The 50,269-nt window shown below is 73.8% G+C and carries 60 protein-coding genes, 3 pseudogenes and 1 riboswitch; of the genes and pseudogenes, 33 read left to right on the top strand and 30 right to left on the bottom strand.

The features are described from left to right. The first annotated feature begins 135 nt into the window (after positions 1–135). Complete coding sequence (locus BLW04_RS27620) at positions 136–651, top strand: hypothetical protein (protein ID WP_091544000.1); 516 nt, start codon at positions 136–138, stop codon at positions 649–651. Positions 652–720: 69 nt separating this feature from the next. On the opposite strand, the gene BLW04_RS28645 is transcribed toward BLW04_RS27620, so the two are convergent. From BLW04_RS28645 to BLW04_RS17340, 4 genes are all read right to left on the bottom strand, one after another. Further along, entirely contained in the window at positions 721–1,056 is a 336-nt protein-coding gene (locus BLW04_RS28645) for a response regulator transcription factor (RefSeq protein WP_254781723.1), read from the bottom strand. A 21-nt stretch (positions 1,057–1,077) separates the two neighbouring features. Beyond that, positions 1,078–1,368: a response regulator gene (locus tag BLW04_RS28640; RefSeq protein WP_254781722.1), complete on the bottom strand. Its 291-nt coding sequence runs from the start codon at positions 1,366–1,368 to the stop codon at positions 1,078–1,080. 84 nt (positions 1,369–1,452) lie between these two features. Beyond that, a complete protein-coding gene (locus BLW04_RS17345) occupies positions 1,453–2,481 on the bottom strand; it encodes a type III polyketide synthase (protein ID WP_091543995.1) in 1,029 nt (342 codons plus the stop codon). Between the two features lie 43 nt (positions 2,482–2,524). Then, positions 2,525–3,289: a methyltransferase domain-containing protein gene (locus BLW04_RS17340; protein WP_254781721.1), complete on the bottom strand. Its 765-nt coding sequence runs from the start codon at positions 3,287–3,289 to the stop codon at positions 2,525–2,527. Between the two features lie 73 nt (positions 3,290–3,362). On the opposite strand from BLW04_RS17340, the gene BLW04_RS17335 reads away from it, so the two are divergent. From BLW04_RS17335 to BLW04_RS17305, 10 genes are all read left to right on the top strand, one after another. Then, on the top strand, positions 3,363–4,286 hold the full coding sequence (locus BLW04_RS17335; RefSeq protein ID WP_091543992.1) for a ribokinase: 924 nt from the start codon (positions 3,363–3,365) through the stop codon (positions 4,284–4,286). 10 nt (positions 4,287–4,296) lie between these two features. Continuing rightward, on the top strand, positions 4,297–4,497 hold the full coding sequence (locus BLW04_RS26030; RefSeq protein ID WP_139306885.1) for a hypothetical protein: 201 nt from the start codon (positions 4,297–4,299) through the stop codon (positions 4,495–4,497). Between the two features lie 379 nt (positions 4,498–4,876). Continuing rightward, on the top strand, positions 4,877–5,008 hold the full coding sequence (locus BLW04_RS29210; protein WP_256375491.1) for a hypothetical protein: 132 nt from the start codon (positions 4,877–4,879) through the stop codon (positions 5,006–5,008). A gap of 218 nt (positions 5,009–5,226) precedes the next feature. Next, entirely contained in the window at positions 5,227–5,859 is a 633-nt protein-coding gene (locus BLW04_RS17330; protein WP_091543990.1) for a TetR/AcrR family transcriptional regulator, read from the top strand. A 78-nt stretch (positions 5,860–5,937) separates the two neighbouring features. Continuing rightward, positions 5,938–6,360, top strand: a complete 423-nt coding sequence (locus tag BLW04_RS17325; protein ID WP_091543986.1) for a hypothetical protein — start codon at positions 5,938–5,940, stop codon at positions 6,358–6,360. Positions 6,361–6,403: 43 nt separating this feature from the next. After that, positions 6,404–6,574, top strand: coding sequence for a hypothetical protein (locus BLW04_RS26855; RefSeq protein WP_175484114.1), 171 nt, complete (start codon positions 6,404–6,406; stop codon positions 6,572–6,574). A 127-nt stretch (positions 6,575–6,701) separates the two neighbouring features. Beyond that, positions 6,702–7,217: an acyl-CoA dehydrogenase C-terminal domain-containing protein gene (locus BLW04_RS17320; RefSeq protein WP_175484117.1), complete on the top strand. Its 516-nt coding sequence runs from the start codon at positions 6,702–6,704 to the stop codon at positions 7,215–7,217. A gap of 114 nt (positions 7,218–7,331) precedes the next feature. Continuing rightward, a complete protein-coding gene (locus BLW04_RS17315; RefSeq protein WP_091544022.1) occupies positions 7,332–7,511 on the top strand; it encodes a hypothetical protein in 180 nt (59 codons plus the stop codon). A 100-nt stretch (positions 7,512–7,611) separates the two neighbouring features. Next, positions 7,612–8,523 (top strand): 3-methyladenine DNA glycosylase, encoded by a 912-nt coding sequence (locus BLW04_RS17310; RefSeq protein WP_175484113.1) that lies wholly within the window; start codon positions 7,612–7,614, stop codon positions 8,521–8,523. A gap of 32 nt (positions 8,524–8,555) precedes the next feature. Continuing rightward, entirely contained in the window at positions 8,556–9,395 is an 840-nt protein-coding gene (locus BLW04_RS17305; protein WP_091543983.1) for a tyrosine-protein phosphatase, read from the top strand. Between the two features lies 1 nt (position 9,396). Here BLW04_RS17305 and BLW04_RS28635 read toward each other — a convergent pair whose 3' ends face one another. Continuing rightward, entirely contained in the window at positions 9,397–10,494 is a 1,098-nt protein-coding gene (locus BLW04_RS28635; protein WP_254781720.1) for a GGDEF domain-containing protein, read from the bottom strand. 332 nt (positions 10,495–10,826) lie between these two features. Between BLW04_RS28635 and BLW04_RS29205 the strand changes: the two genes are divergently transcribed. After that, positions 10,827–10,961, top strand: coding sequence for a hypothetical protein (locus BLW04_RS29205; RefSeq protein ID WP_256375490.1), 135 nt, complete (start codon positions 10,827–10,829; stop codon positions 10,959–10,961). Here BLW04_RS29205 and BLW04_RS28630 read toward each other — a convergent pair. The 3 genes from BLW04_RS28630 to BLW04_RS17295 all read right to left on the bottom strand — a co-directional run bounded on the left by BLW04_RS28630 (position 10,958) and on the right by BLW04_RS17295 (position 13,633). Next, positions 10,958–11,263, bottom strand: coding sequence for a hypothetical protein (locus tag BLW04_RS28630; RefSeq protein WP_254781719.1), 306 nt, complete (start codon positions 11,261–11,263; stop codon positions 10,958–10,960). The genes BLW04_RS29205 and BLW04_RS28630 overlap by 4 nt on opposite strands. Positions 11,264–11,462: 199 nt before the next feature. Then, on the bottom strand, positions 11,463–11,618 hold the full coding sequence (locus BLW04_RS26850; RefSeq protein ID WP_175484112.1) for a hypothetical protein: 156 nt from the start codon (positions 11,616–11,618) through the stop codon (positions 11,463–11,465). A gap of 305 nt (positions 11,619–11,923) precedes the next feature. Next, positions 11,924–13,633, bottom strand: coding sequence for a putative PEP-binding protein (locus tag BLW04_RS17295; RefSeq protein WP_091544017.1), 1,710 nt, complete (start codon positions 13,631–13,633; stop codon positions 11,924–11,926). 221 nt (positions 13,634–13,854) lie between these two features. Here BLW04_RS17295 and BLW04_RS17290 point away from each other — a divergent pair, with 221 nt between their 5' ends. From BLW04_RS17290 to BLW04_RS17275, 4 genes are read left to right on the top strand one after another with little or no spacing between them, the layout of a single operon-like run. Then, complete coding sequence (locus BLW04_RS17290; protein WP_091543981.1) at positions 13,855–14,622, top strand: DeoR/GlpR family DNA-binding transcription regulator; 768 nt, start codon at positions 13,855–13,857, stop codon at positions 14,620–14,622. Beyond that, entirely contained in the window at positions 14,619–15,653 is a 1,035-nt protein-coding gene (locus BLW04_RS17285; protein ID WP_254781718.1) for a 1-phosphofructokinase family hexose kinase, read from the top strand. Before BLW04_RS17290 ends, BLW04_RS17285 begins: the two co-directional genes overlap by 4 nt. A 26-nt stretch (positions 15,654–15,679) precedes the next feature. Next, entirely contained in the window at positions 15,680–17,800 is a 2,121-nt protein-coding gene (locus tag BLW04_RS17280; RefSeq protein WP_091543979.1) for a PTS fructose transporter subunit IIABC, read from the top strand. 44 nt (positions 17,801–17,844) lie between these two features. Next, positions 17,845–18,105 (top strand): HPr family phosphocarrier protein, encoded by a 261-nt coding sequence (locus BLW04_RS17275; protein ID WP_091543977.1) that lies wholly within the window; start codon positions 17,845–17,847, stop codon positions 18,103–18,105. A 56-nt stretch (positions 18,106–18,161) separates the two neighbouring features. Here BLW04_RS17275 and BLW04_RS17270 read toward each other — a convergent pair whose 3' ends face one another. From BLW04_RS17270 to pdhA, 4 genes are all read right to left on the bottom strand, one after another. Then, positions 18,162–18,692: a flavodoxin family protein gene (locus BLW04_RS17270; RefSeq protein ID WP_139306884.1), complete on the bottom strand. Its 531-nt coding sequence runs from the start codon at positions 18,690–18,692 to the stop codon at positions 18,162–18,164. 139 nt (positions 18,693–18,831) lie between these two features. Beyond that, positions 18,832–20,388 (bottom strand): dihydrolipoamide acetyltransferase family protein, encoded by a 1,557-nt coding sequence (locus tag BLW04_RS17265; protein ID WP_091543975.1) that lies wholly within the window; start codon positions 20,386–20,388, stop codon positions 18,832–18,834. 3 nt (positions 20,389–20,391) lie between these two features. After that, positions 20,392–21,369, bottom strand: coding sequence for an alpha-ketoacid dehydrogenase subunit beta (locus BLW04_RS17260; RefSeq protein ID WP_091543971.1), 978 nt, complete (start codon positions 21,367–21,369; stop codon positions 20,392–20,394). After that, positions 21,366–22,505, bottom strand: a complete 1,140-nt coding sequence (pdhA, locus tag BLW04_RS17255; RefSeq protein WP_091543967.1) for a pyruvate dehydrogenase (acetyl-transferring) E1 component subunit alpha — start codon at positions 22,503–22,505, stop codon at positions 21,366–21,368. Before pdhA ends, BLW04_RS17260 begins: the two co-directional genes overlap by 4 nt. 211 nt (positions 22,506–22,716) lie before the next feature. Here pdhA and BLW04_RS17250 point away from each other — a divergent pair, with 211 nt between their 5' ends. Both BLW04_RS17250 and BLW04_RS17245 read left to right on the top strand, forming a co-directional pair. Then, positions 22,717–23,220: an Lrp/AsnC family transcriptional regulator gene (locus BLW04_RS17250; RefSeq protein ID WP_091543963.1), complete on the top strand. Its 504-nt coding sequence runs from the start codon at positions 22,717–22,719 to the stop codon at positions 23,218–23,220. A 5-nt stretch (positions 23,221–23,225) separates the two neighbouring features. After that, positions 23,226–23,573 carry a hypothetical protein gene (locus BLW04_RS17245; RefSeq protein ID WP_091543961.1) on the top strand — a complete coding sequence of 116 codons (348 nt, stop codon included), beginning with the start codon at positions 23,226–23,228 and terminating at the stop codon, positions 23,571–23,573. 22 nt (positions 23,574–23,595) lie between these two features. Here the strand turns inward: BLW04_RS17245 and BLW04_RS17240 are convergent, their stop codons facing one another. Next, positions 23,596–24,612, bottom strand: coding sequence for an ATP-binding protein (locus tag BLW04_RS17240; RefSeq protein WP_091543960.1), 1,017 nt, complete (start codon positions 24,610–24,612; stop codon positions 23,596–23,598). Between the two features lie 142 nt (positions 24,613–24,754). Next, positions 24,755–24,832, bottom strand: a complete 78-nt coding sequence (locus tag BLW04_RS27615; RefSeq protein WP_217631090.1) for a DUF3253 domain-containing protein — start codon at positions 24,830–24,832, stop codon at positions 24,755–24,757. A 194-nt stretch (positions 24,833–25,026) separates the two neighbouring features. Between BLW04_RS27615 and BLW04_RS17230 the strand changes: the two genes are divergently transcribed. Together BLW04_RS17230 and BLW04_RS26020 are read left to right on the top strand one after the other, a co-directional pair. After that, positions 25,027–25,542: a hypothetical protein gene (locus tag BLW04_RS17230; RefSeq protein WP_175484111.1), complete on the top strand. Its 516-nt coding sequence runs from the start codon at positions 25,027–25,029 to the stop codon at positions 25,540–25,542. 74 nt (positions 25,543–25,616) lie between these two features. Beyond that, positions 25,617–25,934 (top strand): PNPOx family protein, encoded by a 318-nt coding sequence (locus BLW04_RS26020; protein WP_217631089.1) that lies wholly within the window; start codon positions 25,617–25,619, stop codon positions 25,932–25,934. 188 nt (positions 25,935–26,122) lie between these two features. Here the strand turns inward: BLW04_RS26020 and BLW04_RS17220 are convergent, their stop codons facing one another. The 3 genes from BLW04_RS17220 to BLW04_RS17210 form a co-directional block, all read right to left on the bottom strand. Further along, complete coding sequence (locus tag BLW04_RS17220; protein ID WP_091543959.1) at positions 26,123–27,445, bottom strand: serine hydrolase domain-containing protein; 1,323 nt, start codon at positions 27,443–27,445, stop codon at positions 26,123–26,125. Positions 27,446–27,454: 9 nt separating this feature from the next. Beyond that, positions 27,455–27,799, bottom strand: coding sequence for a DUF3817 domain-containing protein (locus BLW04_RS17215; RefSeq protein ID WP_091543958.1), 345 nt, complete (start codon positions 27,797–27,799; stop codon positions 27,455–27,457). Positions 27,800–27,942: 143 nt separating this feature from the next. Then, the gene (locus BLW04_RS17210; protein WP_091543955.1) at positions 27,943–29,118 is read right to left on the bottom strand and encodes a C40 family peptidase; all 1,176 of its coding nucleotides are present in this window, start codon (positions 29,116–29,118) and stop codon (positions 27,943–27,945) included. 16 nt (positions 29,119–29,134) lie between these two features. Then, a riboswitch (cyclic di-AMP (ydaO/yuaA leader) is annotated at positions 29,135–29,298 on the bottom strand. 197 nt (positions 29,299–29,495) lie between these two features. Between BLW04_RS17210 and BLW04_RS17205 the strand changes: the two genes are divergently transcribed. From BLW04_RS17205 to BLW04_RS26845, 5 genes are all read left to right on the top strand, one after another. Then, positions 29,496–29,990 carry a hypothetical protein gene (locus tag BLW04_RS17205; RefSeq protein WP_217631088.1) on the top strand — a complete coding sequence of 165 codons (495 nt, stop codon included), beginning with the start codon at positions 29,496–29,498 and terminating at the stop codon, positions 29,988–29,990. A gap of 7 nt (positions 29,991–29,997) precedes the next feature. Then, entirely contained in the window at positions 29,998–30,459 is a 462-nt protein-coding gene (locus BLW04_RS17200; protein WP_091543946.1) for a GNAT family N-acetyltransferase, read from the top strand. Between the two features lie 8 nt (positions 30,460–30,467). Then, positions 30,468–32,030, top strand: coding sequence for a phytoene desaturase family protein (locus tag BLW04_RS17195; RefSeq protein ID WP_091543943.1), 1,563 nt, complete (start codon positions 30,468–30,470; stop codon positions 32,028–32,030). A gap of 135 nt (positions 32,031–32,165) precedes the next feature. Further along, the gene (locus BLW04_RS26015) at positions 32,166–32,348 is read left to right on the top strand and encodes a hypothetical protein (protein WP_139306882.1); all 183 of its coding nucleotides are present in this window, start codon (positions 32,166–32,168) and stop codon (positions 32,346–32,348) included. A 128-nt stretch (positions 32,349–32,476) separates the two neighbouring features. Beyond that, positions 32,477–32,950: a hypothetical protein gene (locus BLW04_RS26845; protein ID WP_175484110.1), complete on the top strand. Its 474-nt coding sequence runs from the start codon at positions 32,477–32,479 to the stop codon at positions 32,948–32,950. Here the strand turns inward: BLW04_RS26845 and BLW04_RS17185 are convergent. From BLW04_RS17185 to BLW04_RS17165, 5 genes are all read right to left on the bottom strand, one after another. Then, a complete protein-coding gene (locus tag BLW04_RS17185; RefSeq protein ID WP_091543940.1) occupies positions 32,922–33,773 on the bottom strand; it encodes a PPK2 family polyphosphate kinase in 852 nt (283 codons plus the stop codon). The genes BLW04_RS26845 and BLW04_RS17185 overlap by 29 nt on opposite strands. Positions 33,774–33,801: 28 nt before the next feature. Beyond that, positions 33,802–34,161 carry a DUF2568 domain-containing protein gene (locus BLW04_RS17180; RefSeq protein ID WP_091543935.1) on the bottom strand — a complete coding sequence of 120 codons (360 nt, stop codon included), beginning with the start codon at positions 34,159–34,161 and terminating at the stop codon, positions 33,802–33,804. Positions 34,162–34,270: 109 nt separating this feature from the next. Then, positions 34,271–34,726, bottom strand: coding sequence for a hypothetical protein (locus tag BLW04_RS17175; protein WP_139306881.1), 456 nt, complete (start codon positions 34,724–34,726; stop codon positions 34,271–34,273). Positions 34,727–35,052: 326 nt separating this feature from the next. Continuing rightward, the gene (locus BLW04_RS17170) at positions 35,053–35,634 is read right to left on the bottom strand and encodes a hypothetical protein (protein ID WP_139306880.1); all 582 of its coding nucleotides are present in this window, start codon (positions 35,632–35,634) and stop codon (positions 35,053–35,055) included. Between the two features lie 5 nt (positions 35,635–35,639). Beyond that, positions 35,640–35,960, bottom strand: coding sequence for a hypothetical protein (locus tag BLW04_RS17165; RefSeq protein WP_091543925.1), 321 nt, complete (start codon positions 35,958–35,960; stop codon positions 35,640–35,642). 245 nt (positions 35,961–36,205) lie between these two features. Here BLW04_RS17165 and BLW04_RS17160 point away from each other — a divergent pair, with 245 nt between their 5' ends. After that, on the top strand, positions 36,206–36,583 hold the full coding sequence (locus BLW04_RS17160; protein ID WP_091544003.1) for a nucleotidyltransferase domain-containing protein: 378 nt from the start codon (positions 36,206–36,208) through the stop codon (positions 36,581–36,583). After that, positions 36,570–36,986, top strand: a complete 417-nt coding sequence (locus BLW04_RS17155) for a type VII toxin-antitoxin system HepT family RNase toxin (protein WP_091543923.1) — start codon at positions 36,570–36,572, stop codon at positions 36,984–36,986. The genes BLW04_RS17160 and BLW04_RS17155 overlap by 14 nt, the downstream gene beginning before the upstream one ends. Here the strand turns inward: BLW04_RS17155 and BLW04_RS17150 are convergent, their stop codons facing one another. Further along, positions 36,987–38,969: a HelD family protein gene (locus BLW04_RS17150; RefSeq protein ID WP_254781717.1), complete on the bottom strand. Its 1,983-nt coding sequence runs from the start codon at positions 38,967–38,969 to the stop codon at positions 36,987–36,989. A 165-nt stretch (positions 38,970–39,134) separates the two neighbouring features. On the opposite strand from BLW04_RS17150, the gene BLW04_RS17145 reads away from it, so the two are divergent. Beyond that, positions 39,135–39,890 carry a YsnF/AvaK domain-containing protein gene (locus BLW04_RS17145; RefSeq protein ID WP_175484108.1) on the top strand — a complete coding sequence of 252 codons (756 nt, stop codon included), beginning with the start codon at positions 39,135–39,137 and terminating at the stop codon, positions 39,888–39,890. Between the two features lie 2 nt (positions 39,891–39,892). Here the strand turns inward: BLW04_RS17145 and BLW04_RS17140 are convergent, their stop codons facing one another. After that, positions 39,893–40,576, bottom strand: a complete 684-nt coding sequence (locus BLW04_RS17140; protein WP_091543913.1) for an alpha/beta hydrolase — start codon at positions 40,574–40,576, stop codon at positions 39,893–39,895. A 171-nt stretch (positions 40,577–40,747) separates the two neighbouring features. Here BLW04_RS17140 and BLW04_RS17135 point away from each other — a divergent pair, with 171 nt between their 5' ends. After that, the gene (locus tag BLW04_RS17135) at positions 40,748–41,890 is read left to right on the top strand and encodes a thiolase family protein (protein WP_091543910.1); all 1,143 of its coding nucleotides are present in this window, start codon (positions 40,748–40,750) and stop codon (positions 41,888–41,890) included. A 44-nt stretch (positions 41,891–41,934) separates the two neighbouring features. Here the strand turns inward: BLW04_RS17135 and BLW04_RS17130 are convergent, their stop codons facing one another. The 3 genes from BLW04_RS17130 to BLW04_RS17120 form a co-directional block, all read right to left on the bottom strand. Next, entirely contained in the window at positions 41,935–42,630 is a 696-nt protein-coding gene (locus tag BLW04_RS17130; protein WP_091543905.1) for an acVLRF1 family peptidyl-tRNA hydrolase, read from the bottom strand. 62 nt (positions 42,631–42,692) lie between these two features. Then, a complete protein-coding gene (locus tag BLW04_RS17125; RefSeq protein ID WP_091543904.1) occupies positions 42,693–43,907 on the bottom strand; it encodes an MFS transporter in 1,215 nt (404 codons plus the stop codon). A 123-nt stretch (positions 43,908–44,030) separates the two neighbouring features. Continuing rightward, positions 44,031–45,845, bottom strand: coding sequence for a phosphoenolpyruvate carboxykinase (GTP) (locus BLW04_RS17120; protein ID WP_091543902.1), 1,815 nt, complete (start codon positions 45,843–45,845; stop codon positions 44,031–44,033). 190 nt (positions 45,846–46,035) lie between these two features. Here BLW04_RS17120 and BLW04_RS28625 point away from each other — a divergent pair. Beyond that, a pseudogene (locus tag BLW04_RS28625) lies at positions 46,036–46,527 on the top strand (NADH:flavin oxidoreductase/NADH oxidase); the annotation flags it as partial. Positions 46,528–46,612: 85 nt separating this feature from the next. Next, complete coding sequence (locus tag BLW04_RS28620; protein WP_371327799.1) at positions 46,613–47,236, top strand: oxidoreductase; 624 nt, start codon at positions 46,613–46,615, stop codon at positions 47,234–47,236. Positions 47,237–47,446: 210 nt separating this feature from the next. Here BLW04_RS28620 and BLW04_RS28615 read toward each other — a convergent pair. Then, positions 47,447–47,605 (bottom strand): annotated as a pseudogene (locus tag BLW04_RS28615) (ATPase); the annotation flags it as partial. A 231-nt stretch (positions 47,606–47,836) separates the two neighbouring features. On the opposite strand from BLW04_RS28615, the gene BLW04_RS17105 reads away from it, so the two are divergent. Next, complete coding sequence (locus BLW04_RS17105; RefSeq protein WP_091543899.1) at positions 47,837–48,076, top strand: hypothetical protein; 240 nt, start codon at positions 47,837–47,839, stop codon at positions 48,074–48,076. A 75-nt stretch (positions 48,077–48,151) separates the two neighbouring features. Continuing rightward, positions 48,152–48,394: an acyl carrier protein gene (locus BLW04_RS17100; protein ID WP_091543896.1), complete on the top strand. Its 243-nt coding sequence runs from the start codon at positions 48,152–48,154 to the stop codon at positions 48,392–48,394. 101 nt (positions 48,395–48,495) lie between these two features. On the opposite strand, the gene BLW04_RS17095 is transcribed toward BLW04_RS17100, so the two are convergent. Then, positions 48,496–49,842, bottom strand: coding sequence for an acyl-CoA dehydrogenase family protein (locus tag BLW04_RS17095; protein WP_091543892.1), 1,347 nt, complete (start codon positions 49,840–49,842; stop codon positions 48,496–48,498). A 133-nt stretch (positions 49,843–49,975) separates the two neighbouring features. Further along, positions 49,976–50,269, bottom strand: a pseudogene (locus BLW04_RS17090) (hypothetical protein); the annotation flags it as partial.

Raw genomic sequence — 50,269 nt, 5'->3', positions numbered from 1 at the left:
CGCTACGACAAGAAAGCCGTCAACTACCGCGCCGGGATCGTCCTCGCCAGCATGATCATCTGGCTCACGACATGATCCAGGAGACACGCCCTAGGCCTCTACCCGCTTGGGCGGTCACCCGGTGACCATCTGTACATGCCCAGCGGCTGGACCTCCCCGGACCTCGACACCCCCGTCCTGCGCGACGTGTCCACCGCGGCCGGCGTCCCCGAACCGGCTCCGGCCTGCCCGGAACCCGCGCTACGGCTCGCCGTGGCCCCGACACCGCACCCGGCGCCGGTCCCGCTGCGGCGCCCTCACCCCTGGCTGCTCGTCGTCGACGACGAGACGCCGGCCGCGTACACCGCGCTGATCTGGGCGCTGCGCGAGGCGGCCCGCCGGGAGGCGACCGTCGTGGTGGCCGCCGTGACCGAGGTGCCCAACGGCAGCCTCGAGCGCCGGGACGCCCTGGACGCGCGGGTCGGGCTCGCGGTCACCGAGACCGGCAGCACCGTCGAGGTGCAGACCGCCGTCCTGGACGCCACCGTGCTCGCCGCCCTCACCGGAGCTGCGCGCGGCGCCGACCTCGTCGTCGTCGGCGCCGCGAGCAAGACCCTGCTCCGGCCGGCCGTCCCGCGGACCGCGGTACGCCGGGTCGCCTGGGGCGCCTGACCCACTCACCGACCGCCCGGGCCCTGACCCCGCCCATCCCCACCTGCGGCCGACCGCTCCGCCGACCGGTCACCCCCGCCGGTCCGGCTCACGCAGCCGGGTGGCGAGGATGGCCGCCTGGGTCCGCCGCTCGAGTCCCAGCTTGGCCAACAGGTGCGAGGTGTAGTTCTTCACCGTCTTCTCGGCGAGCCCCATCCGCTCGGCGATCTGCCGGTTGGTCAGACCCTCACCGATCAGCCGGAGCACCGCACGCTCCCGATCGGTCAGGCCCGCCAGTCGGTCGCCGGCCGGTTCGGATCGGCGGCGCTCCACGACGCCGGAGAGCCCGGCGGGGGTCAACGGGAGCCCGGCGGCCACCACGTGCACGGCCGCGGCCAGCGTCCGGCCGCGCGCGGGCTTGCGCAAGTGCCCGGAGACCCCCGGCCCCTACAGCGGCGCCTGGGCCGCGGTGGCGTCGTCGGCGGACAGCAGGAGGAAACGCAGCCCGGGCAGGCCGGCGCGCAGCCGCCGGCAGAGCTCCGCCCCGCCGGCCAGCGGGAGGTCCAGGACCACCACGTCGGTGCGGACGACCGGCACCCGGACCAGCCCCTCCGCGGCAGCGCCCGCCTCGCCGACCACGATCAAGTGCGGGTCGTCGCCCAGCACGCTGGTCAGGCCGCGGCGGAAGACCTCGTCGGAACACAGCAGGAAGACCCGCACCGGACCGGCACCGCCCACGGGACCCCTCCTCGGCCACCGCCGAGCGGTGGGCGCGAGCGTAGGACCGCCGATCGGGCGCAGGAAGGCGTTGCTGCGCGGCTCTCAGGCCGGCAGCAGCAGCGCCGCGTACAGCGTGAGCCCGGGGCCGAATGCCAGGGCCACCACCGGGCCGTCGACGTCGGCGAGCTCCTCGAGCACCAGCAGTACCGTCGCCGACGAGCAGTTGCCGTGCTCGGCGAGCACCCGGCGGGAGGCGGCCAACTGCAACTCGGACAGGCCGAGCTCGTCCCGGATAACGTCGAGGATGCGGGGACCGCCGGGGTGCACCGCCCACCCCGCGACGTCCTCGACACGCAGGCCGGCGACGGCGAGCAACTCGTCGACGACCTCGCCGACGTGCCGGGCCAGGACGTCGGGCACCCGCGGGGACAGCCCCATCCGGAAGCCCAGGTCGGTGACGTCCCAGGTCATGTGGTCCGCGGTCGAGGAGTCGGTGCGGGCCACCAGGCCGGCCATCCGACGTCCGCGCCCGGCGCCCGGCTGGACCACGACCGCGGCGGCCGCGTCGCTGAACAGTGCGTGCGCGACCACCTGCTCGAGGTCCCGCTGGGCGGGCTGGACGTGCAAGCTGGTCAGCTCGCAGCAGAGCAGCACCGCCGGACGGGACCGGGCCGTCACGAAGTCGGTGACCGCGCCCAGCCCCGGGAGGGCGGCATAGCAGCCCATGTGCCCGACCAGCAGGCGTTGCAGGCCGACCGGCATGCCCAGATCGCTGGCCAGCCGGATGTCCAGGCCCGGGGTCGCGTACCCGGTGCAGGTGGCCACGGCGAACAGGCCGACGTCTCCGGGGGCCAGGCCGGCGGCGTCCAGCGCTCCGGCGACGGCCTGCTTCCCCAGCGGCAGCGCCTCGGTGACGTAGCGCTCCATGCGCGCGCCGGTGCCCCAGTTCGACAGGTCCTCGTCGACCGGGTTGGCCACGGCGTGCCGGGTGCGAACGCCGGTCGCCTTGAAGATCCGCTCGGCCGACCGGACCCCGGCGTAGTGCTGGGCGAAGAACCCCTCCCACACCGAATCCTGCGTGTAGGTCGCGGGCAGGGCCCGGCCGGCACCGGTGATGACCGCCGCCGTCACGGGCGCGTCACCAGCACGTTCGGGGCGGGCAGGCCGGGGTAGCTCATGCGCCCGACGGTACGTGCGCCGCGTCCGGCTCGCCGCTCCGGACCGCGGTCGGCCGTTTGCGGCCGTACCCGGCGAAGAGCACCCCGGTGTAGCGGGTCGGCCGCATGCGCACGCCGGAGCGACGACCCCGCCGCCACGCCAGCGTGTCCCGGAGCGAGGGCCGCAGCCCGACCAGGCGCAGGTCCAGCCCGACCCGGTCGGCGGTCGCCACCAGCGCCGCCCGGTCGACGAACAGCGCGGGGTCGTGGATCCCCGGCGGCGGGCCGCCGGGGAGGCGTTCCCCGATCCGCACTGCGACCAGCCCGGCCAGCCGGGTCGCGGCGATCGCGTCGATGACCAGTGTCCCGCCTGGCCGCAGCAGCCGCGCGCACTCGGCGAGCACGCGTGCGTCGTCGGCGACGTGCTCGAGGATCTCCCCGGCGACCACGACGTCGGCGCACCCGTCGGCCAGCGGGACGTCCAGCACGGAGCCGCGCACCACCGCCACGCCGTGCGTCCGGGCCAGCGCCAGCCCGGCCGCGCCGAGGTCGATCCCTACGTGCCGGTAGCCGAGCCGGGCCACGTGCGGGGCCATCAGCCCGCCGCCGCAGGCCAGGTCGACGAGGACGGCGCCGGGACCCGGAGCGGGCGGCACGTGCCCTGCCCGGGAGGCGGCGAGCCAGTGCAGCATCGCGAACCCGCCGGCCGGCTCCCACCACTGGTCGGTCAGGTCGTCGTACTGGGCCGGGTCGTTGCGCACCCGCGCCGAGGGGTCCGCCACGGGGTGGACACTACTTCTCGGGGAGCGCGTCTGGTACTGCTGGGGCCCCGCTCCCTCGCACCCGGAGGTCCCCGTGTCCGTCACCGTCGTCGGCAGTCTCAACGAGGACGTACTGGTCACGGTCGACCGGCTGCCCGGCCGCGGGGAAACGGTGGTCGGCTCGGCGGTTCGCACCGCGCCCGGCGGGAAGGGGGCCAACCAGGCCGCGGCTGCGGGTCGGCTCGGCGGCGGGGTGGCGATGGTGGGCCGGGTCGGTGCCGATCCGGCCGGCGACCGGCAACGGGCGGCACTGGTCGCGGTCGGCGTGGACGTCGACCGACTGCTGGCCACACCCGGCGAGCTGACCGGCACCGCCACCATTCCGGTCGAGGCGGACGGCGGAGAGAACCTCATCGTGGTGGTCCCCGGCGCGAACGGCGTCCTCACACCGGCGGACGTCGACGTGGCCGAGGTGCGGCGGGCCACGGTGGTGCTGCTCCAGCTGGAGACGCCCCTGGAGACGGTCCTGGCCGCCGCGGGTGCCGCCGGCGGCATCGTCGTGCTCAACCCGGCGCCGCCGCAACCGCTGCCGGCGGAGCTGCTCGGGCTGGTCGACGTCCTGGTGCCCAACGAGCACGAACTGGTCCGGCTGGCCGGCGCGGCCGAGGGCGAGCGCAGCCCCGCCGAGCTCGCCCGGCTGGCCCGCGGCCTGGGCGCGGGCTCGGTGGTGGTCACCCTGGGCGCCCGGGGTGCCCTGCTCGTGCCGGCCGAGGGGAACGCGCTGCTGCAGGCGCCGCCGGCCGTCCAGCCGGTCGACACCACCGGCGCCGGCGACTGCTTCTGCGGAGCGCTGGCCCAGTTCCTCGCCCGGAGTGCCGGGCCGGCGGAGGCAGTCCGGTACGCCGTGGCCGCAGCGGCGTCCTCGACGACCGGGGCCGGGGCACGGGGCGCACTTCCGGACGACGGGACCGTGCAGGCGCTGCTGCCACGGCTGCCCCGGGCCGTCCCGGTCGGCTGAGGTCCGACGGTTGCCCACGCCCCTCGCGGGGCACGGCGGGGACATGACCGAGAGCGCACCGCAGCGTGCCAGCGACGTGGACCAGCCCGACGGCGGAGGTCCCTCCCGCGACGCGGAGGGGACCGGGCGCACCCCCCACCCGGACCAGCCCGCCGAGGGCCCCGACGATGCGTCGGCCGTCGACCCGGAGGACCGGGTCACCGGGGTCTGACCGTTTCCAGCCCGGCGGCGCGGAGCTCAGTCCGCGCGGTCGTCCGGTGCCGCCGGTCCGGCCGGCTCGCCCTGGCCGACCGGCAATGATGGGCGATCAGCCGGTGACTCCGCGGCGTCCGAGTCCGGCTCGACCGGGCGGGGGTGCCGCGGCGGCGCGGTCGGCGGACGCATCGAGGTGCGGCGTGGGTCGATCGGCATGGCGCTCGTCCTTCCGGCGACCGCGGGGCGGTCGGGGCCATCCTCCCCCCGCGGGTCGGCTGCGGGCGCGGGCCGCGCCCGGTGACAACGCTGTGCGAGTGAGCGACGTCTCACCCCCGAAAGGGGATCACCCGTTCCGGGCCTGTTTCCCGATCGGTGACGGAGGGGAAGCTGGCCTCATGCAGAACACCGAGGACACCAAGCAGGTCGAGCACGACGCCGTACGCGGGCACGAGTCCGACGAGGCGCAGGCCGAGCGCACGCCCGTCGCCCGCATGCTGGCCAACCCCCGCCGCGTCCGCCGGGCCTGACCCTCGCACCGCAGCGGGCACACCCGCCACACCTGCCCCTGGGCAGGTCGGCGGGGCCCGCCGCGGTCGTCCCGCTGGTCACGCAGCGCTGTCACACCCGCACCACGCACCCCCGTCGTCCCGGGATGCACCCCACATCCCAGTGACACAGAGCAATCGGGTAGGCGCCTCGGCGTGCCGCGAACTGCTCCGTCACGGCGTGCTGCACGATCCCTCCCGTGACTGCCGCAGCCCTCCCCCTGCACTCCGCCGATGACGGTCCGGCGCCGCTCCGCCGCTCCCGCGCCGAGCGGCAGGAGATCGTCCTGGACACCGCGGAGCGGCTGTTCTCCGCACGCAGCTCGCGCAGCGTGGGAATGGACGAACTGGTCCGCGAGACCGGCCTGGGAAAGATGACGGTCTACCGGCTCTTCAAGAGCAAGGACGACCTCGTCGGCGCCTACCTCTCCCGCAAGGCGGCCACCGTGCTCAGCTGCTTCGACGCCGAGCTCATCCGGCTGGAGGGCGACCCGCGGGCCGCGCTGCTCTCGGTGGTCGACGCGGTCGAGAAGGACGTCACCCGCACCGGCTTCCGCGGCTGCCCGTTCACCAACGTCAGCAGCGAGTACGACGACCCGCAGCACCCGGCCCGCAGCGCTGCCGCGGACTACAAGTACGAGCTGCACATGCGCCTGCTGTTCCTGGCCGGCGAGCTGGTCCCCGGCCGAGGTGAGGATCTCGCCGCGCAGATCCACCTGATCATCGACGGCATGTACCTCTCCGGCGGCCTGCTGGGCCCCGACGGTCCCGCCTCCCACGGGCGCGACCTGGCCGAGAAGCTCATCGACTACGCCGTCGCGGCCGCGCGCTGACCCCTCCTCCGCACGGCACCTCCTCCCAGCCGGCAGCACGGCTGAGCGGGACACCGGCGCCGGCCGCACGATGGACCGGTGAGTGACCGCAGCCGCCCCGACCTCGACGACGACACCGTGACCGCGCTGGGCAGCCTCTCCGAAGCCTTGGAAACCGTCGAGCAGGCCCGCGGTCTGCTCTACGGCTTCCACCAGCTGACCGGCAAGGCCGACCGCCTGCTCCAGGACGCCGTCCAGCAGCTCCGGGACGCCGGGCACCCCGAGCTGGCCGAGCAGCTGGACCGGGATCTCGTCGGCCGCAACGTCATCGCCGACCGGTGGACCTTCCAGGTGGTCGAGGACTTCGACGCCTCGTACTGGGCGGCCTTCCGCGCCGCCGACGCCCACGCCCACGACCAGCTCTCCGACGGAGACCGGCACGTGCTCGAGGCCCGGATGAAGCAGCGCGGACGCACCCACGGTCACCCCCGGCACCAGGCCGGCCCGGCGCTCGAGGAGTGAACACCGGGTCGCCGCTGGCCCCGGCGCGCAGCAGACTCAGCGGATGAGCACCGAGGACCGCACCGACCCCGCCCCGGACCGCGACGTCGCCCCGCTGGGCGGCGAGGTCTCCGCACCGCCCGGCGACGACGGCGCCGACGGGATGGCCGGGCCGGTCTTCCCGCCGCCGGAGACCGAGCCGGACGCGCACGGCAAGCAGGCCAGCACGGACTGACCTCCGGATGGCGCCCCCCTCCCGGGCGAGTCGACGACGCGGAGCTTGCTCTGGTCACCCGTCGGTAACAACGTTTGTTACCGACGAGTAAGAGCTCGTTCCGGGTCCTCCACGGGAGTTCCGCTGCATGAGCCACTACACCGCCGACCTGCGCGACCTCGAGTTCAACCTGTTCGAGTTCCAGAGCACCAAGGACCGGTTCGGCACCGGCCCCTTCGAGCAGATAGACGCCGAGACCGCCCGCGGGGTGCTGGCGGAGGTGCGCCGGCTGGCCGAGGGGCCGCTGGCCGGGACCGGGCGGCTCAAGGAGGAGCGCACACTGCTGGCGACCGCACTGAGCGACGTCCAGGCGATGCTGGCGGTGATGTTCGGCCACGCGATGGCCGCCCAGGAAGACTCCGCCAACCTCTACAAGGTCGCCCAGAACACCTCTCGCCCGCTGCTGGCCACCGGCGACCTCGTCACCGGCTGGCTGCTGGTGCGCCAGTCCGAGGTGGCGCTGACCGCCTTGGCCGGCGAGGCGAGCGAGCCCGATCGGCACTATTACGAGGGCAAGCTGGTTGCCACCCGCTTCTTCTGCACCCAGGTCCTGCCCCGGCTGACCTCGGACCGGTCGATCGTGGCGAACACCGACAACGCCTGATGGAGGTGGACGAGGCCGCCTTCCGAGGTCCCGCCCGGGGATGCCGATCGGCAGGCGTGAGCAGGTGGGACGCCGGGCATGGGGCACAGGACCCACCCCACCCGAGGAGACCCCATGAGCGAGCCCCAGCCCACCGGCCATCACGAGTCCGCGAACACCGCAGACACCGAGGCCAACCTCATCGACGGGAAGACCGGCGACGACGTGGCCGACAAGGGTGCCGCCGACACCGTGTTGACCACGGACGACGACGCCCAGTGCGAGGACAGCGTGGCCCGGCCCGGGAACACCTGAGCGAGGTCCGACCCCCGGAACGGCGCGGGAGAGGTCGCGGGCCAGCCGGGTGCATCGCCTCCTGAGCCCTGGGGGGCGGGCGCCCTCCTACCCTGGGCCGGTGCCCACCGCCCCGACCGCCGACCTCCGGGTGCTTCCCGAGGCGGAGTGGATGACGCGGCAGACCGCCCACGAGGAGCGGGTGGTGGCGTGGGTGGGTCCGCACCAGGAGCGCCGCCGGGAGGGCCGCGCGCACCCGGTGCTGGACTTCCTGTTCACCTACTACTCACATCCCCCCGGCCGGCTGCGCCGTTGGCACCCCGCCCCCGGCGAGGTGCTCCTGGGCGAGGTCGCCCGCGAGCGGCTGGCCTGGCCGTTCCACACCGAGGTCGCGGTCGGCGACGGGCAGCACACAGGGGTGGCCCTCGACGTCCCGGCGTTCCTGGGCCGGCGGCGGGACGCGGTCGTCTGGATGGCCGGCCTGCTTCGGGCCACCGCCGGGCGGCCGGCCTCCTTCGGCTGCTTCGGGCTGCACGAGTGGGCGATGGCCTACTGCCCCGAGGACGGCGCCGTCCGGCACGAGGCCGTGCCGTTGCGCCTGGGCGTGGCCGGCACGGCCGAGGTCGTCGACGCCCACCGGGTGCAGTGCAGCCACATCGACGCGTTCCGGTTCTTCACCCCGCGCGCCCGCCCGCTCAACACGCTGCAGCCCACCCGGGACACCCAGGCGCAGCTGGAGCAGCCGGGCTGTCTGCACGCCACGATGGACCTCTACAAGTGGGCCTACAAGCTGGGCCCGGCCTGCCCCGGCGAGCTGGTGGCCGACTGCTTCGCGCTCGCGGTCGAGGTGCGGGAGCTGGACATGCGGGCCTCCCCCTACGACCTGCGCGAGCACGGCTACTCGCCGGTGCCGATCGAGACCGCCGCAGGCAAGGCGGCATACGTGGCCGCGCAGCGACGGTTCGCCGACCGGGGTGCGGCGCTGCGGGCCCGGCTGCTCGCCGTGTGCGACGCGCTGCTGGCCTCCACCTGACCCGGCGGGCCGGACGTCGTACGGTCGAGCGCGTGACAGTCACCCGCACCGACCGCTGGATCGCCCTCGAGGGGACGACGAACACCCGCGACCTCGGCGGGCTGCCCACCCGGGACGGGGGTCGGACACAGTACGGCCGGGTGCTGCGCAGCGCCAACCTGCAGACCCTCACCCCGGGGGACGTCCACCGACTGGTCGACGAGTTGGGGCTTCAGGACGTCATCGACCTGCGCACCACCGCCGAGGTCCTCCTGGAGGGCCGCGGCCCGCTGCGCGCGGTGCCCACGGTGACCCACCGGCACTTCACCCTGCTGCCCGAGCGGGGGCAGCGCACCGACGTGTTCGCCGTCGAGGAGGACGACGAGCAGGTTCGCGCCGGCCTGCCGGCCGACTGGGCCGAGTCGGTGCTGCCGCGCGCGACCGCCCCGGGTGCCGAGGACGAGCCGCCCGCCGTCCGGTCCTACCTGGGGTACCTGGTGGACGGCGCGGACAACGTGCTGGCCGCGCTCCGGGCGCTGGCCGCCGGCGGCCCCGGGGCCGCGGTCGTGCACTGCGCCGCGGGCAAGGACCGGACCGGGGTGGTCTGCGCGCTGGCCCTGGCGGTCGCCGACGTCGAGACCGACGCGATCGTCGCCGACTACGCGCAGAGCGCGGAGGCGATCGACGCCGTGGTGGCCCTGCTGGCCGCCAGCCCGACCTACGCCGAGGACATGGCCCGCCGGGACGCCGCCAGCCACACCCCGCGGGCGGAGTCGATGCGCCGGGTGATGGAGGTGCTCGAGGAGCAGCACGGCGGAGGAGTCGGCTGGCTGACCGAGCACGGCTTCGGCGCCAACGAGCAGGCCGCGCTCAAGGCGCGGCTGCGGAACTGAATCAGCCGACCACCGCGTGGTCGGCTGCGAGCTGCTTGTCCTCGTACATCGAGTCGTCGGCCGCCCGCAGCAGTTCCTCGCCCGTGCTGTCCGGTCCCGCGCTGACCGCCATCCCGACGCTCGTGTAGACGGTCACGTCGCGCCCCTCGATGCGGAACGGATCGGCGAAGCAGCCGCGCACCCGGTCGACGAACTCCCCGGCGTCCGCCGGCCCGGACAGGCCCGGCAGCACCAGCGCGAACTCGTCGCCGCTCAGCCGGCCGACGGTGTCCTGGGGCCGCACGACAGCCCGGAGCCGGGCGGCGACCTGCCGCAGCAGCTCGTCGCCGGCCGCGTGCCCCAGCGTGTCGTTGACCTGCTTGAACCGGTCCAGGTCGCAGAACAGGACCGCCAGCCACTCCTCCGGTCCAGTGCCGGCCAGCCGGGTGTCGAGCGTGTCGGTGAACAGCACCCGGTTGGGCAGACCGGTCAGCGCGTCATGGGTGGCCTGGTGGCGCACGGTGGCGAACAGGCGGGCGTTCTGCAGCGCGGTGGCGGCCTGGTCACCGACACCGCGCAGCCGGGCGAGGACGTCGCCGTCCAGCTCGGCCGGCGCCTCTCCGCTCTCCCAGCTGGCAGTGGCGACGCCCAGGAACGTGCCGGCGGCCTGCAGCGGGAGCGCGACGACGTCGGCGAGGGTCAGCGCCTCGAGCAGCAGCTGCACGTTCGGGCTGGCCGTGTCGGCGGAGAGGAAGCGCGGTTCCCCGTCGGTGAGCATCCCGACCAACTCCGGGGTGGCCTCGGCATGCAGCGGGGTGCCGAGGAACAGCGCACGGCGCTCGGCGTCCAGCCCCACGGCCGAATGACCCTGCAGGCAACCGGTCGCCGGGTCCCACACCATCACCGAGGCACTGGTGCAGCCGACGACCCGCGGCAGGGCAGCGGCGACGACGTCGCAGACCGCGGCGGCGTCGACAGAGCCGGCCAGTTCGTGCGCGAGCTCGAGCAGGGCGGCCGACCGGCGCGCCTGCAGTCGGGTCTCCTCTAGGGCCATCAGCAGGTCCAGCGCGGCGGCGGCGTGTCCGGCGTAGGCGGCCAGGACGAAGCCCTCGTCGCCCATCTGGCGCAGGTCGGACCGGTAGACGGCGGCCAGCCGGCCGTGCTGCCGGCGCGCGGAGGCGACGTGGCGCCCGGACCTGCCCGCGCAGGGCGGTGAGCTCCACAGCGGCGGTGGCCCGGCGCCGGCGGCGCCACGGCAGCCGCGACCGGGGCGCCCAGGTCAGGCGGTACAGGCACGTCGGGTGCCCGTCGGACTCGCACTCGTCGTGCACGATGCGGGCCGGCGGGAGCCCGAACACCGACGTCACCGAGGTCAGCAGCCCCTGCGCGTACTGGCAGTCCAGCCGGGAGTGCGGATACCCCTCGTGCACGGTCAGGGTGACCGTGGCATACGTGGCACCGAACTCCAGGACCTCCATCGTGGAGGTGGTGGAGAACTTCAGCACCGCGCCCGGGAGCTGGCGGAAGACCTGGAGTGGTGAGCCCATCGCCCGGACGACGAGGACGACGGAGGGCGACATTCCCTAGGCGAGCGCCGTGGCCCCGACCTGGAACATGGTCCGCGGGTCGCCGAGCACCTCGGTGGCGGCGGTGAACAGCCTGATCCGGGTGTCGTAACTGGTCCAGTTGGCCGAGTCCACGAGCTGGGCGGCGGTGTGCGGCACGCCGGCCCGGCGGATCGTCTCCTCGACGGCATCCGAGCCGCCGTGCTCGCGCACGTAGCGCAACAGCCCGGCCGTGGTGGCCGAGGACGTCTCGCGCGCGGTCGCCGCCGACGGCGCCGTCCGCTGGACGCCGCCGCGGCTCGGTGCCGCCTCCTGCGTGCTCATGGGATCGGCATCGGCAGGGCGATCCGCGGGCTGGACCGGGTCGTAGCCCCGTCCACCCCCTGCGGGGGACAACCGCGCCCATCGACCTCCGTCCCTCACAGCAGACGTTCCCGGACAGCAGACGACCCCGGGCTCCACAGGGAGGCCGGGGTCGAGTGTCGTCCGGAGTGCGTCCGCCGAGCAGGCGGACGGCGCCGGGTCAGCGCAGCGCGTTGGTGAACTGGCTGCTGTTGGAGAGGGTCAGCAGGTCATCGCGCATAGCGGGGCTGCTGCTGCGGGCCACGGCGAGGTCCAGGGCCCGCCGGGTACGCGCCGCCTGCCGACGCTCTCGCCAGCTGGAGGTCACGCTGCTCATGTCACTGCCTTCTTCCGGGTTGCCGCTTGTCGGTGTTACGCCCGTAGTAAAGCAGGCGCAACGATGATTATTCCATCGGAACACAGGGTGTGTCGCCGAAGTCGCCGAAGGTCTCATCACCCTTGCGGGTGACGACCCCCACAATCGTCGCCAGCGTGTCGCGGCTCAGTCTCCGGCCGGAGGGGCCGTCGCGACCAGCGGGCGAGCCGCGTTGCACGCCGACGGGGCGCGTTGCACGCGGTGCAGGAAGCGCAACGCAGCGGAAGGGCGTGCAACGCGGCGCCGGCGCCGAGCCGGCCTCCTGGTCAGCCCGCGAGCACGGCCCGGACGGCGGCCCGGGCGGCCTGCGGGTCGTCAGCGGCCAGCGCCACCTCCGCGGCGCGCTGACAGGTGGCCAGGTCCACGGTCGCCAGCCGGGCGCCCACGCCGGCCACCGAGGAGGCCGCACAGGACAGCGACGAGATGCCCAGGCCGACGAGCACGCAGGCCAGCAGCGGGTCGGCCGCGGCCTCGCCGCACACGCCCACCGGCTTGCCGGCCCGCTGCCCCGCCGCGGCTGCGGCCTGCACCAAGGCGAGTAGTGCGGGCTGCCACGGGTCGGTGAGGTCGGCCAGCTCGGCGGAGAGCCGGTCGGCGGCGAACGTGTACTGGGACAGGTCGTTGGTCCCGATGGACAGGAAGTCCAGATGCTCGAGGAAGCGGTCGGCCAGCAGCGCCACGGAGGGCACCTCGACCATCACGCCGGGCACCAACCCGCGCTCGCGCACCAGGGCGGCGAACTCGGCGGCCTCGGCGACGGTGGACACCATGGGCGCCATCACCCACGGCGCCGACGCGGTCGCCCGGGCCGCCTGGGCGACCGCGTCGAGCTGGCGGGTGAGCAGCCCGGGGTCGCGGCGCGCGACGCGGAGTCCCCGCACACCCAGCGCCGGGTTGGCCTCGTCCGGGGGGGTGGCGAAGGCCAGCGGCTTGTCCGACCCGGCGTCGAGCGTGCGGAGCACCACCTTGGCGCCCGGAAAGGCGTCGAACACCGCGGCATAGATCTGCGCCTGCTCCTCGACCGAGGGCTCCTGGGTACGGCCGAAGAACGCGAGCTCGGTGCGCAGCAGGCCGACGCCCTCGGCCTGCGCCGCGGCGGCGGCGCGGGCACCGGGGCCGTCCTGGACGTTGGCGAGGACCTGCACCGGGTGCCCGTCCTGCGTCGTCCCGGGCCCGCGGTATCCGGCCAGGGCCGCCGCGGCCGCCTGCGCGGCGGCCACCCGCTGCTGCGCCGCAGCCGGCTCGGGGTCGACGGTCACGGTGCCCTGCTCGCCGTCCACCAGCACCAGCGCCCCGGCCGGGACGTCGGCGAGCCCGCCCACCCCGACCACGCACGGCAGCCCGAGCTGGCGGGCGATGATCGCGGTGTGGCTGGTGGCGCCGCCCAGCCGGGTCGCCAGCGCGATGATCCGTGCGGGGTCCAGTCCGGCCGTGTCGGCCGGCGCCAGGTCGTCGGCCAGGAGCACCGAGGGCGCGTCGGGGGTCGGCACGCCCGGCTCGCCCTGGCCGGTGAGCTCGGCGACGATCCGGTCCCGGATGTCCCGGACGTCGGTGACCCGCTCGGCCATCAGCCCGCCGAGGCTGGTGAACAGGCCCACGAACTGCTCGGCGGCGGCGACCGCGGAGACCGCGGCCGACGAGCCGGCGTCGATCCGCTGCTCCACCGCGGACAGCAGGCCCCGGTCCCTGGCCAGACCGGCGGTGGTGGAGAGGACCTCGGCACTCACCCCGGTGGCGGCCGCCGCCCGGGCGGCGAGCCGGTCGGCGACGACGCTCGCCGCCGCGACGAACCGATCCTTCTCGGCGCCCCGGTCGGCCGCGGGCACCTCGGCCGAGTCGCCGTCCGGCAGCTGGACGGCGCCACTGGGACGCACGACCGGGCCCAGGACGACCCCCGGCACCACCGGCGTGCCGATGAGCACGGTCGGGCCGGCGAGCGGGACCGGCGTACCGGTCCGGAGGGGGGTGGACGACATGGCGTGCCTCGCTGTCTGACTCGGACCCTGGCCGGCGGTGTGCGGCGGCCGACTGGGGGTCGTTCGGAGCGGAAGCGAGCGCGGGTCGTCGTTGGCCGTGCGCTCGGTGACCAGAGTCATGAATTCGTCTTGACTTGTCAACCGAACGGACGTAAAACAACACAATACAAACCGATTCCCACACCATCGGGCATCGTCGACCCCGCCGCCGGGAGGTCCCCGTGTACGCAGAAGAACGCCAGCAGGCCATCGCCGGGCTGGTCACCCACCGCGGCCGGGTGGCCGTGACCGCGGTCGCCGAGCGCTTCGGGGTCACCCCCGAGACCGTCCGCCGCGACCTCGCTGTCCTGGAGCGGGCGGGGATGCTCCGGCGCGTGCACGGCGGCGCCGTGCCGACCGGCGCCTTCACCGTCGTCGAGCCCGGGCTCGGCGAGCGGGACGGCACCCGCACCGAGCAGAAGCGCAGGATCGCCGCCGCGGCCCTCGACCTGGTGCCCGGCCGCAACGGCAGCCTGGTGCTGGACGGCGGCAGCACGACCGCCGCGCTGGCCGAGGTGCTCCCCGGCGACCGGCACCTGCTGGCGGCCACCAACTCGGTGCCCCTCGCCGCGCGCCTGTCGGCGTCGCCCGGCGTGGAGCTGCACGTCCTCGGCGGCCGCGTCCGCGGCATCACCCAGACCGCGGTCGGCGAGGTAACCATCCGAGAGCTGGCCGACCTGCGGGTCGACGTCGTCTTCCTCGGCACGAACGGGATCAGCGCCGGGCACGGCTTCTCCACCCCCGACGACCGCGAAGCGGCCGTCAAGCGGGCCATGGTCCGCGCCGGGCAGCGCGTCGTCGTCCTGGCCGACAGCTCCAAGCTCGGCCGCGAGCACCTGGTCCGCTTCGCGGCCGTCGAGGACGTCGACGTCCTCGTCACCGACGGCGACGCGGACCCCGACCTGATCGCCGAACTCGAACGACGAGGAGTCGAGGTGCTGGTCGCATGACCGGGACGTCCCCGATGCCGGCGCGGGGCAGCGTCGTCACGCTCACCGCCAACCCGAGCCTGGACCGCACCCTGGTGCTGCCCGGTCCGCTGGAGCGCGGCAGCGTGGCACGACTGGGGGTCAGCAGCACCGAGCCCGGCGGCAAGGGCGTCAACGTCGCGCGCGCGGTCGCCGCCGCCGGCGTCGACGTCGTGTCGGTCCTCCCGGCCGGCGCCGACGATCCCGTCCTGTCGGCCCTGCACGGGCTGGGACTGCGGCTGGCGACGGTGCCCATCGTCTCGCCGGTGCGCACGAACTACACGCTCACCGAGCCCGACGGCACCACCACCAAGCTCAACGAGCCCGGCGCCCCGCTGGACGACGAGGCCCGGCGTGCGCTGGAGGCCGCCGTCCGCGAGCACGCCGCCGGCGCCGCCTGGGTCGTGCTCTCCGGCTCCCTGCCGCCCGGCACGCCGGTCGACTGGTACGCCACGCTGGTCCGGTCGCTGCGCGACACCGGCGCCCGGATCGCCGTCGACACCTCCGAGGCGCCCCTCCTGGCCCTGCTGGCCGCCGGGGGCGCCGCCCCGGACCTGCTCAAGCCCAACACCGAGGAGCTGGCCCAGCTCGCCGGCCGTTCCGAGGAGGAGCTCAGCGGCGACCCCGCCGCCCTCCTCGACGCGGTGGGCAGCCTGCACGCACGCGGCGTGGCCGACGTACTGCTGACGCTGGGCGCCGGCGGTGCGTGGCTGTCCACCGCCGACGGCGGCCTGTGGTCCGCCCAGCCGCCGCGGGTCACCGTGCGCAGCACCGTGGGCGCCGGGGACAGCAGCCTGGCGGGGTACCTCCTCGCCCACCTGGCCGGGGCCGAGCCCGCCGCCCGCCTCCAGAACGCCGTTGCCTACGGATCGGCCAGTGCCGCGCTGCCCGGCTCCGCGGTGCCCCGCCCCGACCAGGCCGACCCGGCCGCCGTCCCCGTCGTGCCCGGCTTGCCCCGCACCACTCCTGTTCCCGTCGGCGCCCGCCCGGTCGCCGGTCCCGACGCCCGCTGACCCACCCACCCCAGGGAGAGCCGTCCATGTCCGCACTCATCACACCCGAGCTGGTGGCGCTCGACGCCGACCTCGGCCGAGACAAGAGCGCCGTCGTCGCGCGGCTGGCGGGCCTCGTGGCCGCGGCCGGCCGGGCCACCGGCGCGGATGCGCTGCACGCCGACGCCATGGCGCGCGAGGCGAAGGCAGCCACCGGGCTCCCCGGGGGGATCGCCATCCCACACTGCCGGTCGGCCGCGGTCACCGAGGCCTCGCTCGGCTTCGCCCGGCTCTCCCCGCCGGTGGACTTCGGCGCGCCGGACGGCCCGGCCGACCTGGCCTTCCTGATCGCCGCCCCCGAGCACGGGGACGCCGACCACCTCACCCTGCTGACCGCGCTGGCCCGCGCGCTGGTGCGCCCGGAGTTCGTCGCCTTGCTGCGCGCCGCGCGCACTCCGGAGGAGATCGTCGGCCTCGTCCAGGACGTCGTCTCCCCGGCCGAGTCCCCCGCCGGCGCCACCGCAGTTTCCGCTCCCGCAGTTTCCGCTCCCGCGGCGTCCGCCCCGGCTGCCGCCGGCGGCGAGCGGCGCACCGTGGTTGCGGTCAGCGCCTGCCCGACCGGCATCGCGCACACCTACATGGCGGCCGACAAGCTCTCCGCCGCCGCCCGCGACATGGGCGTCGATCTGCACGTGGAGACCCAGGGCTCCTCGGGCTCCACGCCCCTGGATCCCTCGGTCATCAGCAAGGCCGCCGCGGTCATCTTCGCCGTCGACGTCGGAGTCAAGGACCGGGACCGGTTCGCCGGCAAGCCACTGGTCCAGTCCGGCACCAAGCGCGCGATGAACGAGCCCGAGGTGATGATCCGTGAGGCGCTGGCCGCCGCGGACGACCCGAACGCCCGTCGCGTGCCGGGCACCGGGGCCGACGGCACCGTCGCCGCCCTGAGTGGCGACCGCCCCAGCACAGGCTCGGAGGTCCGCCGCTGGTTGCTCACCGGCGTCAGCTACATGATCCCGTTCGTCGCCGCTGGTGGACTGCTCATCGCGCTCGGCTTCCTGTTCGGCGGGTACAAGATCGTCAACGCCGACCCGGCGGCGGACGGCCTGAGCTACGCCGCGAACTGGATGCTGAACAACACCTTCTTCAACCTGCCCAGTGCGCCCGGTGTCGACCATCTCAACGACGGGTTCCTGGGCTACATCGGCGCGTTGTGCACCGTGCTCGGCCAGGCGGCCTTCGGCTTCCTCGTCCCGGCGCTGGCCGGCTACATCGCCTACGCCATCGCCGACCGGCCCGGCATCGTCCCCGGCTTCGTAGTTGGCGCCGTGTCGCTGACCGTGGGCGCGGGCTTCCTGGGCGGCCTGGTCGGCGGCATCATCGCCGGCTTCGCGGCGCTGTGGATCAGCCGGTGGAAGCTGCCGGCCTTCGCACGCGGCCTGCAGCCCGTGGTGATCATCCCGCTGTTGGCCACGCTGATCTCCAGCGGCATCATGGCCGCGCTGCTCGGCCGGCCCCTGGCCAAGGCGCTCAGCGGCCTGACCGAGTTCCTCAACGGCCTCACCGGCAGCTCGGCGCTGCTGCTCGGGCTCATCCTGGGCCTGATGATGAGCTTCGACCTCGGCGGCCCGGTCAACAAGGCGGCCTACGTCTTCGCCACCACCGGGCTGACCGCCGACGCCGGCCGCGGCTCGCTGGTCATCATGGCCACGGTCATGGCGGCCGGCATGGTGCCTCCGCTGGCCATGGCGCTGTCCACCGCCATCCGGCCGAAGCTGTACACCCCCGCCGAGCGGGACAACGGCAAGGCCGCCTGGCTGTTGGGGCTCTCGTTCATCTCTGAGGGCGCCATCCCCTTCGCGGCGGCCGACCCGCTGCGCGTGATCCCGTCGATGATGCTCGGCGGGGCGACCACCGGGGCGATCGTGGCCGCCAGCGGCGTGGAGCTCCGCGCCCCGCACGGCGGGATCTTCGTCCTGTTCGCCATCACCGGCATCCTGATGTTCGTGATCGCCCTGATCGCCGGGACGGTCGTCGGCGGGGTCGCGGTGACGGTCGCCAAGAGCATCGGCCGCACGAAGGCCGACGCCGTCCCCGAGGACGCCGTCGACCTCGCCCACGCCCACAGCGTGACCCCGGCCCGCCCGGCAGGCACGGCCGTCGCCTGACCGGCAAGCTGACACTCGAACCGTCTACGAGGAAGCAGGGACCCATGCCCAGCAAGACCGTCACCGTCGGGTCCTCCGTCGGCCTGCACGCCCGTCCGGCCGCGCTCATCGCGGAAGCAGTCGGCAAGTCCGGCGTCCCAGTCACGCTGGCCGGCCCGGGCGGGGCACCGGTCGACGCCGGGTCCCCGCTGATGATCATGACGCTGGGCGCGAAGCAGGGCACCGAGGTCACCGTCAGCAGCGACGACGAGACGGTCCTGGCCCAGATCGCCGGCATGGTGGCTGCCGACCTCGACGCCGACTGACCGTTCGGAATGGGAGTAACGCTCGGAGCACTCCCTCGGCGGCGCGGCCGCGGGGGTCAGGAAGCGGATGGGTACGGCGAGGACTTGGGCAGCCGGGCCAGGTGTGCGGCGTTCGCGGCCAGCGTTGCGGTCGTGGACGCCACGGCGTCCGGGGTCTCGTCCAGGTCGTTGCAGTCGGTGCCGTGCATCGCCTCGCCGTTCCAGTAGGTCGCCCTCTGTGCGGGCAGGGAGAACCCGACGTCGTCCAGCGCCTGCATCAGGTCCGCGGTGATCATGTGGGCGCCGTCCTCGTTGCCGACCACCGCGACCTTGCCGGAGATGACCGACCGCCCCTCGTCGTCGGTCTCGGAGATCTCCGCGTCCAGCCGCTCCACCACCCGCTGGGCGACACTGCTCATGTGGCCGACCCACGTCGGGGTGGCGACGAGCAGGATGTCTGCGGCGAGCAGCTGCTGCCGGATCGACGGCCAGGCATCGCCGTCCCCCATGTCGATCTCGACGCCGGGCTTGACGTCGTGGTCGACCACCCGCACGACGTCATCGGTGATGCCGTGCTGGCCGAGGGCGTCGAGGACCTGACGGGCCATCAGGTCGCTGCTCGACGCGGCGGGAGACGGTGTGAGGGCTGCACACGAGCGCGAGCGCCCGCAAGGGGATTGCTTCAGTCATGTACCGGACATGCCCCAGAAGATTGCGTCCCGCACATCGTCCTCCACCCGACCTGGCTCAGAAGGTCCAGGCGGTTCCCGGGTCGTGCAGCAGCGCGCCGACGTCGGCCAGGAACCGGGACCCGAGCTCGCCGTCGATGATCCGGTGGTCGAAGGACAGCGCCAGCTGCGTCACCTGCCGCGCGACCACCTTCTTCTTCCCGCCCTTCCCACCCCCGTGCACCCAGGGCATCTCGCGGATCGCACCGAAGGCCAGGATCGCCGACTCGCCGGGGTTGAGGATCGGCGTCCCGGTGTCCACGCCGAACACCCCCACGTTGGTGATCGTGATCGTGCCGCCGGACATGGCCGCGGGCGGCGTGCGGCCCTCCCGCGCGGTGGCGGTCAGGTCGCCCAGCGCCCCGGCCAGCTCGGCGAGGGTCAGCCGGCCGGCGTCCTTCACGTTCGGGACGACGAGCCCGCGCGGCGTGGCGGCGGCGATGCCCAGGTTCACCTGGTGCTTGACCACGATCTCCTGGGCGGCCTCGTCCCAGGAGCTGTTGACCATCGGGTGCCGGCGCGCGGCGAGAAGCACCGCCCGGGCGACGAACAGCAGCGGGCTGACCTTGACCCCGACCAGCTCCGGGCGGGCCGCGAGCCGGGTGCGCAGCTTCATCATCCGGGTGACGTCGACGGTGAGGAACTCGGTGACGTGCGGCGCGGTGAACGCGCTGGCCACCATCGCCGCGGCGGTGTGCTTGCGGACACCCTTGATCGGGATCCGCGTCTCCGTCGCCCCCGCCTCGGGGCTTTCGGTACCGAAAGCGCGCCCAGCCAGGGTGCTTTCGGTACCGGAAGCACCCGTGGCGGCGGCGTCGACGTCGGCGCGGGTGATGACCCCGCCCTCGCCGGTGCCCTCGACCGAGGTCAGGTCGATGCCGAGGTCCTTGGCGTACTTGCGCACCGGCGGCTTGGCCAGCGGGCGCAGCGCGCCCGCACCGGGCCGGCTGGCCCGGGACGGCGGCGCGGTCGCGACGGGCTCCGCGGCGGCGTGCGCCTCGGCGGCCCGGCCGGTCTCCAGTCCGCCGTGCCGGATCGGCTTGGTGGTGATGTCCGGCGCGGTCGCCAGCAACGGCGGCCGCTGGGACCCGGAGCCGTAGTCGGCCTCCGGCAGCACGGGCGCGGTGGCCCGGGCGGCCACGGCGGCCCCCGAACGGCGCGGGCGGCGGGTGGCCTCGGTGTTCCGCGGCCCGTAGCCGACCAGCACCGAGGTGCGGCCGTTCGCGTTCTGCTCGCCGATCAGCCCGGTCCCGACGGGCTCGGCGGCGGGCTGGCCGGTCGACGGGGCATCACCGGCGGCGCTGACCCCACCCTCCCCGCCGATGTCGATGGTGATGATCGGTGCGCCGACGTCGACCGTCGTCCCCACCTCGTACAGCAGCTCGGTCACCGTGCCGGCGAACGGGCTGGGCAGCTCGACGGCGGCCTTGGCCGTCTCCACCTCGCACAGCGGCTGGTTGACAGTGACGGTGTCGCCCACGGCCACCAGCCAGGACAGGATCTCACCCTCGGTGAGGCCCTCGCCGACGTCGGGCAGCTTGAACTGGCGCAGATGCGGCGCGCTCGGAGATGTCATTGCTCAGAACCCCATCGACCGGTCGACGGCGTCGAGCACCCGGTCCAGGTCAGGGAGGTACTCCTCCTCCAGCTTGGACGGCGGGTACGGGGTGTCGTACCCGCCGACCCGCAGCACCGGTGCCTCCAGGGAGTGGAAGCAGGTCTCGGTGACGCGGGCGGCGATCTCCGCGCCCAGCCCCAGGGTCAGCGGCGCCTCGTGGACGACGACGCAGCGACCGGTCCGGCGCACCGACTCGTACACCGGCTCGAGGTCCAGCGGGGAGATGGTGCGCAGGTCGACGACCTCCAGCGAGCGGCCCTCGTCGGCAGCCGCCTGGGCAGCCTGCAGCGCCGTCTTCACCATCGGCCCGTAGGCCAGCAGCGTGAGGTCGTCGCCGCCGCGGACCACCCGGGAGGCGAACAGCGGCTCCGGGGTGGCGTCCCGGTCGACCTTGGCCTTCTCCCAGTACCGCCGCTTGGGCTCCAGGAAGACGATCGGGTCGGGATGGGCGATGGCCTGCTGGATGCCCCAGTAGGCGTCGACCGGGTTGGACACGGCGACCACCTTGAGGCCCGCGGTGTGCGCGAAGTACGCCTCCGGGCTCTCGCTGTGGTGCTCGACCGCGCCGATGCCGCCACCGAACGGGATGCGGATGACGATCGGCATGGGCAGCTTGCCGCGGGAGCGGGCGTGGATCTTGGCCACCTGGGTGACGATCTGGTTGTAGGCGGGGAAGACGAACCCGTCGAACTGGATCTCGCAGACCGGCCGGTAGCCACGCATCGTCAGGCCCACCGCGGTGCCGAGGATGCCGGCCTCCGCGAGCGGGGTGTCGACGACGCGGTCCTCGCCGAAGTCCTTCTGCAGCCCGTCGGTGATCCGGAAGACCCCGCCGAGCTTGCCGATGTCCTCGCCCATGAGCATGACCTTGGCGTCGTCCTCCAGCGCCTTACGGAGCCCCAGGTTGAGGGCTTTGCCGATGGTCAGCGTCTCGGTCACTGGTGGCCTCCCTCGAAGGACTCGTGGTACGCCACGAACTCGGCGCGCTGGGCGGCCAGGTGCGGGGTCTGCTCGGCGTAGACGTGGTCGAAGATCTCGGTGCCGGCCGGGTCGGGCATCTCGATGGTGCCCTTGCGAAGCCGGGCGGCCAGCTCGTCACCCTCGGCGTCCACGCCGGTGAAGAAGGCGGCGTCCGCCTTCCCCGACCGGGACAGGTAGGCCTTGAGCCGGGCGATCGGGTCGCGCAGCTTCCACTCCTCCAGCTCACTGGCCAGCCGGTAGCGGCTCGGGTCGTCGGAGGAGGTGTGCGCGCCCATGCGGTAAGTGAACGCCTCGATCAAGGTGGGGCCCTGGCCCTCGCGGGCGGCGGCGAGCGCCGCGCGGGTCACGGCCAGCACGGCGAGGACGTCGTTGCCGTCGACCCGGACGCCGGGGAAGCCGAACCCGGCTGCCCGGTGGAACAGCGGCGCCCGCGACTGGCGCTCGATCGGCACGCTGATCGCGTACTGGTTGTTCTGGCAGAAGAAGACGACCGGCGCGGCGTACGACGAGGCCCAGATCAGCGCCTCGTTCACCTCGCCCTGACTGGTGGCGCCGTCGCCGAGGAAGGCCAGGGTGGCGCTCTCCGCGCCGTCCCGCTGCAGGCCCATCGCGTAGCCGGTCGCGTGCAGGCACTGGGCACCGATGACGACGGTGTAGAGGTTGAAGCGGGTGGCGACCGGGTCCCAGCCGCCCATGTCGACGCCCCGGAACAGGCTCATCACGTGCAGCGGGTCCACGCCGCGGGTCCAGGCGACCCCGTGCTCGCGGTAGGTGGGGAAGGCCATGTCGTCAGCGGCCAGCGCCCGGCCGGCACCGACCTGGGCGGCTTCCTGGCCCAGCAGGGACGCCCAGATGCCCAGCTCCCCCTGCCGCTGCAGCGCGGTGGCCTCGACGTCCCAGCGCCGGACGAGGGCCAGGTCGCGGTAGAGGCCGCGCAACTCCTCGTCGGTGATGTCCAGGGAGTAGTCGGGGTGCTCCACCCGCTCGCCCTCGGGTGTCAGCAACTGGACCAGGTCGGGCTGACCGGGCAGGTGGGGGGCGTCGGCCCCGGGTACCGGGTCGACCACCTCGGTGGTGTGCTGCAGCGCCGTCATGCTGTCTCCTCGCCGTCGCCGGGCGCCGGGGTCACCGGCCACCGGTCGGTGGACGTCCTGCGGCGCCGGGGTGTGGCACCACTCACACATGGTGGCACGTCGGGCCGTCCCGCGGAGCAGATCACCCTTCGATCGATCTGCGCAACACTCGATCGGGCAACTGAGCAGGTTGATCAGTCTGGCTGGCTCCTCCCGTGTCAGACTGAGCATCATGGCCGGATCCGGGGACGCACTGGACGCCACTGATGCGCGCCTGCTCCTCGCCCTCTCGGTGGACCCGCGTGCCACGGTGCTGGCTCTGTCGCAGCAGCTCGGGCTGGCCCGCAACACCGTGCAGGCCCGGCTGGCCCGGCTGGAGTCCAGCGGCGCACTGGACCCGTTCGAGCGCCGGGTCCGCCCCGAGGCGCTGGGCTACCGGCTCGGCGCCTACGTGACCGTGCAGGTGGTGCAGCGCAGCCTGGCCGAGGTCAGCGACGCGCTCGCCCAGATCCCGGAGGTGCTGGAGGTCACCGGGCTGTCCGGGGTCGCCGACCTGCTCGTGCAGGTGGTCGCCGTCGATGCCGATGACCTGTGGCGGATCAGCGAGCAGGTGCTGACCATCCCCGGTGTCCAGCGCACCGACACGAACCTGGCGTTGCGCCGGTTCGTCGACCACCGGATGACCCCGCTGCTGGAGCGCGCCGCCGGCTCGCCGCCCGGCCCGGACCAGGACTGACGCCCATGGGCGGCGACGGACGTGACGCGGTCGAGCTGTTCGTCAGCAAGCTGGCGAGCGAGGGCACCCCGGTCTCCCGGAGGGCAGACCACGACGAGGTCGTGGTCGTGGTGGACAGACAGGCGCACCGGCTGTGGATCACCCCGGAGTCGGCGGTAGGTCTGGATGCGGACCCGGAGCGGGTGCGGGGGCCGGGGGTCACCGGCCTGGAGTCCGCCGCCCGGCTGCTGCTCGTCCACTGGGACGAGTCCCTGGCCACCCGGGAGCCGCACCCGAGCGGCTGGTGGACCTACCAGGAGTGCGGCTTCGACCCGCTCCCGCCAGGCGAGGCCCACCACGCCCGCCACCGCTGACGCGGCGCGGCGGCGGCCCGGGTCAGCCCGGCACGCTGCCGAGCAACATGCGGGTCATGGCGTTCCGGGTGTCCAGCAGCTCGTCCAGTGCCCCGCCGAGGTCGGCGGCGGAGACCGCCAGCGGACGGCTGCCGGTCTGCGGGGCCGCCAGCAGCGCCGCTCGGCGCAGCAACTCCTTGAGGAACGACGCGGTGACGCCGTCGGTCCGCTCGAGCACGGTGTCCAGGCCGCTGGTGTCCACCTCCAGGGAGCCGCGGTAGAGCTCGAACAGCGCCCGGCGGGCGGCGGCGTCCGGCAACCGCAGCTCCACCGCCTGATCCACCCGGCCGGGGCGGGACGCCAGCGCCGGCTCGAGCAGGTCCGCCCGGTTGGTGGTCAGCACGAAGACCACCTCGGCGTCCTCGGCCAGCCCATCCATCTCGTTGAGCAGCTGGAATAGCAGCGGGTGCTGACCGGGGTGCATGCCGCGGTCCTCCGCGATCAGGTCGCCGTCCTCGATGACTACCATTGCCGGCTGCAGCGCCCGCGCTACCGAGCACGCCTCGGCGATGAGGTGCAGGGCATTGCCGGTCAACTGGATGACGGTGGTGTCCACCAGGCTGCTGGTCAGGTAGCGGACGGTGTGGGTCTTGCCGACGCCGGGCGGCCCGTACAGCAGGACTCCCCGCTTGAGGTGCTGCCCGGCCGCCAGCAGCTGGGTCTTGTGCCGGGCCACCTCGACGACCTGGCGCTGCACCTCGGCGAGGGTATCGGCGGCCAGCACCAGCTGGTCGGCACCCAGCCTCGGCCGGCTGTGGAACTGCAGCAGCGTCTGGCCGCGCCCGAACACCTCGTGTCCGAAGGACAGCACCTGTCCGCGGAAGACGTTCTCCGTGACCGCCGCCGACCGGATCTCCGCGGCCGCCCGGGTGGCCGAGGTGGCGTCCGTGCTGACGACCTGCACGGTCGCCTGCGGGTTGCCCGACTCCGGCTCGGGGCCTCGGAGCAGCACCGCCGTCCGGACCCCGCCCTCGGAGATCAGGTAGACGCCGCAGCGCACGCAGGGCCGAGTCCGTCCGTCCGGACCGGCTGCCCGTGGTCGTCGACGCCGTGCCCGAGTACCTCGTCTCCGGACGCCGGGTGCCCTCCAGTTGAATCTGGCGCACGCTGACCCGCTCCACCCCCCCGGCGCGCCTGACCGGTCAGCGCGGCCGGCGCACCCGGACCGGTCCGCGGGCGGTGGCGACGTCGACCACGTCGCCGCGCTGGGTTACCTGCATTTCGCCGGCCCCGGCCAGGCGGCCCACCGCAGCAGGGGTGTGCAGGTCGCCCGCTTCGACGACGCCGGCCAGATCGCCGAGCGCTGCGGCAGCACCGACGAGCTGGGCATACTGCCGCAGATCGGTGCCCGGATCAGCGCCTGAGTCGGCCCCCACTGTTTGCCCGCCGCCGCGCTGCGGGTACGGCGGCGACCATGATGAAGAAGACCCCGGTGGGCGTGTTCGGCAAGGGCCGGCGCGGGATCAGTACGACCGGCTGGGTGCTGCGCGGTGCCGCCGCCGGCGCCGCGGGGACCACGGCGCTCAACGCGGTCACCTACCTCGACATGGCTGTTCGCGGCCGGGGTAGCAGCTCGACGCCGGAGCAGACCGTGGAGAAGCTGGCGGAGAAGGCCCACGTGTCGATCCCGGGCCAGGGTGAAAAGCGCGAGAACCGACTGCAGGGGCTGGGCCCGCTCACCGGCATCGTGGCCGGCGTCGGGGTCGGCGTCCTGGTCGGGCTGGCCCGGGCAGCGGGCTTCCGGTCCCGGCCGCTGGTGGGCACCGCGCTCACCACCGCCGGCGTCCTCGTGGCGGCCAACGGGCCGATGACCGTCCTCGGCATCACCGACCCGCGCACCTGGTCCGCCACCGCCTGGGTCAGCGACGTCGTGCCGCACGTGGCCTACGCCGCGGTGGTCAAGAGCACGATGGACGCCTTCGACCGATGAAGGACCCCGTCCTCCCCACCCTTCGCAAGCTCAGGGCGGGACCCGGGACGGGGCCAGGCGGGTGCCCTGCCCGCGTGGACGAGATCACGACCGAGGCCGAGCTCCGCGAGCTGCTCGGCACGCCGCCGCCCCAGGTGGCCGCCGAGGATCGCCGGGGGCTCGACGAGATCGACCGGCAGTGGCTGGCCGCCTCACCGTTCTGCCTCGTGGCCACCTCGGGCGCCGGCGGCCCCTGCGACGTCTCGCCGAAGGGCGACCCGCCGGAGTCCATGACCCCGACCCGCTGGGCCGGATGGTGGTGGGCAGGTCCCGCCCGCTGCTGGGCCCTGGCAGTGGACGTCGAGCAGGTCTTCTACCACTGCGCGAAGGCCCTCCTGCGGTCGGTGCTCTAGGGACCCGGCGACCTGGCACCCCGAGGCGCTGCCGCCCCGGCCGCGGATCGCCCAGGTGCAGGACCGCCCGGACGAGTTCCTCGCCGACCTGAGCGCTGCTACGGCGAGCAGTACGCCGCCCAGCTCGACCCGCGCGGCTGAGCCACTCACCTCCGGTGCAGAACGGGAACGGCTATGCCGTACCCAGGTCAGCCCCAGCCGCGCTCGTCGACACCGCCGGGCACCGGGGCCTCGGAGTCGTAGGGCGTGCGGGTGAACACGAACGTCGCCAGATCCAGGTGGTCCGGGGCGATCCTCAGCGTCTCTCCGGCGTAGTAGCCGTCCAGACCTACCCAGGTGCCGTCCGGGCGTGGGGAGAAGCGGCTGGCCCGCCCGGCCCGGCCGGCCATCGGGCCCAGGTGCAGCAGCCCGCCGGCCTGGGCACGCAGCACGTGCGGCGCCGGCCCCCAGAACCAGACACCGAGGAACTCCAACGGCACCGGCGGCGGCGCCGGGGTCCAGGCGTCGACCACCCGGGGCTCGGCGGCCCGCAGGTCGGCCAACAGCCCAGGAACCAGCTGGTCCAGCCCACTGGTGGTGTTGGCGAGCATCACCGCGCCGGTCTGCTCGGTCCGGTCGACGAAGACCCCGGCCAGGAAGCCGGGCATCGACCCGCCGTGCCCAACCAGCGTCTGCCCGTCGGCGCGCACGACCTGCAGCCCGAGCCCGTAGGCCGACCACCCGGGCGCGGAGGCGTCCACGCCGGCCGGCACGGCCATCTCCTCCAGCGTCACCGGTGACAGCACGTCGCCGGTGTCGCCCAGCAGGAAAGCGGCGAACCGGCCGAGGTCGGCCAGCGTCGCCCACAGCTGCCCGGCGGCGGCCATCACCCCGGCGTGGTGCTCAGGCTCGGGCAGGACGACGTCGGCCCACGGGTGCACCGCCGCCCCCTGGGCAGCCACCCCGGTGGAGCGCGGCGTCGTGCGGGTCATGCCCAGCGGGTCGAGCACCTCGTCTCGGACGACGTCCTCCCACGGGCGGCCGCGGTGCACCTCGACGAGTTCGCCCAGCAGGCCGAAGCCCAGGTTGGAGTAGTGGAAACGGCGGGCCGCCCCGAGGACGACGTCCGGCCCGGCCAGCTGCAGGTCCGCCAGCGAGCCCCCGGGCACCCGCTCCCACCAGCTACCCGGACTCTCCGACGTGGCACCGGCGAGATGGGAGAGCAGCTGCCCGACGGTCCGGTCGCCCAGCGGCGTGCCCGGGACGTGCCGGTCCAGCGGGTCGTCCAGGCCCAGCCGGCCCTCGTCGCGCAGCCGCATCACGACCAGCGCGGTGACCGTCTTGCTGATCGAGCCGATCCGGTACTGGACGTCGGTGTGCGGGTCGACGACCTTGCCCCGACCGGCCGACCAGGCCAGGCCGCCGTCCCGGACCACGCCGGCGACCAGGCTGGGCGCCCGCCCGTCGCACTGGACGCGGGCGGTGCGGGCCAGCAGGGTGCGGGCGGTGGCGGGCAGCACCGGTTCGACCATGCCGGGAGGCTAGCCAGCCGGGGACGGCGCCGGGTCGCCGACCGGGAGCTGCCCGGTGCGCTGCGCCCACCGCTCGAACCAGAGCGTGGCGAACGGGGGCACCGAGGCGGCCAGCGCAAGCAGCGCCGTCCCCGGCGACCAGCCCAGCACCCGCCAGGCGAGGAGCGTGACCGCCACGAAGGCGAGGAAGACCGCGCCGTGCACGGGCCCGAAGACCTGGACGCCGACCTCAGAGGTGCGCAACACCCACTTGACGAACATGCCGACCAGCAGCAGCGCCCAGGAGACGGCTTCGGCGATGGCCACGGCGCGGAAGGCGCGGGCGACGGTGCGTGGGTCGGTCAGGCTGGTCATTGGTCCCTCGGGTCGACAGTGGTGCGGGCTCGCCCATCGTGCCCGGCGGGGCGATGTGGCCTGGCTCCGGTCGGGCCGCCAGGGCCCGGACGCGCCAGTGCCCCGGCCGCCAGAGGCGACCGGGGCACCGGGATGGGGCGGGGTCAGCCGACGATGCGGCGCATGGCGGTGATGCTGCCCATGACGTCGATGCTGGCCACCTTGACGACGTCACCCGACGTCGGCGCATGCACCATCTGCCCGTTGCCGATGTACATCCCGATGTGGCTGACCGGGCTGTAGAAGGCGATGAGGTCGCCCGGCTGCAGCTCGGCGCGGGACACGGCCCGGCCCATCGCCGCCTGGCTGCGGCTGGAGTGGGGGAGGGAGATCCCGGCCGCCGCGTAGGCGTACGACATGAGCCCGGAGCAGTCGAACGAGCTCGGACCCGCGGCCGCCCACACGTAGGGCTTGCCCTGCTGCGCCAGAGCGGCGTTGACCGCGGTCTGGGCTGCGCCGCTGCTGGCGAAGACCGGAGTGCCCACGGCGGGCGCCGCGGGCTCCCGGGACGATCGCGAGGCGGCCGGCGCCGACCGGTCAGCGAGGTCGTCGGCGGCCGGCGCCGCGGCAGCGGCGTCGGCGGCGGCCGGCGCCGCGGCAGCGGCGTCGGCGGCGGCGGCAGCGGCAGCGGCAGCGGCATGCGCCTGGGCGGCCAGTTCCTGTGCCCGCGCCTGCTCCTCGGCGGTCAGCCGGGCCAGCTCGGCCTTGTACTCGACGATCTGCGACTGGAGGTCGGTCTGCTGGGTGGCGACCCGGTCGACCTGCGCCTGGGCATCGGCGGCAGCCCGGTCGGCGGTGGCCTTGGCCTCGGCGGCCTCGGTGGTCGCCTGCTGGGCCGCGCCGAGCAGCGCGTCGTTGTGCTGGGCGATCGTGTCCAGGGTGCCGACGCGGTCGAGCAGCTGGTCGGCCGACGAGCTGGTCAGCATCGCCTGCAAGGTGGTCAGCTGGTCGCCGGTATAGGCGCTGCGGGCGACCACGCGGACCTGGTCGCGGGCGGTGTCGACGGCGGCGTCAGCGGCGGCAAGCTGGGCCGCGGCGTCGACGGCGGTGGCCTGCTGGGTCTCCAGCTGTACGCGAGCATCGTTGAACTGTTCGGTGACGATCTCGAGGTCGTGACCCCGGGCGGCAACGAGCGCGGCGGCCTCCTGCGAGCTGCCCGGTGTTTCCGGAGCGGCCGTGGCGGGAAGCGAGGAGAGGGTGACGCCGCTGGCAGCGACGAGGGCGATGAGCGCCACGCGGCCGGTGGCCCGACGGCGGACAGGCATGAGCGAACTCGCCATGTGAGGCGGGTTGTTCCTTTCTTCCACGAGCCGCCTACCGAGTTAGCTGACGGGTTCGGGCGGGAAGACGCCCGGCACTCCGGCTCTGGCGAGCCGGCGTGCTTCACCCCGGTGCTGCGGTGGGTCCCCGGTCCACGGCCCGCGAAGTGCGCGAGCGCGGTGGTTCGGCGGCGTCCGGTCGGTTGTCACCTGGTAGGTGACGGAACGACCCGTCCAGACGCAGCCACGTTAGGTGCGTGATGCGGTTGTGACAAATGGATGACGTCACTTTGTGGAGAAACTCTGGGGGTGCGCGTCGACACGCTGACAGCGGGTGACAGGCTCGCCGGGTGCGGGGGTTGGCGCGACGGGAGTTCTGTCTCGTGCTCCTCCGCCGGATGGCCGACACGCGACCCGACCTGGTGCTCGACGCCCTGCCGCGACTGTCCGCGGACCGGGCGGAGGCGCAGGCCGCACACCGCCGGTGGCAGGCGCTCCAGCACTCTCCCCGTGGACCGCGCGGCGTGAGTCTTCACACAGCCGTGCTGGGGCCGCCGGAGGCGCTCGAGGACCGGCGATTCGGTGACCTCGACCTCGTCGTCCGGCGGTGGCCGCTGCCGCTGTGGCCGCAGCTGTGGTGGGAGGTGCTCGCCGGGCCGGGCGGCACCATCCTGCACGAGCAGCTGGTGCGCGCCCCCGGCTCGCCGGTGCCGCCGGCCGCTCCTGGTGACCTGCGGGTGTGGGAGCACGTCGTGGACGACGTCGCCGTCCTCCTCGGCGCCCGGGACGTCGACCCCGGCGTCGCCACCCGCTGGGAGGTGCACCTGCCCGGCGGCGTCCGCACGCAGTTCGTCTGGGGGCTGCTGCAGCGCGTGGAGCCCGGCCCGGGATGATCGGCTGGTGGTCCACCTCTCCTCCGCCGCCTGGGACGACCCGGTGGTGCAGCAGCTGGTCGCCGCCCAGCGAGCCGAGCTGGTGGACCGCTACTGCGGGGACCAGGAGCCGGGCATCAAGCCGTCAGCGGCCGACGTGGCCGTGGTGCTGGTGGCCACGGACGACGACGGCACCGCAATCGGCTGCGGCGCCCTGCGGCCCCTGACACCCGACAGCGCCGAGATCAAGCGGCTGTACGTCGTCCCGCAGGCGCGCCGGCGGGGGGTGTCCAGGGTGGTCCTCGCCGCACTCGAGGCCGAGGCGCTCCACCGGGGCTGGACGACGCTGCGGCTGGAGACCGGGCCGGAGCAGCCGGAGGCGGTGGGCCTCTACATCTCAGCCGGCTACCACCCCATTCGCGCCTTCGAGCACTACGTCGGCGACCGGGACGACTGGTCGCTCTACTTCGAGCGGAGCCTCGACCGATGACTCGACCGATGACTGGACCCGCGACGACGGCCCGCTACGACGCCGTGGTGGTGGGCGGCGGGCACAACGGCCTGGTCGCCGCCGCCTACCTGGCCCGCGCCGGGTGGTCGGTGCTCCTGCTGGAGCGGCTGGGCTCGGTGGGTGGTGCCGCGGTGAGCAGCCAGGTCTTCCCGGGGGTCGACGTCCGGCTCTCCGCGTACTCCTACCTGGTCAGCCTGCTGCCGGACCGGATCGTCAGCGACCTGGCGCTGCCAGTAACCCTGGTCGACCGCGCGGTCGCGTCGTACACGCCCCTGCACCGCGGTGGGCGTGCCGGCGGCCTGCTCGTCGAGCGCGACGAGGGCCCGGCCACCGCGGCGTCCTTCCGCGACCTCACCGGCTCGGACGCGGAGTTCGCCGGCTGGCAACGGTTCTACCGGCGGCTGGGCGCGCTGGCCGAGGACCTCGCCCCGACGCTGACCGAGCCGCTGCTGGACGAGGCGGTCCTGGCCGGCCGGCTGCGGGACGCCGAGCTCTGGCGCGACCTGCGGGAACGCCCACTGGCCGACGTGGTCGGCGACCACCTGGCCGACGACGTCGTCCGCGGCGTCGCTCTGACCGACGGGCTGATCGGCACCTCCGCGGACCTGCACGCCGCCGACGGGCTGGCCGGACGCTGCTTCCTGTACCACCTCATCGGCAACGGCACCGGCCGCTGGCGGGTGCCGGTCGGCGGCATGGGGGCGGTCAGCGGGGCGATGGCCACCGCGGCCCGCGCCGCCGGCGCCGAGCTGCGCACCGGCGCCACCGTCACCGCGATCGAGACCCGGGACGACGGCGTCACGGTGCACTGGACCGATGCCGACGGCGCCGCGAGTGCCGTGGACGCCGGGCACGCGGTGAGCGGCGCGGCCCCAACGGTGCTCGACGAGCTGCTCGGCACGGCACCCGGGCCGCGCCCGTCCGGGTCCCAGCTCAAGGTCAACATGGTGCTGCGGCGGCTGCCCGGGCTGCGGTCGGGCGCGGACCCCGCGGCGATGTTCTCCGGCACCGTGCACGTCGACGAGGCCGCCGGCCAGCTGGACGCGGCGTACGCCCGGTCGGTGGCCGGGCAGCTGCCCGACGTCATCCCGTTCGAGGTGTACTGCCACTCGCTCAGCGACCCGACGATAGTCGGCGACACCGGGCTGCACACGTTGACGCTGTTCGGGCTGCATACGCCGGCCGAGCTGTACGCCGCCGACCCGGCCGGCACGCGCGACGAGGCGGTCCGCCGGGTGCTGGTCCAGCTCGACGAGCACCTCACCGAGCCGCTCACCGACTGCCTGGCCGTCGACGCCGACGGCCGGCCGTGCCTGCAGGCGTCGTCCCCGCTGGACGTCGAGGCGTCGCTGGCGATGCCCGGCGGGCACATCTTCCACGGCGACCTGTCCTGGCCGGTGGCCGCGACGCCAGCGCAGGTGGGCGGCTGGGGTGTGGCGACCGCGCACCCGCGGGTGGTCGCAGCGTCCTCCGGCGGCACCGTGCGCGGCGGTGCGGTCAGCGGGCTGGGCGGGTTCGCCGCCGCCCAGCACCTGCTCGCCGGCCGCTGATCACCCCCAGGGCCAAAATGGCCATTTTGGCCCCTCCGGACGAGCGGGACCGGCCGGAAGCTGATGACATGGAGATGTGCGGGCAGCCCGGGTCCGGGTCGAGGCCCCGCGGCCGGGCTGACCTGCTACGCCGGGATGGCCGTCGTCCCGCTGCTGGTGCTGCCCCTCGCGCTGACCGCCTGGCTGACCAGCCCGGCGACCGTCCGCGCCCTCGCCGGACGGCTGGGCGACGTGCAGCCGGCCGACCTCGGCGCACCGGACGCGCTGGCCCGGCTGGTCGACGCCGGCGGTCCGCTGCCCCGTGGCACGCGCGGCTGACGCTGCTGCCGATCTCGCTCTACGGCGAGGGACTGCGCCGCGCGCTGCTGCGCCTCAGCCCGGAGGACGACCGGTACACCGCCTGGCGCGGGCGGCTGCTGACCCTGCCGCTGGTCATCGTCACACCCGTGCTGCTCTACCCGCTGCTGCGGACCGGCCGGCTGCTCGCCGACCTGCACGCCCGGCCCGGCGCCGGCGCGGCGCTGGGCGGCTTCGCCGTCGGGTACTACTCGGTGCTCTTCGTGCTGGTGGTGCCGCTGGCCTGTGGGTTCGGGGTGGTGGCCGCCGGCCGGCTGCGCGCGGCCGCGGTGCTCACCGGCGCCTTCCTCACCGCCGCCAGCCTGTCGGGGTTCTTGCAGGGGTTCGTGCTGTTCCTGGCCCTCCCGCTGGACCTGGGTGCACCGTTCAGCGGTCTGGACGTCGTCGGTGGGGTCGCGGCGGTGGGCTTCTGGCTCTTCCTGCTGCACCTGGGGGGTGCTGGCCGGCTGGCTGGTCACCCAGGCGCTGGACAGCTGGCTGCGGCGCGGCCGGCCGCTGCCCGGCCCGAACGGCCGGCCGACGCCGACGGGCCGGTCAGCCCGGCAGCGGCGGCTCATCGATGAGCCGGTCCCGCTCGGTATCGACGTCGTAGTCCGGCTGGGGCAGTCGCGGGCCGACCTCGATCATCGTCTCCAGCAGCAACCGGCCGACAGCCCAGTTGCGGTACCACTTGCGGTCGGACGGGACGACATACCAGGGGTTGGTCTCAGTGCTGGTCCGCTCCAGCGCCAGTTGATAGGCGCGCTGGTAGGCCGGCCACAGTGCCCGCTCGTCGAGGTCGCCGGGGTTGAACTTCCAGCGCTTGGCGGAGTCGTCCAGCCGGGCGAGCAGCCGCTCCTTCTGCTCCCACGGCGAGATGTGCAGGAAGCACTTCACCAACGTCACGCCGTCGGCGGCGAGCTGGTCCTCGAAGCGGACGATCTCCTGGTAGCGGCGCTCGATGACCTCCGGCGCGGCCAGTTCGCGCACCCGGCCGATCAGCACGTCCTCGTAGTGGGAGCGGTCGAACACCCCGATCACCCCGGGCCGGGGCACGGCGCGGCGCACCCGCCACAGGAAGGAGTGCCGCAGCTCCTCGGGCGTCGGGTTCTTGAAGCTGGTGATCGCCACGCCCTGCGGGTTGACCGCGGCGACAACGTGCTCGATCACCCCGCCCTTGCCGCTGGTGTCCATGCCCTGCAGCAGGAGCACGACCCGCCGCCGTCCACCGGTGGCGCCCTCGGCGTAGAGGAGCTCCTGCAGGTCGGCCAGCCGGCTGCCGTCGACGACCATCTGCTCGCGGGTCCGTTCCTTGTCCCCCGGCGCCAGCGGCGTGGCCCGCGGGTCGAGGTCGGTGAGGACGGGCGAGGTGGGCGCCCGCAGCGCGGCGCGGAGCGAGGGGGCCATGGCCGGAGCCTAGGGACGAACCCCCCGGTCAGCTGGCCGGGGCCGACTCCACTGCGGGCAGCAGCGCGGCGAGCACCAGGTTGGCCAGCACCAGCGCCGCGAACCCGCCGCCCCAGTGGGGCGACGCCGCCCGAGCGAGCACCAGTGCCGCGCCGCCGAAGACGGCTGCCTTCACGACCAGCTCGCCCGCCCCCGACGGGTAGGTGGCCCGCGGGGCGGCGAACAGTCCCCACAGCACCGCCGCGGCCGCCGGCAGCGCCACGGCCAGGATGCCACGGAGCGCCCCGCCCCCGCCCAGCCGCCAGCCTCCCCAGGCCAGCACGGCCAGGGCGGCCAGTTCGAGGAGGAAGGCCAGCGCCGCGTTCGCCCACGCCGTCCCGATGCTCATAGCCACTCCCCAGTGTGATCGGTGCTCTGATTTGCGAGCACCGTACACACACCCTCGTCGCATGTCGAGAGCGCTGCTCTCGTCACTGATCGGCGTCGTGACACGAGTGCTAGACGAAGTAGACCTTGAGCACCTCGTCGCCGTAGTGGTTGATCACCTTGACCGCAGTGCGACCGGTGGCCGGCTTGGCGAAGGGGCGGGAGCGGGTGGCGTAGAGCGTCGCCCACGCGTTCTCGTCGATCTCGCTCCGCAGCGCCTGCTTCAGCCGCTTGTACGGGTCCTCGGCACCCGTGAAGTAGGCGTGCCGCACGAAGAAGGACTTCCCGTCGTAGGCGGTGTCGACCATCCACATCGCGATGTCGTCGGTGCTCGATGCACGAACCGCACCGGTTGTGGGGTCGTAGACGTCGATCCCGTAGATCTCGACGACGACGTCGCCGGGCTCGCCCTGGTCCCCGGCGTTCGCCGGTTCGATGGAGACATCAGGCTCACCGGAGACGGTGAACAGGTTGCCTGCGCCGGTGGACTTCAGCAGCGCATCGCTCATGGCGAGGTCGGGGTTCATCCGCACGAGCAGGACCGGCAGTTTCCCGAACGTCTGCCGCTCCTGAGCGGCTGCGAAAGAGTCACCATCGGCGGGTGTAACTCTCGCGCCGCCTCGTCGGCCCGGGAGTCGAAGGCGAAGCCGCACACCAGCAGCAGGTCGAAACCGACGCCACGGACGGCCTCCTTGGCCGCTTCCTTGATCTACTCCTGCCCGACGGTGCCGTACTGCGGGCCGAGGCTGACCCCGACCCGCCGGGTGTAGCCCTCCGCGTCGAGGTACTCCCCCCGGCCTGCACCACTGCCCGGCGTAGGGCTCCAGGGCCTCGAAGACGATGCGCTCAGCTTTCAGCCCGTTCTGGATGCCGGCCTCACGGAGGTTGTCGAAGATCGTCTGCTCGTAGGAGGTGCCGTTGTCGGCCTGCTCGACAGTGCGCTCGCTGGCCGGCCGGTCCTCGTCGCCGGAAGCGGCGACCCGATGCGGCGGATCCGGATGCGCGCCTCGGCCTCCTGCCCGGCGAGTTCGGCCTTCTCCGCGCGGGTGAGGCCGGCGGTGCCGTCCTCCGCCTCGTCGAGCTTGCGTCGGTAGCAGTGGTGGGCCTCGTCGTTGAGCACCACGATCCCGCGGCGTGCGCCGAAGTCGCGGCACACCCGAGCGACCATCTGGTCGGGGGTCTCGGAGAACGGACTGGCCGCACCGCCGGTGAGGACCGATCGGCCCAGCGAGCTGACTTTTTGCGTCTCCCGGAGTGCGAAGCCATGGAAGTTGGTGATCACGACGCGTGCCGCGCCGAGATCCGGCCGTAGCTCCGGCGGCACCAGGTCGCGTTCGGCGTAGTAGTTGCCGGGGGCGGCCACCAGGAGGCAGTTGGACAACGCCCGGGCGCGCGGATCGGCGACCTTGTTCTGGGTGTGCCAGGCGATCAGCATCCCCATCACCACGGTCTTGCCGTGCCGGTGGCCATCTTCATCGCAGTCCGGAGCAGCTCCGGGTTCGCGTCGGCGTTCGCCTGCCGCACCCGGTCGGTCGTCCAGCCGTCGCCCTGCTTGGCCGCGCACTCGGTGAGGTAGATGACCGTCTCGAGCGCCTCGACCTGGCAGAAGAAGAGCGGGCGGTCGCGGTCGGGGGCGGTCCAGTACTCCAGCAGTCGACGGGTGACCGCCGTCGCCCCGGACGTCCGCGCTTGCGCCAGACATCCAGCCGCGCCCGCGAGCTGTTCACCAGGTCGTTGGGCTGCAGCCGGTCGGCGGTCCACTCGGCCAACGGCGGCTGATCGACCAGCACCTTCTTGCGGGGGGCCGGGATCGGGATGACGTACTCGCTGCGCCGCCGGCCCACGACCACGTCGTTGGTGATGCCGTCCTGATCGAATCGAAGAAGTGCCGGTCCGGCTCGCCATAGGGACCATTGATGATCGGGTTCTCGATCACCACGTCAGGCGTCGGGTCAGCCTATGCGCCGGGCTGGTCCGCCACGGCTCGTTGGTGGAAGAGTGTCGACGTGACCGCCGACGAATGCGAGATCGTCGCTGCCCTGCGTGCCGCCGGCGCCGTCTTCGGCTACCTGCACGGCAGCCGGGCAGCGGGAACCGCCCGCCCGGACAGCGACACCGACGTCGGCGCGCACTTCGCCGGCCGTGCGCCGTCGTCCTGGGAGGTGCCGCTGCCCGCCGGCGTCGACCTCGTCGTGCTGGACCGGACGCCGCTGTTCCTCGCCGGCCGGATCGCGCTGCGCGGTCGGCTGCTGTTCGACGACGATCCGCCGGCCCGGGTCGCCTGGGAAGCGGACACCCGGGTGCAGTACCTGGACGAACGGCCCTTCATCGAGCAGGCCAGCCGCGAGTACCTCCAAGCGTTGGCTCGCGATGGTCGACCCTGAGCGGCTGACCCGGGTACTCACCCGGGTACGACGCGACGCCGCGCGGATCCGGACGATCGCGAGCACACACGATCTGGCCTCCGACGAGACAGCGCTCGATGCGGTCAAGTACGGGTTCGTGACGGCGATCGAGGGGTGTGTACGCGCCGCCGCGCACGTCGGGTCATCCGAAGGACTCGGAGTCCCGGACACCAACGCACAGACCATCGCGCTGCTGGCCGAGCACGGCATCGTCCCCGCAGCCGCTGCCGCGCCGGTCGCCCGGGCGGTCGGATTCGGCAATCTACTCGTGCACGAGTACGCCGACGTCGACGACGACGTCGTCCGCGCCAACGTGGCCCTGCTGCCCGACCTCGACGCCTTCGTCGCCGCGGTCGCCGGCTGGGCGGTCGGCCAGGGCTGATCAGCCGGCGAGAAGCTCCGGCAGCTCGCCGCGGTGCAGCACGACCAGGCTGCTGACCGCCCGGGTGAGCACCACGTACAGCCGGTGCAGGCCACGCGGCTCGGCGGCCACGATCGCCGCCGGCTCCACCACCACGACGTGGTCGAACTCCAGCCCCTTCACCAGCCCGGCCGGAACGACGGACACCCGGCCCGGCGCGTCGCCGTCGTCGGTCAGCGCCGCGACGTCCAGACCGGCGGCGGTCAGCATCCGGACCACTTCGGCCACCGCGTCGTCGGCGCACACCACCCCGGTCGACCCCTCGGTCGCCGCCAACTCCCGGACGACGTCGGCCAGCGGTCCGGCCAGCGCCGCCACCGGCCGCAGCCGCAGGGCGCCGGGCTCGCGGCGCGCCGCGGTGGCCGCCGGCAGCCCGGGGGCGATGAGCGGCAGCAGCCGGTTGGCGAAGTCGAGCACCTCACCGGGCACCCGGTAACCCCGGGTGAGCGGCCGCACCGGAGTGTCCGGCCGGCCCAGTCCGGCGAGCGTCTGCGACCAGTCGGCGGCCGACCAGGGGCTGGTCGCCTGCGCCAGGTCGCCCAGCACGGTCAGCGACCCGGCCGCGAGCCGGCGGGCCACCGCGCGGCACTGCATGGGCGAGAGGTCCTGCGCCTCGTCCACCACGACGTGCCCGTAGCCGGCGGTGCGCTCCAGCATCCCGGCCACCTCGTCGACCAGCACCGCATCGGCATCGGTCCAGCGCGCGCTGCGCACCGAGCGGGGCGGCACCGGCCAGTGCAGGAGTTCCTGCTCGGCCTCGGTCAGCACGCCCGAGGCGGCCCGGGCCAGCCGGTCGGGATCGCTGAACAGCCCGGCGACCAGCGCAGCGGCGTCGACCGCCGGCCACACCGCGTCGCAGAAGGCGCGCACCTCCCGGCTGCGCGCGGTCTTCCTTGTCTCGGCGTCGCTCGGGCTGCCCCCGCCGGCCTCCTTCTGCCGGCGGGCGTCCTCCGCCACCGCCATGGCCAGCCGCTCCCGGCCGGCGGCGTAGTGCCCGACCTGCTGGTCGTCGGCCGAACCGGTGCCGGCCCGCCGCAGGTCGTCGACGTAGCGCCGCAGCCGCTGCTCGGGCACCCGGTACTTGCGGCCGGCCAGCGTGACCTGGACCGAGTCGGTCGGCTTGACCACCCCGCCCCACAGCGCCCGGCGCAGCACCGCCGCCATCCGGACGTCGCCCTTGAGGACGGCGACCGCCGGCGGGTCGACGGCACGGAACGGCACCCGGGCGGTCAGGTCCCCGACGGTGGACTGGTCGACCTCGACCTCGCCCAGCGCTGGGAGCACCTGCTCGATGTAGCGCAGGAACGCCCGGTTGGGACCGACGACGAGCACACCGGTACGGGCGAGTTGACCGCCGTGCGTGTAGAGCAGATAGGCCGCCCGGTGCAGCCCGACGGCGGTCTTGCCGGTGCCCGGGGCACCCTGCACGCAGATCGACTCGCTGAGCGGTGCGCGCACGATGTCGTCCTGGTCGGGCTGGATGGTCGCCACGATGTCGCGCATCGGCCCACTGCGCGGCCGCTCGATCTCCTGCCGCAGCAGATCGCCGCTGCCCTGCTCCCCCTCGGCCAGCGCCTCGTCCTCGTAACTGGTCAGCTCGCCGGCAGCGAAACCGAACCGGCGACGGCGCGCCAGACCCTGTGGGTCGGCGGCGCTGGCCTGGTAGAACGGCCGGCTCATCGGCGCCCGCCAGTCGATGACCACCGGGTCGCCCGCGGCGTCGCGGACGTGCCGCCGCCCGATGTGGAAGATCTCGGCCGTGGCGTCCGGGGAGGCGTCCGTGCGCCCGAAGAAGGCGGGCACCCCCAGGTCGTGCGCCAGGGCGCGCAGCCGCTCGGCCCGCGCGGCGCCCAGCCGCTCGGAGGCCCAGGCGTCGACACCGGCGTCGGTGACCGCACTGCTCGCGGTGCGCATCTCGGTGAGGCAGTCGGCGGCACGAGCCAAGTGCGCACGTTCGGCGGCGAGGACGGGATCGGGAGTGGTGGTCTCTGTTGCAGGACTCTGAGACACGGTCGGAGGACGTTACGCGCCGTCCCCGCCACGCTCAACCCGCGACGCGTGGCGCGCGGCGGCATGTGTAGACCGGGCGGTTTCGGATCATCCTCAAGCATGACCAGTGAGCCAGCTCTGCCCCCAGTCATCGGGGCCATCGCCGACGACCGCGACGGCACGGCCCTCGGGACCGTCACCGCCGTCTTCCTCGACGACGTCACCGGCGAGCCCACGTGGGTCGGTCTGACCGACGGCCTGCACGCCGCTCCCGACTCCGCCGACATCGCCATCGTCGCGCCGATCGTCGGCGCCGAGTCCAGCGGCGGCCGCCTCCGGCTGACCGTGCCTGCCGAGGCCGTGCAGACCGCGCCACGGCCGGCGGCGACCGACCGGCTCAGCCCGGCCGAGGAGGAGACCCTGCGGCGGCACTACTCCGGCGGCGGCACCTACGCACCCGGCGGGGTCGCGGACACCGGCGACGGGTCGATGACGCGCTCGGAGGAGCGGCTGCGGGTCGAGTCGGTGCGCGAGCCCTGGGCCCGGGCGGTGCTACGCGTGGACACCGTGACCGAGGAGGTCATGGTGCCGGTGACCGTGACCCGCCAGGTGGCCCGGATCGAGTACCTGCCCCTGCGCGGGACCGAGGAGGCGGCGGGCGAGGGCAGGGCGGCCGCCGACCTCGCGGACTCCGACCGGTCCGACCGGAGCACCGGCTGGGTGACCCTCTACAGCGACCAGCCGGTGGTCACCGTCGAGCGGGCGCCGGCCGAGCGGGTCCGGCTGACCACCTCCTGGGTCACCGAGGAGGAGACGGTCACCGATCGGCTGCGTCGTGAGGAGATCGCCCTGGAGAGCGACCTGCCGCTGCGGTGAGCTCACCCGGCGGCGCCCAGCCACCAGTCCAGGCCGGCCGTCACTCCGTCGGCGCGGACGACGTGGCCGCCCTGGAACTCGTCGTAGGTGACGTCGTACCCGGCGGCGGTGAGCTCCGCGGCGACCCGTCGTCCACACCGGTCCACCGGCAGCACCCGGTCGTCGTCACCGTGGGTGAGCCACAATCGCGGACGCCCGGCCTGCCCGGGCGGAGCCATGAACCCCGGGGAGAACGCCAGGACCGCCTCGGCCAGGTCCCCGTTGGCCAGCCCGAGGGACAGGGCGTACGACGCCCCGTCGGAAAAGCCACCGATCGCCACCCGGTCGACGGGGCACTGGGCGAACACCTGCTCGAGGGCGGCATCCAGGACGGCGACATCCCGGCCCAGCCCGCCGGCGATGAGGTCCCACGTGCTGCCGCGTGAGGTGGGCGCCAGCACGAGCACGCCGCGTCCGGTCGCCAACTCGCCCACCCTAGCCAGCGAGTCGGCCGCGTCCCCGCCGGCACCGTGGAAGAACACCAGCAGCGGGCGCGGACCGGCGGGGCCGGCCGGGACGGCGAGCAGGGCCTGGGCCGATCCACCGAGGTCGATCGGCAGGACGCCGGACTCCCGTCCCCGCCCGCCGGTCACCGGTCGCGGCCGGCTCTCGAGTCGTCCGCCGCTCGCGTGCCCTGAGGAGTCCACGCCGGGCGCGTACCCGGATGGCCGTGCCGTTGCACGGCCGCCGGAGCAGGACGACGCGAGGGTCGTGCGCGCGGAGTCGTCCGGGCACGGGCCACGCGCGCCGCTCGCTCATGTGACGATGGTCGGGCCGGCAGAGCCGCCGGGGTGTCAGCAATCGAGAGGAGTCGCGAGATGCGCGACGCAGTCATCGTCGAGGCGGTCCGCACGCCCGTCGGCAAGCGCAACGGAGGCCTGTCCGGTGTCCACCCCACGGACCTGTCGGCCCACGTGCTGGAGTCCCTGGTGACCCGCGCGGGCCTGGACCCGGCCCTGGTGGACGACGTGATCTGGGGCTGCGTCTCCCAGGTCGGTGAGCAGACCTACAACATCGCCCGCAACGCCGTGCTGGCAGCGGGCTGGCCGGAGAGCGTCCCGGGCACCACGGTGGACCGGCAGTGCGGCTCCTCCCAGCAGGCCGTGCACTTTGCCGCCGCCGGCCTGGTCGCCGGGCACTACGACGTCGTGGTGGCCGGTGGCGTGGAGTCGATGAGCCGGGTGCCGATGGGCTCCTCGACGCAGGGCAAGGACCCGCTGGGGGAGCGCTACCTCGAGCGTTACGACGGCATCCAGCCCAACCAGGGCGTCGGCGCCGAGATGATCGCCGAGAAGTGGGGGTTGTCCCGCACACAGCTCGACGAGTTCGCCCTGCGCTCGCACGAGCGCGCAGCCGCCGCCCAGGACGAGGGCCGGTTCGCCGCGCAGATCGCCCCGGTGCAGAGCCCCGGCGGGCTGGTGGAGTTCGACGAGGGCATCCGCCGCGGCGGCACGGTCGAGGGGCTGTCCGGGCTGAAGACCCCATTCAAGTCCGACGGCGTGATCAGCGCGGGCAACGCCAGCCAGATCTCCGACGGGTCGGCCGCGCTGCTGATGATGACCGACGAGAAGGCGCAGGAGCTCGGCCTGACCCCGATCGCCCGGGTGCACAGCGTGGCGGTGGCCGGCGACGACCCCGTCATGATGCTCACCGCGCCCATCCCGGCGACGAAGAAGGTGCTGCAGCGCAGCGGCCTGCGCCTGGACGAGATCGGGGTGTTCGAGATCAACGAGGCTTTCGCCCCGGTGCCGCTGGCCTGGCTGGCCGAGATCGGCGCGGACGAGAAGTTGATGAACCCCGTCGGCGGCGCGATCGCTCTCGGTCACCCGCTCGGCGGCTCCGGCGCGCGGATCATGACCACGATGCTGCACCACATGCGGGACAACGGGATCCGTTACGGCCTGCAGTCGATGTGCGAAGGCGGCGGACAGGCCAACGCCACGGTGCTCGAGCTGCTCTGAGCCCTCTCCCCCGGAACGTCGGCGGGCCCGGCGCGCGGACGAGGTCAGCTGCCGCCCGGCCCTGCCGCAGCGCCCCCCGCCCGGTCACCGGGCTCCACGATGTGCACGTCCACCGCCCGGAACAGCCCGGGCGTGGTGAGCAGCACGGCCTTGGTCGGCTCGCCTACGTCCAGCGCGGGCTCGCGACGCACCGCGGCGAGCGGGCGCAGCCGCGGGTCGGCCAGGACCTCGTCGACCAGTCCGCGGTCGCCGCCGGCGAACAGCGCCGCCACCGAGCCGGCGTGCGGCAGCAGCACCCGGACGGCGGTGTCGGCGGCGTGCGTGACGACGGCGTCGGTCTGGTTGCCGCGGCGCCGGGCGAACCGCTGCTGCGACCAGCCACCCGCCGCGGTGCGGCCCTGGACCAACCGGGCGTCGACCTTGGACACCACCAGGTCGCCGCCGTCGAACACCCCGACGGCCCAGCGTCCGCGGCGGACCAGCAGCACGGCCGCCCGGTGCGGCTCCTGGGCCTGGACGGTGAACGCGGTGAGCAGCGCCGGCCCCGGCGTCCACGGGAACGGCGCGCGCAGCGTCACCGCGGTGGTGTCGGCGCAGGTGATGCGGACCGTTCCGTCCACCTCGCCGACGTCGGTGAAGGCGCCGTGCCGGTCGGCCACCCCGTCCAGCCAGCGGCCCAGCCGCTCGGGCGCCACGCCGAGCCGCCGTCCGCCGCCGGCGGCGGGGCGGGGTCGGGTCACCTGTCGAGCATCGCAGGCGCACCCGGCTCGGCGCACCCGGCGCACGGCCGGGGCGGCCCGGCTCAGCGCGCGAGCGCAGGGACCGGCACGTGCTCGGCCGGGACGACCAGCAGCCGCTGGCCCAGCGCGACAGTGACGGCGGCCAGCGCGGCGGCGACGGTGGCCACCAGGAAGCCGGCGTTGGCGCCCACCGTGTCGACGATCTTGCCGGCCACCGACGCGCCGACCGCGACACCCAGTGCCATCGCCGTCCCGATCCAGGTGAAGGCCTCGGTCACCGCCGCCCGCGGGACGAGCACCTCGGCGAGGGTGAAGGAGCTGATCAACGACGGGGAGACCGCGACCCCGGCGAGCAGGACGAACGGCAGCATCAGCCAGATGTCGTGCACCAGCAGCAGCGGCACCGACAACAGGGTGAGCAGCACGAGGGCGCCGAGCAGCCGCCGCCGCAGTGCGACCCGCCAGTGCACGGCCCCCCAGCCGATGCCCGCCACCATGGAACCGGCGGCGAGCGCCGCGATGAGCAACCCGGACAACGTCCGGGCCCCCTGTTCGTCGGCAAAGGCGACCAGGGCGATCTCCAGCGTGCCGAGGATCGCGCCGACCGCCGCGCCGACGACGAACAGCACCCGCAGACCGCGGATCCGGATGGCCGACGGCCCGTTCCGGTGCTCGTGTTCGGCCGGCGGCGGCTCGGTGTGCCGCTGGGCGGCGAACAGCAGGCTTCCCACAGTGGCCAGGGTGAAGGCGGTGACCAGTCCGGAGGTGGTGTGGCCGGCCGTGGACAGGAAGGTGACCAGCACCGGCCCGACGATGAAGACGAACTCGTCGACCACCGCCTCCATGGCCAGCGCCGTGGGCAGGGAGGGGGTTCCGCGGAGCAGGTGGGTCCAGCGCACCCGGATCATCGAGGCGACCGGCGGGATGCTCGCTCCAGCCAGGCCGGCGGCCAGGAACGCCGTCCACAGCGGCCAGCCGTCCCGCACCGACCACAGGAACGCGGCGCCGGCGGTCACGAAGACCGCCAGCACCGACAGCAGCACCCGCCGTTGGGCGTGGGTGTCGGCCAGCCGGCCGATCACCGGCCCGGACACCGCCGAGGTGACGGCACCGACCGCCGCCACCGCGCCGCCCAGCGCATAGGAGCCGGTGTAGGACTGCACGAGCAGGACGCTGCCGAGCCCCATCATCGACAGGGGCAACCGGCCGATGAAGGCCGCCGCCACCATCGGCAGCGCGTGCGGGGTCCGCAGCACGTGCAGGTACGGGTTCGGCACGAGCGGACAGGCCTCCGTCCGGGGGTGGGTGCGCCGTCACGCTAACCGACCTGGCTGTGCCCCGCGGGGCGAGCGACGAGCCGCCGGGACCGCACTCGTAGCTCGCCCGGCCCCGTCCTTCCCTCAGGCCAGCCGGCTCTTGAGAATTTCCAGCTCGTCCCACATGGTGCTGGGCAGCTTGTCCCCGAACTTCTCGAACCACTCGGTGATCTGCGGGATTTCCTCGCGCCACTCCTCGGGCTTGACCGCGAGGGCCTGCTCGACCTGCTCGGGCGACATGTCCAGGCCCGAGACGTCCAGCGAGTCGGGGGTCGGGACGTGCCCGACGGGGGTCTCGACGGCCGCCGCGGTGCCCTCCAAGCGCTCGATGACCCACTTGAGCACCCGACTGTTCTCACCGAAACCCGGCCACAGGAAGCCGCCGTCGGAATCCCGGCGGAACCAGTTGACGTAGAAGATGCGCGGCAGCTTGCTGGCGTCGTGCTGCTTGCCGGTCTCCACCCAGTGGTTGACGTAGTTCCCGGCGTTGTAGCCGATGAACGGCAGCATCGCGAACGGGTCGCGCCGGACGACGCCGACCGCCCCGGTGGCTGCGGCGGTGGTCTCCGAGGACAGGGTGGCGCCCATGAAGACGCCGTGGTTCCAGTCCCGGGCCTCGCTGACCAGCGGGATCGTGGTCTTGCGGCGGCCGCCGAAGAGGATCGCCGAGATCGGGACCCCCTGGGGGTCCTCGTACTCCGGCGCGAGGATCGGGCACTGGTTGATCGGCGTGCAGAACCGGCTGTTCGGGTGGCTGGAGGGCTCGTCGGAGTACGGCGTCCAGTCCCGGCCCTTCCAGTCGGTCAGGTGGGCCGGGGCGTCGTCGGTCATGCCCTCCCACCAGATGTCGCCGTCGTCGGTCAGCGCGACGTTGGTGAACACCGAGTTGCCCACCTCGATCGTGCGCATCGCGTTGGGGTTGGTGTCCCAGCCGGTGCCCGGCGCCACGCCGAACAGGCCGAACTCCGGATTGAGGGCGTAGAGCCGTCCGTCCGCACCGAAGCGCATCCAGGCGATGTCGTCGCCGAGGGTCTCGACCTTCCAGCCGGGGATGGTCGGCTCGAGCATGGCCAGGTTCGTCTTGCCACAGGCCGAGGGGAACGCCGCGGCGACGTAGTAGGTCTTCTGCGCAGGGCTCGTCAGCTTGAGGATCAGCATGTGCTCGGCGAGCCAGCCCTCGTCGCGGGCCATCACCGAGGCGATGCGCAGCGAGTAGCACTTCTTGCCCAGCAGCGCGTTGCCGCCGTATCCGGACCCGTAGGACTGAATCGCCCGCTCCTCCGGGAAGTGCACGATGTACTTGGTGTCGCCGCACGGCCACGGGACGTCGTCCTGGCCGGCCTCCAGCGGAGCGCCGAGGGAGTGCATCGCCGGCACGAACGGGCGGTCGGTGCCCATCGCCTCGAGCACCCGGCTGCCGATGCGGGCCATGACCCGCATGGAGACCACGACGTACTCGGAGTCGGTCAGCTCGACGCCGAACATCGGGTGCTCGGCCTCGACCGGGCCCATGCAGAACGGGATCACGTACATCGTCCGGCCGCGCATGCACCCGCGGTACAGCTCGTTCATGACCGAGTGCATCTCGGCCGGGTCCATCCAGTTGTTCGTGGGGCCGGCGTCGGCCTCGTCCACCGAACAGATGAAGGTGCGGCCCTCGACCCGGGCGACGTCACTGGGATCCGAGGCGCACCAGAAGGAGTTCGGCTTCTTGTCCAGCCGGGTGAAGGTGCCGGCGTCGACCAGCTTCTGGGTGAGCCGCTGCCACTCCTCGCCGGTCCCGGCCACCCACACCACCTGGTCCGGCGTGGTCAGCTCGGCCATCTCCTGCACCCAGGCGAGGAGGCGGGCGTGCGTGGTCGGGGCGTTGTCGAGACCGGGTGTCGCCACTGAAGTCACGGCGTCTCCATCCTGCGGGTGGCCGGCGGGCGGGGGCCCCGCACCAGCGTCTGGTGCACTGTCGATCCACCCGGCCGCGACGTTGAGGCCGGGGGATCGGGCCAGGGTACCGAGGCCTCACCGGCCCGGAAACCGCTCAGAGCGTTACGTATATGACGTCTTGCCGCAGTGTGACGTGCGTCGCCCCGGGATGCCGCCCGCGCCGCTACCGGTTGCCTCTGACGTGCCCGGACCCCAGCTGCTGCAGCCCCTGGCCCTGCGGGGCGTCACGCTCCCCAACCGCCTCGTCGTGGCGCCGATGTGCCAGTACTCGGGAACCGACGGCCTGGTCGGCGACTACCACCTGGTCCACCTGGGCCGCTTCGCCCTCGGCGGGTTCGGGTTGGTCGTCGTGGAGGCCACCGGGGTCACCGCCGACGGCCGGATCAGCCACGGCGACGTGGGCCTCTGGTCCGACGAGCACGTCCCCGGCCTGGCCCGGGTGGCCGCGTTCCTGCGCGAGCACGGCGCCGTCCCGGGCATCCAGCTGGGCCACGCCGGCGGCAAGGCCTCGACCCGTCGTCCGTGGGACGGCGGCGGACCGGTCACCCCCGAGAACGCCCGCCCCGGCGAGGCGCCCTGGCTGACCGTCTCCCCCAGCGGCGTGCCGATGGGCGAGGGGTGGCCCGAGCCCTCCGCGCTCACCGTCGAGGAGATGGCCGACGTGCGCGACGCCTTCGCCGCCGCCACCCGGCGCGCGCTGACCCGCCGGGTTCCAGGTCGTCGAGCTGCACGCAGCCCACGGCTACCTGCTCAACCAGTTCCTGTCCCCGCTGACCAACCGCCGGGAGGACTCCTACGGCGGGTCGCTGGAGAACCGGATGCGCTTCCCGCTCGAGGTGGTCGCCGCCGTCCGCGCGGTGTGGCCGGCGGACCTTCCGCTGTTCGTCCGCGTCTCCGCCGTCGACGCCTCCCGCGACGGGACGACGATCGAGGACACCGTCGCCTTCTCCCGGGTGCTCAAGGCCCTCGGCGTCGACGCGGTGCACGTCTCTGGCGGTGGTGTCGGCGCCGGCTGGGAGCACCCGATCGGCTATGGCTACCAGGTGCCCTTCGCCGCGCAGGTCCGCGCCGAGGCCGACGTCCCGACCGTCGCCGTCGGGCTGATCGTCGACGCGCAGCAGGCCGAGGCGGTCGTCGCCGGCGGCCAGGCCGACCTGGTGGCTCTCGCCCGGGAGGCGCAGGACGACCCGAACTTCGCCCTGCACGCGGCGCGGGAGCTCACGAAGGGCTCCTACGACGCCTACCCCGTGCAGGCCGGGCCGCGGCTGGCCTCCCGGGACCGGATGCTGGACCGGCTCGGCCCCTGGACCGGCCCGGACCCGGTGCTGGTCGAGGAGCCCACCGCCTGAGAAGGGTTCTTCCTCAGGGCCGGGGCGTGCGTCCGTAGGCCGAGCCGACCGCGGCGCGGAACGCGTCCCGGTCGGCCGGCTGCGCTCGAGGCCCGGGTGACGACGCCAGCCGGTCGGGTAGTCACCGACGTCGGCATCGGCGGCGAACACCTGGGTGAAGCGCGGCGCCGCCCGGCCGCCCTCGGTCGACAGGTCCACCCCCACCTGCCGCACCTCCTGGCCGCTCCACGGGACCACCGGGCGGCGGGGCGGGTCGCACTCGACGATTCCCAGCGGCTCGCCGACCTGCTCTGCCTCCTGCGTCATGGTGAAGGTCCCGCGGCCGCCGACCCGCCGCTCGCCGTCGTAGGTGCCCAGCCAGTGGGCCATCCGGTTGGGCTCGGTGAGCGCCGACCACACGTCCTCGACCGGCTCCGGCCACGACCGGCGGAACTGCAGCCGCACCCCCTCGGGCACCTCGGTGACCACGCCCTGCCGCTCGTCGCCGGTCATCGGCCGTCTCCCGTTCCTCACCCGGCATGCCCAACACCCGGCTCACGGCCCGTCGAGAGGCGCCGGCGCCGCGATTGGGACGACGGGACGCCGGGCACGGCACGCGGCATGACCGTCACCGACCCCGACGTGCCCGACCCGCTGAACGACCCCCGCACCCTCCAGGCCGACCCCGGGGCGGTGGCCGAGGGTGACGACCTCGCCTCGACCGAGGACGACGCCACAGCCACCGGCGAGGACGAGCTGCCCACCTCGGCGACCGAGGCCGACGAGGCCGGCGGCGGCGACCTGACCGGGGACGCGTTCACCGGGAGCCCGGCCGAGGCGCCGACGGCCGACCGGACCTGAGACGGAGCGGTCCGTTTCACCGGCGGATCGACGGGAACTGTGACGGGGGTCATACCAACCTTCGAGGAGGTTCCCATGGCCACCGGTGAAACCGGCTTCGCCGACGTCACGTTCGACCTGATCTCCGTCCAGTACCACTCGCTGAAGGCCGGGCACGACTACGGCCAGTACGTCCGGGACGCCGAGAACGCCGGCCTGGACGACGTCGCCTCGTTCTTTCGCGAGGTGATGCAGCAGGACTCCGACCGGGGCGCCCGGTGTCACGACTTCCTGAAGCAGCTGTCCGGCACCGAGCACGGCGGCCCGGCCACCGGCTGAGGGGGCGCGGCGGGCGGCCCCCGGTCTCTGTGTAGGGCCGGGGACCGCCCGTCTGCCCCAGAATCCAGTGGCGCCGGGTGCGCCTGCTGCGCACCTGGACCTCACGGGACCGGTATCGGCATCCCGTTCGTACTGCGTCCCGGGACCGTGTCGATGCCCTCCATCGCCTTGGTGAAGTGGATCGCCTCGTCGTCCATGACGGCCCGTGGGTTGAACGAAGGATCGGCCATGACCCCGTGGACGCGGCGGCGCTGCATGCCGAAGTTCCCCGCGTCGTAGAGCGGCAGCAGGGAGGCCTCCCGCAGGTACCGGTGGAACGGGTGCCGGGTGTCCATGGAGTTCACGCCGACCACCTGCATGCACTTGTAGACGCAGTCGAACAGCATCTCGGTGCAGTGGATCTTGACCATCGCACCGAGCATCTCGCCGTGGAAGTCGTGCTGGTCCAGGTAGTGCGCGCCCTTCCAGCAGAAGTACCGGGCCGCCTCGATCTTCGCGGCCACGTCCCCGAGCACGTACCCGGGGTACTGGTACTGGATGATCGGCCGCGGGCCGCCCCCGGTGTAGGTCCTCGCCCACTCCAGCGCGGCCTCGTAGGCGGCCCGGGCAACCGCGACGGCGCCGATCCCGGCGACCGGGCCGGACCAGGCGAAGTTGCGGTTGATGAGCAGGTCGCCGTTGCCCTTCGCGCCTTCGATGGCGTTCGCCGCCGGCACCCGCGCGTTGTCGAACACGATCTCGCAGTTGGGCGCACTGCGCTGCGCAGAGGTGCTGATCGACCGGTAGCTGACCCCCGGCGTGCCGCGCTCGACCATGAGCGCCGACAGCCCGGTCGTGCCACCGGCCGCGGGGTCGGTGCGCACTACCACCAGGTTGACGTTCGCGCCGCGGTTGTCCCACCCGCCGACATTGCACGGCCAGTACTTCCGGCCGTTGACCACGTACTCGTCACCGTCCAGCGTCGCGGTCACCGCCATACCGGCCCCGTCCCCCGCCGGGGCGTCGAAGTTTGCTGTACCGCCGGGCGACCCGGGCGGTTCGCTGGCCGCGTAACCCACCAGGTACTCGCCGCTGGTGTCCGTGGTGGCGGTCCGGATGAAGCGCTCCTTCTGCTCCTCCGTGCCGTAGTACCAGACCGGCATCAGCCCGAGCCCATTGACGAGGACCGTGGTGCCGAAGCCGGGGTCGACGGCCTGGATCTCCTCGGCCGCTATCACGAAGTCGACGTTGGACATGCCGCCGCCGCCGTACTCCTTGGGCAGCATGGAGAAGGCGATCCCCTGCTTGCACGCCTCGGCGTAGGCCGGCTTCATGAGCTGGAAGGCGCGTAGGGGATCGGGCTCCTCGTCCGCCTGCTGCGACACCGGTGCGAGCACCTCGCGGGCGAACTCGCGTGCCGTCGCCTGGATGTCCTTCTGTTTCTGGGTCAGGGTGAAGTCGATAGCCATGTCGGGCTCCCGGTCCGGCGGCGACTCGATGGACCCCCGTAGGACCCCGGCCCGATGTCGCCGCGAACGAGCTGCCCCGGCCCTTCGTGTGGCCCCTCCACGCTAGTGGTTCCCACCGTTGGAACGTTGGGGGTCATGCGGCCAGCGGTTCGTGAACGGTGAGTCGTTCGAGGAGGCGGTCGAGGGACTTGCGTCCGAAGTGCCAGTCGAAGGGTTCGGCGGTGGCGTTGTAGCGGTCCTGGAAGGCGAGGAGCCGTTCGACGAGGGCGTCGAGGTCGGCGAAGTCGCCGGGCTTGATGACCTTGCGCTGGACGATGGAGAAGAAGATCTCTACCTGGTTCAGCCAGCTGGCGTGGATCGGTAGATGCACCAGTTCGGCGGTCGGCCAGTCCGTGTGCATCCGGTCGATGGAGCGGGCGCCGTTGTG

Source organism: Modestobacter sp. DSM 44400 (assembly GCF_900107175.1).
Classification (GTDB): Bacteria; Actinomycetota; Actinomycetes; order Mycobacteriales; family Geodermatophilaceae; genus Modestobacter.
The sequence above is the reverse complement of the archived record's forward strand: the minus strand, read 5'-3'. Positions and strand labels throughout refer to the sequence as shown.

Coding starts and splice junctions, on each gene's coding strand:
- BLW04_RS26855 (WP_175484114.1), top strand. CDS start 6,404: ATGAGCACCGAGGACCGCACCGACCCCGCCCCGGACCGCGACGTCGCC.
- BLW04_RS17170 (WP_139306880.1), bottom strand. CDS start 35,634: ATGCTGATCGCCTGGCACACCCAGAACAAGGTCGCCGATCCGCGCGCC.
- BLW04_RS17220 (WP_091543959.1), bottom strand. CDS start 27,445: ATGGTCGAACCGGTGCTGCCCGCCACCGCCCGCACCCTGCTGGCCCGC.
- BLW04_RS17275 (WP_091543977.1), top strand. CDS start 17,845: ATGCCCAGCAAGACCGTCACCGTCGGGTCCTCCGTCGGCCTGCACGCC.
- BLW04_RS17245 (WP_091543961.1), top strand. CDS start 23,226: ATGGGCGGCGACGGACGTGACGCGGTCGAGCTGTTCGTCAGCAAGCTG.
- BLW04_RS26850 (WP_175484112.1), bottom strand. CDS start 11,618: ATGAGCAGCGTGACCTCCAGCTGGCGAGAGCGTCGGCAGGCGGCGCGT.
- BLW04_RS17215 (WP_091543958.1), bottom strand. CDS start 27,799: ATGACCAGCCTGACCGACCCACGCACCGTCGCCCGCGCCTTCCGCGCC.
- BLW04_RS17270 (WP_139306884.1), bottom strand. CDS start 18,692: ATGGCCCGTCAGGTCCTCGACGCCCTCGGCCAGCACGGCATCACCGAT.
- BLW04_RS17180 (WP_091543935.1), bottom strand. CDS start 34,161: ATGAGCATCGGGACGGCGTGGGCGAACGCGGCGCTGGCCTTCCTCCTC.
- BLW04_RS17265 (WP_091543975.1), bottom strand. CDS start 20,388: ATGACATCTCCGAGCGCGCCGCATCTGCGCCAGTTCAAGCTGCCCGAC.
- BLW04_RS17095 (WP_091543892.1), bottom strand. CDS start 49,842: ATGGCTATCGACTTCACCCTGACCCAGAAACAGAAGGACATCCAGGCG.
- BLW04_RS17135 (WP_091543910.1), top strand. CDS start 40,748: ATGCGCGACGCAGTCATCGTCGAGGCGGTCCGCACGCCCGTCGGCAAG.
- BLW04_RS17315 (WP_091544022.1), top strand. CDS start 7,332: ATGAGCGAGCCCCAGCCCACCGGCCATCACGAGTCCGCGAACACCGCA.
- BLW04_RS17195 (WP_091543943.1), top strand. CDS start 30,468: ATGACTGGACCCGCGACGACGGCCCGCTACGACGCCGTGGTGGTGGGC.
- BLW04_RS17295 (WP_091544017.1), bottom strand. CDS start 13,633: ATGTCGTCCACCCCCCTCCGGACCGGTACGCCGGTCCCGCTCGCCGGC.
- BLW04_RS28630 (WP_254781719.1), bottom strand. CDS start 11,263: ATGAGCACGCAGGAGGCGGCACCGAGCCGCGGCGGCGTCCAGCGGACG.
- BLW04_RS17175 (WP_139306881.1), bottom strand. CDS start 34,726: ATGAACCCCGACCTCGCCATGAGCGATGCGCTGCTGAAGTCCACCGGC.
- BLW04_RS27615 (WP_217631090.1), bottom strand. CDS start 24,832: ATGCAGGTAACCCAGCGCGGCGACGTGGTCGACGTCGCCACCGCCCGC.
- BLW04_RS17230 (WP_175484111.1), top strand. CDS start 25,027: ATGATGAAGAAGACCCCGGTGGGCGTGTTCGGCAAGGGCCGGCGCGGG.
- BLW04_RS17280 (WP_091543979.1), top strand. CDS start 15,680: ATGTCCGCACTCATCACACCCGAGCTGGTGGCGCTCGACGCCGACCTC.
- BLW04_RS29210 (WP_256375491.1), top strand. CDS start 4,877: ATGCAGAACACCGAGGACACCAAGCAGGTCGAGCACGACGCCGTACGC.
- BLW04_RS17105 (WP_091543899.1), top strand. CDS start 47,837: ATGACCGTCACCGACCCCGACGTGCCCGACCCGCTGAACGACCCCCGC.
- BLW04_RS26015 (WP_139306882.1), top strand. CDS start 32,166: ATGGCCGTCGTCCCGCTGCTGGTGCTGCCCCTCGCGCTGACCGCCTGG.
- BLW04_RS17155 (WP_091543923.1), top strand. CDS start 36,570: ATGGTCGACCCTGAGCGGCTGACCCGGGTACTCACCCGGGTACGACGC.
- BLW04_RS27620 (WP_091544000.1), top strand. CDS start 136: ATGCCCAGCGGCTGGACCTCCCCGGACCTCGACACCCCCGTCCTGCGC.
- BLW04_RS17320 (WP_175484117.1), top strand. CDS start 6,702: ATGAGCCACTACACCGCCGACCTGCGCGACCTCGAGTTCAACCTGTTC.
- BLW04_RS17185 (WP_091543940.1), bottom strand. CDS start 33,773: ATGGCCCCCTCGCTCCGCGCCGCGCTGCGGGCGCCCACCTCGCCCGTC.
- BLW04_RS17210 (WP_091543955.1), bottom strand. CDS start 29,118: ATGGCGAGTTCGCTCATGCCTGTCCGCCGTCGGGCCACCGGCCGCGTG.
- BLW04_RS17250 (WP_091543963.1), top strand. CDS start 22,717: ATGGCCGGATCCGGGGACGCACTGGACGCCACTGATGCGCGCCTGCTC.
- BLW04_RS17145 (WP_175484108.1), top strand. CDS start 39,135: ATGACCAGTGAGCCAGCTCTGCCCCCAGTCATCGGGGCCATCGCCGAC.
- pdhA (WP_091543967.1), bottom strand. CDS start 22,505: ATGACGGCGCTGCAGCACACCACCGAGGTGGTCGACCCGGTACCCGGG.
- BLW04_RS17100 (WP_091543896.1), top strand. CDS start 48,152: ATGGCCACCGGTGAAACCGGCTTCGCCGACGTCACGTTCGACCTGATC.
- BLW04_RS17285 (WP_254781718.1), top strand. CDS start 14,619: ATGACCGGGACGTCCCCGATGCCGGCGCGGGGCAGCGTCGTCACGCTC.
- BLW04_RS28635 (WP_254781720.1), bottom strand. CDS start 10,494: ATGGGCGACGAGGGCTTCGTCCTGGCCGCCTACGCCGGACACGCCGCC.
- BLW04_RS17205 (WP_217631088.1), top strand. CDS start 29,496: ATGGCCGACACGCGACCCGACCTGGTGCTCGACGCCCTGCCGCGACTG.